Origin of the sequence: Nonomuraea sp. NPDC005983, from assembly GCF_040614375.1 — a bacterium.
Lineage (GTDB): Bacteria > Actinomycetota > Actinomycetes > Streptosporangiales > Streptosporangiaceae > Nonomuraea.
The window spans coordinates 54022-94944 of record NZ_JBEXUP010000004.1; the positions used below are offsets into that span (position 1 = coordinate 54022).

The window sequence follows — 40923 nt, forward strand, 5'->3', positions numbered from 1 at the left end:
GCGCGTCTACCAGGCCGACCCGCTGGCCGACAGCGCCGCCCGCGCCGCCGAGCGGCAGCGCATCGCCAACGCCTACCAGTCGCTGGCGCGCATCCCGGCGCACCCGTGCGTGGTGCGCTCGCGCGACTTCTTCGCCATCGACGACGAGAGCCGGTTCGTCCTGGTGCTCGACGACGTCCACGGCGAGGCGCTGCACCTGCGGCTGCGCGGCGGCGTCCGGCTCGGCGTGATCCAGGACCTGCTGCGCGGGCTGGCCCACGCGCACGCCCACGGCGTCATCCACCGGGCGCTGACCCCCGCCTGCGTGCTGGTCACCGACGACGGCCACGCGGTGCTGACCGGCTTCGACTACGCCAAGCCGGGCCAGCGCGACTACACGGTCGCGCACGAGCTGGGCAACGTGCTCGACGCCCACTACGTGGCGCCCGAGTGCCAGGACCGGCCTGACCGGATGACGGCGGCCTCCGACGTCTACGCCGCCGGGGTGATCGCCTTCCAGCTGCTCACCGGCGAGTTGCCGACCAGCGCCGACGCCTCCGGCGCCGACGTCCCGGACGTGGTGCGCCGGATGCTCGACCACTCTCCCGCCAAGCGGCCGTCGGCGGCCGAGGCCCTCGACGCCCTCCAGGTCGGGGTCCCCCACGAATCCCGCTTCAGACGTCTCGTCCGTCGAATAGTGTCCGGATCATGACGATTACGTTCAGACCGGTCGGCGAGGAGGACGTGGCCTTCCTCAACCACCTGACCAACGATCCCGACGGCGCGGGTGAGCACCAGTGGTACGGCTGGCACAACCCGCACCGCCACCGGGAGCGCTGGGAGGCCGACGGCCTCCTCAACGAGGACGGCGGCGTCCTGCTCGTCATCGCGGGCTCCGACCGGGCCGGCCTGGTGAGCTGGCGGAAGGAGGTCGCCAGCAGGGTCTCCTATTACTGGGAGATCGGGCTGATCCTGGCGCCCGGGTTCCGCGGCAAGGGGTATGGCACGCGCGCCCAGCAGCTGCTCGTGCGCTACCTGTTCGACCACTCGCCGGCCAACAGGATCCAGGCGTCGACCGAGATCAGCAACGTCGCCGAGCAGCGCGCGCTGGAGAAGGCCGGCTTCACCCGCGAGGGAGTGCTGCGCGGCATCGGCTTTCGCGCGGGTGACTGGCACGACGGCGTCCTTTACAGCATCCTGCGCTCCGACCTCGACGACCGGTCCGCGCCGTAGGGGCCCTCCGGGCCGCTTGCGCCGGGCTAGCCGGGCAGGGTCCGCCGTAGCGCGCTGGCGTGGTTGAGGTAGTCGAGGGCCAGCACGGTGCGTCCGGCTGAGCGGTGCAGCTCGCCCAGCATCTGCGTGGTCGACGCCTCTCCGCTGCGGTCGCCCAGCTCCTGAAAGATCTCCAACGACCGTTCCAGCCCGGCCGACGCGGGCAGCCACTCGCCGCGCGCCGCCTGGAGCCCCGCGAGGCTCTGCATCGCGTACGCGCCGCAGTGCCGGTCCCCGAGCGACTCGAAGATGTCCAGGGCGTGCCTGTGGAAGGACATGATCTGGTGCAGGTCGCCCATCTGTAGGCAGACGCAGCCCTCGCGGTGCGCGTCGCCCAGCTCCTGCGCCAGCCGCATCGCCTGGCCGAGCGACTCCGACGCCTGCGCCAGGTCGCCCGACTTGAGGCAGACCCTGCCGATGGCCTGCCGGGCGAACGCCTCGCCGTGCTGGTCGCCGGTGGACAGGAACATGGCCAGGGCCCGCCTGAAGTGGCCGAGCGCCTGCGCGTGCCTGCCCCGGAACTGGCTCACCGCGCCCAGCCCGCAGAGGGACGTCGCCTCGGCCCTGGCATCGCCCAGGGCGTGGAAGAGCTTGCGGGAGCGGGTGAAACCGGTTACGGCCTCCTCGTATCGGTCCTGGTACAGGCTGACCTGGGCGAGCCCCCTGAGCATGGCCGCCTCCCCGTAGGTGTCGCCCGACGCGCGGGCGGCGGCCAGCGCCACTGCGTGCGTCCGCTGCCAGGTGTCGAGGTGGCAGTGCAGGTCCAGGTACGGCACCAGGGCGGCGGCCAGGCCCCAAGCCGACTCGGCGAGCCCCGCCTGCGCGGCGACGTCGACGGCCGCCGCCAGCGTGTCGTGTTCGGCCTCGAACCAGCCGAGCGGGTCGGAGGTGAGCCGGTCCAGCGTCTGCTCGGGCAGCCGCCAGCGCGGGGTCCTGGGAGCGGTGAGACTGAAGACCGTGGTGGGCAGCCTGGCCATGACGTGCTCGGTGGTGGCGGTCCAGGCGGCGAGCACCCTGGCCAGGCCCGCCGGGTCGGGCCCGCGGTCGAGCGCGTGGCGGCGGATGAGGTCGGGCATCCGGTAGCGGGGCTGGCCCACCGGGTCGGTGCCGACCAGCTCCAGCAGGTTGACGTCCACGAGCAGGTCGGTGACGTCGTCGGCGCGGGGCCTGTCCAGCGCGGCGCCGACCACCCAGCCCGGCTGGTGGCACGCCCCGAGCAGGCCGAACGTGCCCAGCGTGCGGGCCGCCTCGTCGGGCAGGCGGTGGTAGCTGCTGTCGAGGCAGGCCCGCACCTCCTTCAGCTCGCCCAGGCTGTCGTCCTCCAGCCGCTGCCTGAGCACCGAGAGCGACCAGCCAGGCCGTCCCGCCAGGCGGGCCCCGGCGCTCCTGACGGCCAGCGGGATCCCTCCGCACGCCTCGACGATGGCCAGCGCGGCCTCCTGCTCGCGCGCGACCCGGTCGGGGCCGACGATCCTGGCGAGCAGCCCGAGCGCCTCCTGCGGCGGCAGCTCTCCGACGTCGATCTGGAGCGCGCCGGGCAGTTCGGTGATCCGCCGCCTGCTGGTCACGATCACGACGCTGTCGTTGCCGGGCAGCAGCGGCCGGACCTGGTCGGCGTCGCGCGCGTCGTCGAGCAGCAGCAGCATCGGCCGATCGGCCAGCACCGACCGGAGCAGCGCTGAACGCTCGTGCGGCGTGGGCGGCGCCGGCTCGACGCCGAGCGCCCTGAGCGCCTCGGCGAGCAGGTCCGCCGGTTCCTTGCCGTCGAGGTCCAGGTAGAGCTGCCCGGCGGGGAAGTGTTCGCGCAGCGCGTGCGCGGCGTGCAGGGCCAGCGCGCTCTTGCCCGCTCCCGGCAGCCCGGAGATCACGGCGACAGGGAACGGCTCGGCCAGGGCCGCCAGCTCGGCCGCCCTGCCGGTGAAGTCGGGCAGGTCGGGCGGGAGCTGCCGGGGGGCGGGCGGCGGCACGTCGTCCGCCAGGATCGTCTCGTAGGCGCCGCGCAGCTCGGCGCCGGGTTCCACGCCCAGCTCGTCCACCAGTCTGGTGCGGACCGTGGCGTAGGCCTGGAGTGCTTCGGCCTTCCTGCCGCTGCCGTGCAGGGCCAGCAGGAGGCGTCCCCAGAGATCCTCTCTGTAGGGGTGCTCGGCCAGCAGCCCGCGCAGTTCGGCGATGGCGCCCGCGTGGTCCTGGGCCGCCAGCCTGTGCTGGATCAGCTCCTCCACGGCCCGTAATCGGGCCTCGTGGAGGGGTTCTAGCCGGCGGTCCCAGAGCGGGCTGCCGGGGAGGTCGGCCAGTGGCGCGCCGCGCCAGAGCGCGAGCGCCTCGCTGTGGCGCGCCTGTCCGGCCAGGTCCTCGAAGACCTGGAGGTCGAGAGCGCCGTCGGGGACGTCGATGGCGTAGCCCGAGCCGTCGCCGCGCAGGTGACCGCCGCCGAGGTCGGACCTGAGCGAGCTGACATAGGTCCGCAGATTGGCCTGCGCGGAGGCCGGCGGGCGATCCGGCCAGAGCACCTCGACGAGGTGGTCGGCGGCGACGATCTGCCCGGCGTCGAGCAGCAGTGTGGCGAGCAGGACTCTGGGCTTCCTGCCGGAGATCCGGACGGGTCGACCCGCCGAACGGACTTCCAACGGGCCGAGCACGTGAAAGGTAACCGTCATGAACCGAATCAGCTCCTTTTGGGGAGGCCTGACAGATCTTGTACCGGTTCTGGACGATTTATGTGCGGCTTTTGCGAACCCTGGTGCCAGAGAGCATCGCCGAAAGGATCACCCCCATGAAGCTCAGCGGAGCCATCGTCGCTGGCCTTGCCCTGTTATGCAGTCTCGGAACGATGTCGGCGGCCCACGCCGATCCGGAACCTGACTCCGCACAGGCGGAGCTCCTCGCCACCAACTTCCAGCTGCCGTTCCCCTGCGGCCAGACGTGGACCGGCAACTCCAGCGACAGCAGCGCGCACCAGTCGTACGAGATCGACTTCAACCGCGGCAGCACGCCGGACGCCGACCGCGGCGACACCGTGGTCGCCGCCGCCTCGGGCACCGTGGTGATCTCCGCCCACCAGGGCTCGACCAACGGCTACGGCAACCTCGTCAAGATCGACCACGGCGGCGGCTGGACCACGTACTACGCCCACCTGGACAGCCGCGCGGTCTCCGAGGGCCAGACGGTCACCCAGGGCCAGAAGATCGGCGAGGTCGGCAACACCAGCAAGCCGGGCAACAACATCAGCCCCCACCTCCACTACGAGGTGCGGCTCGGCACCAGCTACCCGTCGAACATCCAGAAGGCCGTCTTCGACGGCGTCACCTTCGGCTACCCCACGCAGAGCGTGACCTCGAAGAACTGCGCCGGGAACCCGTACACCCCCGAGAAGGTCTGCGGCGCGGGCTACAGCGTGATCGACTCCGCGGCGCTCGGCGGCGACGGCGCCGTCTACCTGCTCTACAACGCCTCCAACGGCAACAACTGCGTGGCCACGATCAAGTCCAGGTCGCTGGGCACGGACACGGCCACCACCGCCTACCTGGAAGTCCAGGGCAGCGCCCGGAAGACCGACTCGGGCAACTTCGGGTACTACGCGGGCCCCGTCGTCGCCTCGGCCCCCGGCAAATGCGTCAAGTGGGGCGGCAAGGCCGGTTCCTCCTCCTACGACAGCCCCTGGGAGCACTGCGGATCATGAAGATGCGAACCCTGATGGTGGCCGGCCTCCTCACGCTCGCAGCCGCCGGGCAGCAGGCCGCGAACGCGTCCACCACCGCCAACCCCCTGTCGGACGCCTTCGACAAGGCGGCCACCACCTACGACGTGCCACGTGACCTGCTGGTCGCCCTCGCCTACGCCGAGACCCACCTCGACGGGCACGACGGCAAGCCCAGCGCCATGGGCGGCTACGGCGTGATGCACCTGGTGAGCAACCCGACCAACCACACGCTGGAAGAGGCGGCCAAGCTCACCTCACAGCCCGTGGGCACGCTGAAGTCCGACGACGCGGCCAACGTGCTCGGCGGCGCCGCCGTGCTGCGCGCCAAGGCCGACGCGACCGGCCTGGACGACAAGGCCCGCGACGACGCGGCCAGGTGGTACCCGGCCGTCGCCGCGTACGGGCACGCGACCGACACCATCACGGCCAAGCTGTACGCCGACGCCGTCTACGAGGTGCTGGCCGACGGCGTGCAAACGGCCGGCGTGCAGAGCGCGCCGAAGGCCGTCGAGCCCGACCGCGGCACGTACGAGGACGTCCCGCAGCCGCTCGCGGCGGGCACCGACTACCCCGGGGCGCGGTGGGTGGCGGCCAGCACGTCCAACTACGCCGTGTCGAACCGGCCGAGCAGCGACAAGATCGACCGGATCATCATCCACGTCACCCAGGGCTCGTACGCGGGCTCGATCTCGTGGTTCCAGAACCCGGCGGCCAAGGTGTCGGCGCACTACGTGGTGCGCTCGTCCGACGGGCAGATCACCCAGATGGTGCGTGAGAAGGACCGGGCCTGGCACGCGGGCAACAGCGAGTACAACCGGCGCTCCATCGGCATCGAGCACGAGGGCTACATCAACGACGCCTCCTGGTTCACCGACCAGATGTACCGGTCCTCGGCGGCGCTGACCCGCAACATCGCCGACAGGTACGGCATCCCGAAGGACCGCACCCACATCATCGGCCACATCCAGGTGCCCGGCAGCGACCACACCGACCCCGGGTCCTACTGGAACTGGACGAAGTACATGAGCTACGTGACCGGCGGCGGCTCGGGCGGCGGCACCAACCCGTACACCGCCGAGAAGGTCTGCGGCACCGGCTTCAAGGTGATCGACTCGCAGGCCCTGGGCACGGCGGGCACCGCCTACCTGCTCTTCAACAGCGCCAGCGGCAGCAACTGCGCGACCACCCTGAAGCTGAACTCGCTCGGCAAGGCCACCGCCACCAGCACCTTCCTCGAGGTGAGGGGCAGCGCCAGGAAGAGCGACTCGGGCAACTTCACCTACTACGCGGGCCCGGTCAAGGCGTCGGCCTCCGGCAAGTGCGTGAAGTGGGGCGGCAAGGCGGGCTCGTCGACGTACGAGAGCCCGTTCGAGCACTGCGGCTGAACCCCCTAGAGGCCGATGCTGTCGATCACGTCCACGACGTACAGCATCGGCCTCCGCTCGTCCGGGGACGGGAGCGCGACCCGGCAGCCCACGTGCCGCCCCGTCAGCCCCTCGACCCAGCCCGACGGCACCGCCCCCCGCTCCAGCGTGAAGGCGCTGGGGCCACCCCTGCGGTAAGACGAGTCCACGACCCTGCGCGACGGCCACTCGGCCGCCACGTACTGGACCACCACCTTGCCGCCCGCCTTCACCGGCGGGCCGGAGCCGTCGATGATCGTCCGTGGCTCGCTGGTCAGGTCGAGGTCACCGGGGATGACGGGCAACGTCCGGCCGACCAGCCGGGCGTCCGCCGGGTAGCCGCCCAGGATGTCGAAGACCAGCACCAGCGTGTCCGCGGGCCTGAGCCCCGTGAGCGGGATGTTCGGGCCCTGCGCCTCGCCCGCCGGGCTGACCAGCATGACCCGGCTGCCCGCCGCGCGGCCGATCAGCGCCTCGCGCCAGGTGGCCGAGACGTGCCGCCCGTCGAAGACGACCGCGGTCGGCTGGTGCGCGTCGTACGTGGTGAGGTACGGCTTGTTGCCCGTCCACTGGTGGATCTCCACGTCCGCGAGCACCACGTCACCCGGCACGGTCCGCCGCCCGGCACCCACCGACAGCACCGTCACTCTGGGCGTCCGGCCCGGACGGCTGCTGGGGATGGCGATGACGGGCTTGCTGCCGAACGTCCCCGAGACGACCGGCATGGCGCCGTCGTCGGCCAGGCCACACGAGGTGGCCATCATGAGCAGGGCAGGCCAGAACAGTCGCACGCTTTCTCCCCGTGACGCGAACCCGCCAGTGTTATTTGCCGGGATCGGGGCAAGGAATGCCGTCGTCCTGACAAAGAGGCGGGAAACTGGAGCGGTGAGCAAGCCCAACCTGGCGCGCAGGGTCGCCGAGGCAGCCGAGGTCGCCCTGGCCAACCGCAAGTACGTGACGTTCATCGACGTGGTGACCGGGCTGCGCTGGTTGCACTCCCGCCATGTCGAGACCTGGCGGCAGGGGCGGGCGGCCACGCTGGCCGAGCTGGCCGCCGTCGACGACGACCGCCTGTTCAGCGCCGCCGCGCTGCTGAGGGACTGGGCGGTGGCCAAGGGGCTGCGCCCGATGGCGGGGTCGTACGTGTCGGGCAGCCGCGACCGGCGCGAGCTGCGCTTCACCGGCGGCCACGAGCAGGAGCCGTTCCGGACGCACTGGCTCTCACCCGACCTGAGCGAGGCGCGGGTGCGGCAGCTCGCGGAGCGCCAGGCCAAGGCCCCCGACCTGGTCGTGGTGTCGCCGCTCGACGCCTGGACGTGCGCCTCGTGCGCCGACACCGGCCCCTACCTGATCATGGAGGACGACCAGCCGTACTGCCTGACCTGCGCGGACATCGACCACCTGGTGCTCCTGCCGTCGGGGAACGCGGCGCTCAGCAGGCGGGCCAAGCAGGAGAGCGGGCTGTCGGCGGTGGTCGTCCGGTACAACAGGCGCCGCAAGGTCTATCAGCGGCAGGGGCTGCTGGTCGAAGAGGAGGCCATGGCGCGGGCGGAGGAGCGCTGCCTGGCCGACGAGGAGGTGCGGCTGCGCCGCCGCGAGCGCGACAGGGAGCGCAGGGCCGATCAGGACGTCGAGTTCCAGGCCAGGATGGCGGCCGAGATCGCCCGCCTGTTCCCCGGCTGCCCCGCCGACCGGGCCGAGGCGATCGCCGCCCACGCCGGGCAGCGCGGCAGCGGCCGGGTGGGGCGCACCGCGGCGGCCAGAGCCCTGGACGAGAACGCGATCACGCTGGCCGTGGTCGCGTCCATCAGGCATCTGGACACCGACTACGACCGGCTGCTCATGTCGGGCGTCCCCCGCATGGAGGCCCGTGACCTGATCAGGGACCGCATCGACGGCAAGTTGGCCGAGTTCCGCGGAGCGTCCCCGTCATGAGCGACTGGCACGACGTGCGGGAGCGGCTGCGCGAGTTCGCGCTCGGCCTTCCCGAGTCGCACGAGGACCACCCGTGGGGCGAGACCGTCATCAAGGTCAACAAGAAGATCTTCCTCTTCCTCGGCCTGGACGAGCCGACCGAGAAGTGGAGCCCGACCTTCGGCGTGAAGCTGCTGTCGGAGGCGCACGGCCACGCGCTGACCGTCGACGGCGCGGCGCCCAGCGGGTACGGCCTGGGCAAGGCCGGCTGGGTGACCGTGCCGTTCCAGGCGGAGCTGCCGGAGACCGAGGTGCTGCTCGACTGGGTCGAGGAGAGCTACCGGGCGATCGCCCCGAAGCGGGCGGTCAAGCTACTGGACGGCGAGGCGCAGCGCGAACCCGACCAGTAGCACCCCGGTGGCGCGTTCCACTCTGGAGCGGACCTTCGGCGTGCGCAGCAGCGCGCCGACCCGGTCGACGATCACGTTGTACAGGCTGAACCAGAGGGCGTAGAGCACGGCGACGATGCTGGACAGCAGCACCGCGTCGCCCATCGTGTCGCCGTGCGTCGGCAGGAACTGCGGCAGCCACGTCACGAACAGCAGCAGCACCTTGGGGTTGAGCAGGTTCGACAGCAGGCCCCTGCGCACGTGCAGCAGGGCGTTCCCGCCCGGGCCCGCCTCGACCGGCTCGCCGTCGCCGCCCCTGCTGGGCAGCAGCGCGCGGACGCCCAGCCAGAGCAGGTAGCAGACGCCGAGCCCGCGGACCACGGTGAACGCGGTCGGGGAGGCTGCGAGCAGCGCCGACAGGCCGATCGCGGCGGCGGACGCGTGGACCGCGAGGCCCAGCAGGCCGCCCAGCATCGTCAGCAGGCCCGCCAGGCGGCCGTGCGCGAGCGAGCTCCGCATGATCAGCGCGGCGTCGGGGCCGGGGATCATGATCATTATCAGGGTCGTGACCACGAAGGTCAGCAGCATGGCGGGGGTCTCCCAGTGCTGAGAGCGCGCTCCCGCCAACCCGCTCGTGCGCAGGCCGCACGGTCACGCGGGCGAACATCGGAGTGCCTTGTGGGCACCCAGATGCTACCGGACGGCTCAGCGCTCGATCGGGGGTGCCCCTGGCCGGTTACCTGGCGAAGGCGGCGAGGTCTCGCCCGTTCAGGTGACCGTGAGCCGCTGGGCGTACCTCTCGTCCCGCCAGAGCTCCTTCTCCAGCACCTCGATCAGCGTGGCCGCGGCGTCGAACACGTCCACGTACCGGGTGTAGAGCGGCGCGAAGCCGAAGCGGAGGATGTCCGGCGCGCGGAAGTCGCCCTGCACGCCCCTGTCGATGAGCGCCCGCATCACCGGGTAGCCGTCGGGGTGGCGCAGGCTGACCTGGCTGCCGCGCCGCTCGGCGTCCCGGGGCGAGGCCAGCTCCACGGCGTCGCCGACCAGGTCGACGAAGAGCGAGGTCAGCGCCGTGCTCTTGGCCCGCACCTGGTCCATCGGCACGCGCTCCCAGACGTCCAGCGCCGCGTCCAGGGCCGCGAACGACAGCACGTGCGGGGTGCTCACGGCGAACCGCCTGATCCCCTCCGCCGGACGGAAGTCCCGCTCGAACGCGAACGGCTCGGCGTGGCCGTGCCAGCCGGACAGCACGTTCTCGGCGGAGTGGTGGTGGCGCGGGTTGACGTAGAGGAAGGCGGGCGCCCCCGGGCCGGCGTTGAGGTACTTGTAGGTGCAGCCGACCGCGAAGTCCGCCGCGGAGACGTCCACCTGGAGGGCGCCCACGCTGTGGCAGACGTCCCAGATCATCAGCGCGCCCGCGTCCTGCACCTGGGACGTGATCGCCGGCACGTCGCGGCGCTCGCTCGTGCGGTAGTCGACCTCCGACAGCAGCACCACGGCCGCGTCGTCGAAGCGGCCCTCGGCGACGTCGCGGATCTCGTGGCCGCCGCCCAGCGCCCTGGCGAGCCCCTGCACGATGTAGTGGTCGGTCGGGAAGTTGGTGACGTCCGAGACGATCACCCGGCGGTCCGGACGCAGCCGCAGGGCCGCGGCCACCGTCTGGAAGATCGCGATCGACGTGGTGTTGCCCACCACGACCTGGCCGGGGCCGGCGCCGATGAGCGGCGCGAGGCGGTCGCCCAGCGTGAGCGGCTGCTCGTACCATCCCGCGTGGTTCCAGCCGCCGACGAGCTGGCGGCCCCACTCCTGCTCGACCGCCTGGCGCACCCGCTCGGGGGTGCGGCGGGGCAGCGCGCCGAGCGAGTTGCCCACCAGGTAGACGACTCCCTCCGGCAGGACGAACTCGTCCCTGAACTCGCGCAGCGGGTCTTCGGCGTCAAGGGCCAGACAGCGATCCCGATCCAACACCTGGAAACTCCTTCATCCCGTTTTCGGGGGGATGGTAGCTATTACCCGATTAATGCCATTTTCGTACTCTCGGACGTACCAGTTCTGCACCGGGTTGCGCGTCCTCGCGTCGAGCGTGAACATGGTCTGACCATTCGTCATGGATCCGGTTGCTCCAGCTTGATCGTGATCGTCGTCGGTTGCGAGTAGAAGTCGAGCGAGCGGGTGCCGCCTTCCCTGCCCGTGCCTGACAGTTTGGCGCCGCCGAACGGGGCCCGCAGGTCGCGCAGGCACCAGGTGTTCACCCAGACCAGCCCGGCCTCCAGCCGCTGGGCCACGCGGTGGGCGCGGTCGAGGTTCGAGGTCCAGACCGTGGCCGCCAGGCCGAACTCGCTGCTGTTGGCCAGGTCCACGGCCTGATTCTCGGTGGTGAAAGGCGCGACATGGCAGACCGGGCCGAAGATCTCTTCCCTGTTGAACCTGGACCATTCCGAAAGCCCCGACACCACTGTGGGTTCCACGAAATATCCGCCGTCGCGCTCATCCCCGAACGACGGCACCCCGCCTCCGGTCAGCACCTTGGCCCCCTCCGACCTCGCCAGCGCGTAGTACGAGAGCACCCTCTCCCGGTGCTCCGCCGAGATCATCGGCTGCGGCTCCACGATCTGCGCCCGTCCGGCGAGGACCGCGCAGAACTCCTCGAAGATCGACCGCTCGACGTACAGCCGCTCGGTGCACAGGCACGCCTGCCCGCCGTTGGCGAACACCGACCGGACCGTGCCGTCGATCGCTCTGCCGAGGTCGCAGTCAGCGAAGACCACTCCGGCGTTCTTCCCTCCCAGCTCGAACGAGACCGGCTTGACCCGGTCCGCCACCGCCCCCATGATCGTCTGGCCGGTACGCGTGGACCCGGTGAACGTCACCCCGTCGACGCTCGGGTGCTCCACCAGTAACCGTCCCGCCGGGCCGGACCCGAAGATCACGTTCACCACTCCCGGGGGCAGCTCGACCTCCTCGCAGATCTCCGTGAACAGCGCGGCCGAGCAGGGCGTGTGCTCCGACGGCTTGACCACCACCGTGTTGCCCGCCACCAGGGCGGGGGCGAGCTTCCACGTCATCAGCAGGAACGGCAGGTTCCACGGCACGATCACCGCGACCACGCCGAGCGGCCTGCGCACCGTGTAGCTGAGCGCGCCCGGCAGATGGAACGCCTCGTCGGGGCGCTGGGCGGCGATCTCGGCGAACGTCCGGAAGTTCAGCACGCTCCGGGGGAGGTCCAGGGTTCCGGCCGCCTCCAGCGGCATGCCGGTGTCGGCGGCCTCCGCCGCCACCAGGTCGTCGAAACGGGCCTCGATCCCGTCGGCCAGGCGGCGCAGCCACCCGGCGCGCTCCCCCACCGGCAGGGCCGCCCACCCGGGAGCGGCCTCGCGGGCCGCGCGCACGGCCCTGTCGACCACCTCGGGGTCGGCGTCGTACACCTGGTCGATCTCCGCGCCGGTCACCGGATCGCGGACCGGGAACGCCGAGCCGCCAGGCACACGCGTTCCGCCGATGAAGTGGGTCAACACCGAACTCTCCCCTTCTCCCTCGAGTCCCCGCGGATGGCGTTCGGCTGCTCGCTAGCATCGTCTCCCGCGAACGCGATCCACGCCATGCCACACGGGCACGGTGTCTTCGCGCCTGCCTTGACGCGCGGTCTCCCGCGCGGATGGCGGACGTGTTGCCGGGGGCTCGCGAGGTGCCCGTCCCGCCCACCGCCGGTAACCCGCGGCACACGCTCGGGAGGTGCCCGTCCTGCTCGCTGCCGGTAACGCGAGGGCGGGTGGGGTGTCCGGGAGGACACCTTCCTGTACCTCAGCCGGGGCGGCATCATGGGCCGGGTGACGCAGACTTGGGATCAATGGGGAAATGTGGTGATCGCTGGGTTTCTGGCCCTTCCGCTGGCCGCCCTGGCGATCCTGCTCCTCTCCCGCCGCCGCGCCCGCGCCGGACACCCGGCTCCGATGCGCACGGCGCTGGCGGACGTCGGCATCGTGGTCGGCACCGCCCCCTGGATCTGGATGATCCTCACCCCGGGCACCGGTCAGAGCGGTGTCAGTATCGTCCCGTTCAACGACCTCACCTGGCTCGTGCGCGCCCCATGGGAGACGGCGTTCGTGCAGGTGGGCGGTAATCTGCTGGTCTTCGCCGCACTCGGCGCGCTGCTGCCGGTGCGCACCGCGAGGATGGCCTCGCCGGGCCGCGTCGCGGCCGTCGCGGCTGCCTGCTCGGTGACGGTCGAGACCCTCCAGTACGTGCTGCGCCTCGGCCGGGCCTCCTCGATCGACGACGTGATCATCAACACCTTGGGGGCCGTCCTGGCCGCGCTGATTACTCGGCGCTGGTGGGCGTCCCGAATACCGACTGTGAACGCGCCGAGTTAACGGTCAGCGAAAACCCTCAGTGGGGGTGCCACACGGGCACGATCCGCTCAAAAAGAAGCTCGCGACCAACCTCTGTATCTGTGCGATCGTGGACAAGACGGGGCAAGTTCTCTGGAGACGCCAAACCCGGTTGGTGACAGAGGGTGATCGAAACGTGTCTGAATCCCCGGTATCCCACGAACCTCCGATCTATCGACGCATCGCCGACGGTCTCCGCTCCCGGATCCTCTCCGGCGAACTGCGCGACGGGGACAGGTTGCCGGGCGAGAACGCACTCATGGCCGAGTACGCGATCGCCCGCGCCACCGCCAGGCAGGCACTCGCCGTACTGATCAACGAGGGGCTGGCGGTGCCGAAGCGAGGTTCGGGGGTCTACGTGCGACTGTTCAAACCGATACGCAGACACGGCTCCCGCCGCCTTTCCCGCGAGCAGTGGGGACAGGGGCGGGCCATCTGGGACGCCGACACCCGCGGCCGTCCCTTCACCGTCGACGAGGTGGAGGTGGTGCGCGAGCGGGCGTCCGAGGAGATCGCGGGCGTGCTCGACAGCGGCGAGGTGTGGGTACGGCGGCGCCGCTACTCGGTCGACGCGCGGCCCGTGCAGCTGGCCACCTCCTACTTCCCCGCCCACCTGGTCGAGGGCAGCGCCATCACGCAGCCCGAGACCGGGCCGGGCGGCGTCTACGCCAGGCTCGGGGACCTCGGAATGCCGCCCGCCCACTTCACCGAGGAGGTCAGGGCCCGCATGCCGGGACCCCGCGAGGCCCGGCTGCTCGACCTGCCGGGGGGCACGCCGGTGATCGTGATCGGCCGTACCGCCTACACGGCGGGCGGCCTGCCGGTCGAGCTGAACGAGATGGTCCTGGACTCGGCGGCGTACGTACTTCAGTACGACTTCGACGCCTAGATCAAGGCGACATGTCAAGCGATAGGTTGACCTGTCCCTTGCGATCATTGATTTCTCTAGAGATGTGGCGCACCTTCTAAGAAGATGGAATCGCACAGCGGGTCACCGGAGAGGTGAGCAGATGTCCTTTGACCGGCATCTCGCCGAGATCGCCCAGGAGTATCCGCTGTGGACCATCTGGCGGAGCGACGCCGGACGCTGGTGGGCCACCCGGCACCGGCCACTCAACGTGGCCCAGCGCGACGCCGGATGCGCGATGACCATCGACGCGGACGACCCGGACGGCCTGCGCGATCAGCTCCGGGACCAGGAGAGATGGGCTCGCGAGCACGGGAGCCCGGCTCCTCCTTAACGCCAGGCCACGGCCGGGCGCGCGCGCCTGGCCAGGCGCACACGAGCAGCCCGGTGCCGGGTTCAGCGTCTCGGCGGCCCCGGTACCGGGCCCCCAAACGGGGCCAGGAACGCGGAAGTCCCCGACCCGATCGGGGGCGGGGGCTTCCGCTCGTCTCCGGGCGAGGCGAGGGCGAGTAAGGTCCCGTCAGCGATGGCGGGACCTACTTGCGTTGATCAGGGCCCTGTCGACGCCGAGACGGCCTTACTTGCGCACTTCCAGGCGGCCGATGTTCACGTCCGTGTCGTCGGAGATCTGCTGGACCTCCTGGCGCGGCTCCTCGTCCACGTCCTCTTCCAGGATGACGCGCACGTCCTCCTGAGGAGCAGGAGCAGGGGCGGGAGCGGGAGCGGGAACGGGGGCGGGAACGGGGGCGGGAACGGGAGCGAGGGCGAGTGCGGGCGTGGTTTCGGCGGCGATCAGCGGCCCGGCGTTGGCCTCGTCGCGCATGAGGTCGCCGAGCACCGAGCCGATCTCGGTCAGCCGCCGCACGACCTCCGCGTGCGTGTTGGACAGGTACTCGACCCGGCGGCCCGCGTGCTCGTCGAGAGTCGCGACCCGCTGCTGGGCTGCGGCCAGCGACGTCTCGGCCTCGTTGCGGGCGCTGCCGACCGTGTGCTCGGCCTCCGCCTGCGCGCCCTGGACGAGCTGCTCCGCCTCCTGCTTGGCGGCGGTGAGATGGCGGTCAGCCTCCGCCCGCGCCTCGCGCAGCGCGTCCTCCGCCTCGGAGCGGGCCGTGGCCAGCGTCTCCTCGGCGTCGGACCCGGCCTGCGCCAGCATCCGCTCGGCGGCCGAGGTGGCCTCGCCGACCCGGCGCTCGGCCTCCGCCTGGGCGGAGGTCAGCATGTTGTCGGCCGTCTCGCGCGCGGACGTGACGAGGTGGTCCGCCTCCGACCTGGCGGCGTCGCGGACGCTGGTGGCCTCGGCCTCGGCGGACTCCTTCTTCGCCGCGGCCTCCTCCTCCCCCAGCTTGAGGATCTGGGCGAGCCTGGGGCTGAGGTCATCGTAGCTCTGCGGCGCCTCGACCATCCGCCGTCTGGCCTCCGCCAGCTCGACGCGCCCCTGCTCGGCCTGGTCGATCGCCCGCGCCAGCCGCTCCTCCAGATCCCGTAGCTGGTTGCGGGTACGGATGATGTAGTCATGGACCTGGCGGCGGTTGTAGCCGCGCATCACAACTTCGAAGGTGTCCTCTTGCATCAGATCGGGGAGGCTCTCGTGCTGGTTTGTCATGGGGGTTACCTATGGTTTGCGTGAGGCGGGGGATAACTGCGGGTTGTGAGGGTCTGACGACGACACGTCAGGAAACGACTTTCCTGCCATCTGCCCACGTCCGCAACCGGAACGCCATAGCTGGGCTGGGAATTACGATGTGACGGGTGTACATCGCAGCGTTGGACAACGGGGCAGTCCCGGACATTCACCCCGAGGCGTACATCGCCCCTGGTGCGGTCGTGGTCGGCAAGGTGCGCGTGGGCCGGGCGTCCAGCATCTGGTACGGCTCCGTTCTCCGGGGTGACGACGAGCGGATCGAGATCGGCGAAGAGTGCAACGTACAGGATCTCTGCTGCCTGCACGCCGACGCGGGTGAGCCCGCGATCCTGGAATCGCGGGTCAGCCTCGGCCACAAGGCCATGGTCCACGGCGCCCATGTGGAGTCGGGCGCGCTGATCGGGATCGGCGCGATCGTGCTGGGCGGAGCCCGGGTCGGCGCGGGCACGCTGGTCGCGGCCGGCGCCCTGGTCGGCCCCGGCAAGCGGATCCCCGCCGGGGTGCTGGTCGCCGGGGTGCCCGGACGGATCGTGCGCGAGCTCACCGACGAGGACCGGGCGTCCTTCGCCCGGACTCCCGACAACTACATGGCCAAGGCTGTCAGGCACCGGCAGGCGTCAACACCTTGATCAGGGCCTCGTCCGACACCGAGGCGGTGTTCAGCGGGTCGGCGTAGTCGGGCAGCTTCGGCCTGAGGAAGCGGACGAAGTCCACGGTCATCCTCAGGTCGGGCTCGCCCTTGATCTGTTCGGCGTTGGCCTTGGTCGCGTCCTTCTTGAGGGTGTTGTAGCTGTCCCAGTCGGTGTAGGCGGTCATGCCCCACTGCAGCACCTCCGGCAGCTCCGACGGCCAGCGCCTGCCGACCTTCCAGGCACCGCCCTGCTCCCTGTACAGAGCGGCGGCCGCCCGGCCCACTCTGGCCAGGACGAGTTCCACCCAGCCGCTCTTGACGGCCAACTCCTGCGGCTTGGAGCTGCCGTTCTGGGTGTACTTCACCTCGACCTGGCCGCTCTCGTCGGCGGTGCCGGTGGTGACCGACATCCAGTACGGCTTGTCGTTGGAGTTGGGCACCCTGGCCATCAGGCCGCCGAGCGAGAACTTGCGCTGGGGCTTGCCGCCCTTCTTGCCCTCCACCTTGACCCGGGCGTACATCACGATGTTCCCGGCGAGCTCCTGGTAGACGAGCGGGCCGCGGAACCCGTCGAACCAGGTGGAGGTCTTGGGCTCCAGGTACAGCGAGCCCTTGGCGGTGGCGTTGACGTCCAGCTTGGCGATGCGGTCGAGGTCCTTCTCGGTGTCGCTGAGCTTGCTCCACGCCGACAGTTCGGCCGCGGACGCGAACTCGCTCGACGCCGAGCCCACCTCGCCTCCGGGGGTCGGGGGTAAGGCGTTGTTCGCGGTGAGCACGCCGGGGCCCTGGGGCGACGGCTGCGCCGACGTCGCCGTCCCGCACCCGGCGAGCACGGTCGCGACTGCCAGCACGCCTGCCATCTTTGCCCTCATAGCGGCCATTCTGCCGCGTTATCCCGCTGGATGATCCACTCGCCGTGAGTACGATGGCCGCCGTGCGCCCCTGGGATGCGTTCACCGCCGCCGAGGCGGACGTCCGCGCGATCGTGACGGACCCGCGCTGGCAGGGGCTGTCCGTGCCCGATCGCGCGCACGCGATCGCGGCCAGGGCGCTGGTCACGCCCGACGGCGACCGCTGGCTCTTCGGTGCGCACGCGCGCTGGCACCTGCACGACCCCGCCGACGGCTACTGGCACCTGGCGCCGCCGCCCAGGGGCACCCCGGTACGCAGGGCCGAGCACGCCGCCGCCGTGCTGCCGGCCCGGGTGATCCCGCGCGGCCCCGACTTCGCCGCCGAGCCCGGGTCCACCCAGGCGTTCGTCGGGCCCGACGTGCCCGCCTCCCTGACCGAGCAGGTGCGGGTGCTGGTGCGGGCCAGCGGGCGCAGGTCCGAGCTGGAGTTCCCGCTGACCGCCTTCGACGAGATCTTCGCCTCGGACGTCCCGAGCACGGTCGCCGCGATCTGGGGCGCCGTCATGTGGTGCGCCTACGCGCCCGCGTTCGACGGCAACGAGCAGTTGATCACGATCTTCGGCGAGTACCTGCGCAGGCCGCTCCCGGGTGACGAGTGGGTGCGCTGGCTGCCGGCCCCGCCGCTGCTCGACCTGGTCACCCTCGTCGCGGAACGGCAGTGCGCGGGCCAGTCCCGGGCGGCGCTCCGGCTGGCCGCGCTGATCGCCGACACGGCCCAGATCCTGCTGTCGGACGCCCGCTTCAGGCCGCGGGCGCTCGCGCTGCTCACGATGGTGGAGCCGGCGCTCAGACAGCCCGGCCTGGACGACCAGGCGTCCCGGCGCGACGCCACCGCGGTGCTGCGGGCCTGGCTGGACCGCTGCCCGGACCGCCTGGCCAGGGCCGTGCTGGCGGAGACCGATCCGGAGGCGAACTTCCGGCACACGGTCTACGACCTGTCCGAGTCTGTGGCGTTCGCGTCCGATCCGGCCGCGGCGGCGGCGACCTACCTGGCCGACCTGTCCGACTCCAGGGCGCTGCTCCCGTCGCGGCTGGACCACCGCCTCAGGCAGGCGTACGAGGAGCTGGCCCTGGCGGGGTTGACCAGCACGTCCAGCAGCGAGAGCACGCAGCCGGAGGGGTTCCCGGTGCCCTCGGGGGGCTCCGCCGTGCAGGTGCTGCGGGAGCGCGGGTCGGAGGCGGAGGCGCCGCCCGACAGGGCGAGCGCGGCGGCGGTGCTGGGAGCCGCGTACGCCACGGGCCTGGCCTGGCGCAGGCTCACCGGGGCCAAGGTGCCGGAGCGCGGCTTCGCCGGGTCGGCGGCGCTGGTGCGCAGGCTCATCCACGAGCGCGACGACGACCAAACGTAAACCACTAATACCGCTATTTCACTCTTACTACACCTATATCGTTCTAACACTCTAAACAACAGGCAATATGCGGAATTGTGATCTCGGATTCGGGAAATGATCCCCTGGGGCCCAGGAGGGCTCCGAAAGGAATGACCCCGATGGGCCATGTTGCCTGGAGGGCCCCAGCCGTAACCTCGAAGAGGGTGTGGGCTGCGGAAGGAAGGACGACGCGGTGGGGCACAATGACCTGGACTCTCGGGTCCACGACCGTGTCGCGTTGGACGAGATTGCGCTCTACGCCGAGGTGCTCACCGCCGTCGCTGTAAGCGAGCGGCGGCTGACCTTGGACGAGCTCGACGACGCGCTCGGATTGCGGACTTCGGCCAGTCGCTGAAGACCATCACTATGACCTAGTCCCGGATCCCCAAAAGGATCCGGGACCGTGGCTGACAGGGCCGCAGCATAACTAGTCAATCGGCGCCCGGCGTCTCCTACGAACGGACGAGCCGCGCGATCGCCGCCGACGCCTCCTTGACCTTCGCGTCGGCCTCGGGCCCGCCGGTGTTGATGGCGTCGGCCACGCAGTGCGAGATGTGCTCCTCCAGCAACCCCAGCGCCACCGCCTGCAGCGCCCTGGTCGCCGCGGAGACCTGGGTCAGCACGTCGATGCAGTACGCGTCGTCGTCGACCATCCGCTGCAGGCCCCTGATCTGGCCCTCGATCCTTCTCAGGCGAGTGAGGTACGCCTGCTTGTCTGCGCTGTACCCATGCATGCTTCTACGGTACCCGTAACCCGTATCTCAGCGGAGATCCGCGATCAGCTTCTCCCACTGCTCGCCCACCTCGCCGGCCGCGTGACGCAGCGCGGTGTCGAGCGCTCCGGCGGCCAGCGAGCGCCGCCTGCGCTCGTCGTCGATCAGCGCGAGCAGCGCGGCGGCGAACATCTCCAGCGCGCCGGCGCCGTCGGGCACGAGCACCCCGTTGTAGCCGGTCGCCACGAACTCCGTCGGCCCTCTGGCGCCCTCGAACGCCACGACGGGCACCCCGCAGCCCATCGCCTCCAGGACGTTCATGCCGAGGTCCTCGCTGCTGGAGGTGTTGGCCACGATCGACGCCTTGGCGAACTCGCCCGCCAGGTCGGGTGTGGTGCCCATGAAGTAGACGTGGTTGTGCAGGTTCAGCTCGCCCACCAGCGCGCGCAGCCGCCGCTCCTCCGGGCCCCCGCCGTACAGCCTCAGCCGCCAGTCGGGCCGCTTGTCGGCCACCACGGCGAACGCCCTGATCAGCCTGTCGTACGCCTTGACCGGCACCCACCTGCCGCCCGCCGCGACGATCCGGTTGTCCATCCGCGAGCGCGGCCACGGGCCGCCCGGCAGCGCGTCGGGCACGGCGTGCACGGCCGGGCCGCCCTCCTCCAGCAGCCTGACCCACTCCTCCTGGCCGGACTCGGTGGCCGTGACGACGGCGTCGAGCCGCGGGTACAGCCGCTTCACCGGCCCCGGCACGGCCGGCCTGCTCCACTCGCGGGCGATCTTCAGCATCTCGCGCGGCGCGTGCCTGGCCGCCTGGATGCTCAGCGCCGGCCTGCTCGTGATGAGGACGTCGCTCCTGAGGTTCCTGAGCAGCCGCCACAGGGCGACCTCGGTGCGCACCTGCCCTCCGGGGAACAGCCGCCTGACGCCCGGCCTGGCGTCGACCACGGAGCGCATTGCCACCCGCTGCCCGACGGGGAAGAACGGCTTCTCCTTCTGCCGCCTGAGGCTGATCACCTCGACCTCGTGCCGCTCGGCCAGGGCCGCGGCCAGGTTCAACGTCGAACGGACGTCGCCGCGCATGCCGTACGCGGAGGAGAGCAGCAGGCTCACCTTCACCCGCCCACCTCGATCCGCAGCTCGTCGTCGGCCGTGTAACAGGGGCGGATGGGGACCCCGTCGACCTCGGCCGACGGGTAGTGCAGGCGGCGGCGCTTGCCGTCGACGTCGTCGAGGTGGGCGCCCAGCCTCAGCGGCTCGGGCACGCCTTCCACCTCGAGCGTGGGCTCCCAGGTGCCGGACGCCTCGCTGTCGGACGCGAGCACGTTCACCAGGGAGACCGCGGCGTGGAAGCGCACGCCCTGGACCGTGGCGGAGCCGGCCACCCGTGTGGCCGACTGCCTGCGGTGCAGCGCCAGCCTGGCCTCGTGGCGGGCGTCGTCGTCCTCCAGCCCGGTGTAGGCGAGCAGGCCCATCACCTCGAAGCGGCCTTCCCTGAACCAGACCGAGCGCACCTCGGCCACCGGCTCGGCGTCGGCTATCTTCAGCGCCAGAAATCCGTTACGGGTGCGGTAGGACCGGTAGGCGAGGGTCCGCTTGCACAGCGCGTAGGCGTCGAGATGGTCGAGTGAGAAGCCGGGGTCGATGCTCCGCAGCCGGACGCGCTTGCCGTCGCGTCGCAGGTAGGCGTCCCAGCGCCCGGCGGTGAGCATCAGCGGCGCGAGCGAGACGGCCAGCGTGGCCTCCCGGGCGCGCGCACCCGGGGTGCCGAGCAGGACGTCCCGCTCGACCCCCGTGGTGCGATGCCTGAGCACCAGCTCGGTGCCTTGTTCCAGGGGCTCGTCGATGGCGAGTCGGAGGGAGAGCACGTCGGCCAGCGTGACTTCCGCGTCTGTGACGACGACGCGCATCACGTGCCCCCTCCCCGTCGAATAGAGCCATGCGACGTTGAGGTTACCGTGATTTTCCCGTTATGTGGATGGCAGTTTTCCCGCACCCAGCCTTCCTGACGTGCAGATCTTCTCCACAACCCCTGTCAAGAAGCCGGCGTTCTCCCGGTCAGGACACTCCCTTGACCGATTTGATCAAGAGCTGGGCCACGTCCACGACCTCCAGCGACTCCTTGGCCTCACCGCTGTTCTTCTTCTCGTTGATGGCGTCGCCGAGCATCACCATGCAGAACGGGCATGCGGTGGAGACGGTGTCGGGGTTGGTGGTCAGCGCCTCGTCCACGCGCTCGGTGTTGATGCGCTTGCCGATGCGCTCCTCCATCCACATGCGCGCGCCTCCGGCGCCGCAGCAGAAGCCGCGGTCCTTGTGCCGGTGCATCTCCTGGGTCTGGACTCCGGGCACCTTCGCCATGATGTCGCGCGGCTGGGAGTAGACCTTGTTGTGGCGGCCGAGGAAGCACGGGTCGTGGTAGGTGATCTTCTCCTCGATCGGCGTGACCGGAGTGAGCAGCCCCTCGTCGACCAGCTTGGCCAGCAGCTGCGTGTGGTGCACCACCTCGAACGCGCCGCCGAGCTGCGGGTACTCGTTGGCCAGGGTGTTGAAGCAGTGCGGGCAGGTGGCGACGATCTTCTTGACGCCGGCCTCGGTCAGCGTCTCGATGTTCTGCTGGGCGAGCATGTTGAACAGGTACTCCATGCCCAGGCGGCGGGCCGGGTCGCCGGTGCACGCCTCCATCGGGCCGAGCACCGCGAACTTCACGCCCGCGATGTGCAGCAGCTCGGCCACCGCCTTGGTGGTCTTCTTGGCGCGGTCCTCCAGCGCGCCGGCGCAGCCGACCCAGAAGAGGTACTCGGCGTCCTCGGGCATTTTGTCCTCGACGAGCTCGACCTCGAAGTCCAGCTCCTCGATCCAGTCAGCCCGCTTCATCTCGGACATGCCCCACGGGTTGCCCTTGTTCTCCAGGTTCTTCACCATCACCCCCGCCTCGGACGGGAACGACGACTCGACCATCACCTGGTAACGCCGCATGTCGAGGATGTGGTCGATGTGCTCGATGTCCACCGGGCACTGCTCGACGCAGGCGCCGCAGTTGGTGCACGACCACAGGACGTCCGGGTGGATCACGCCCTCCTCGCCGACCAGCGGCTTCTCCAGCAGCGCGAGCACGTCGGTGTCGGCGTGCTCGGTGGACGCCGCCATCAGGTACGGGGCCACCTTGAAGGCGTGGTCGCGCTGGTCGAGGATGAGCATCTTCGGCGACAGCGGCTTGTCGGTGTTCCAGGCCGGGCACTGCGACTGGCAGCGGCCGCACTCGGTGCAGGAGTAGAAGTCGAGGAAGCCCTTCCAGGTGGTGTCGCCGATCTTGCCGCGGCCCAGCCGCTCGGGGTCGAGGTCCTCGTCCTCGAAGTCGACGGGCTTGCCGTCGACGCGCAGCTCGGACGCGGCGCCCAGCCCGTCGGGGCGGCGGGAGAAGAGCACGTTCAGCGGCGCGGTGAAGATGTGCAGGTGCTTGGAGTTCACCACGATGACCAGGAACACCAGCATGAAGCCGATGTGCAGGAGCAGCGCGATCTCCTCCAGCAGCGCGCTGTGCGGCAGCGCGTCGCCCAGCGCCAGCGAGACGAACGCGCCGGAGGAGTACGGGAAGTTGCCGTTGGCCGCCGACGCGCCGCGGGCCAGGAAGAGCGTCCAGATGATGTTGAAGATCATGAACAGGACGAGCCAGGCGCCGCTCAGGTGCGAGCCGGAGAAGCGGGACTCGCGGCCCAGCGTCTTGGGCGAGTTCTTGACCCGGATGACGGCGAACGCGACCAGGCCCAGCAGACAGGCGACGGCGATGAAGTCCTGCAGGAAGCCGAGCACCGCCCAGGTGCCGATCAGCGGGATGCGGAAGTCGGGTTCACCGGTGATCGCACCCTGGATGATCGCGCCGTACGCCTCGATGTAGACGGTCAGCAGGATGAAGAACGCCCACATCACGAAGAAGTGCGCGATTCCCGACGGGGTCCACTTGAGCAGCTTCTTCTGACCGAACACCTCGACGAGCTGCGCCTTGACCTCGTCGCCCACGTGCGCCTTCGCGTACTCGAGGCGCTCGGGCGCAGGCGGGCCCACGGTCGCGAGCCTGAACAGGAACAGCGCCCTGCGGCCCGCGACGGCCACTGCCAGGACGGTCATGATGAGCCCGATGATGGCCACCCAGAGCACGGGGTCCTCCCACAGACGACGTTGCCTGCCAGCGTACGGTGGCGCCGCCGGCCAGGCCTCCCCGGAAGGGTACCCGCGAGTAACATTTCCGGGGTAATACATCCCACTCTAGAGAACAATGCTCTAGACGGCGAAGTACCTCTGGATGGTCGGCGCCAGCAGCTCCACCAGTTCCTCCGCATCAGCGCTGGCCAGGGGCTCGAGCCTGAGCACGTACCGACTCATGATCACGCCGAGCATCTGCGCGAACGCCGCCTCCACGCGCAGGTGCGGGACGCCCAGCGAGTCGGCCACCCGGTACAGCAGCGCGTTCGTGATGAACTCCCTGAACATCGTGACGGCCTGGTCGTTCGTCATGGCGGAGCGGATGAGAGCGATCATCGGCTCGCGTGTCTCCGGCTCGGCGGTCACCTCCAGCAGCATCCGGACCAGCCGCTCGCCGATGCTCTCGGACGGCCCGTCGAGCAGCAACGGGATGACCTGCTCTGGAGTCACCGGCAGCGCCATCGCCGCCGCGAACATGCCCTCCTTGGTGTCGAAGTAGTGGTGCACCAGCGCCGGATCGACCTTCGCCTCCCTGGCGATGCCCCGGACCGTCGCCTTGTCGAACCCCTTCTCGGCGAAGACCCGCCTGGCCGCGGTGAGGATCTCGCCCCGGGTGTCGGCGGCCCCGGGCCTGCGCCCTGGGCGGCGCTTCACGGTCACCTGCCCACCGCCAGGTAGACCCGCATCGGCACCGACAGCACGCCCTCGGGGAAGGCCTTGATCAGCGCCGCACGCTGCCGCCCGACCAGATCGTCGGCGGCCTCCCGCGGCAGCGCCGCCATGTAGGAGTGCGAGCGCAGGTCGAGCAGGAAGTCCTCGACTCCGACCAACCTCGTCCAGGGGATCCAGCGCTCCTCGACCACTTCGAAGGCGGTGGCGATCGGCGGCGGCGCCCACTTCTCCGCCGCGGGCCCCCAGTACGTCGGCAACTCCCGCGCCAGCCGCTCTTCGAACTCGGCCAGCCAGCCGGCCGAGGCGGCGTCGGAGAAGTTCCAGCAGCCCGCGATCGCGCCGCCGGGACGCAGCACCCGCCGGGCCTCGGCGATCGACTCGGCCGGGTCGAGCCAGTGCCACGACTGCGCATAGCAGACGAGGTCGGCCGTCGCGCCGGCCAGGGGCAGCGCGTTGCCGTCGCCCCGGAGCGCCGCCACCGCGGCAGCGGGCTCGTCCAGGCGGGAGACCAGGCGGGCCAGCATCTCGGCCCCGGGGTCCACCGCCACCACCCGGGCGCCGCGCGCCTGCAGGGCGCGCGTCAGGATGCCCGTGCCCGCGCCGACGTCCACCGCCGTCGCGCCCTCGAACAGGACGCCCGACACCTCCGACAGCGCCGTGAACAGCTCGTCAGGGTAGGAGGGACGGGCCGCGTCGTAGGCGTCGGCGACGCTGTCGAACACCTGGCCGAGCTCACGCATCGGCCCCACGTTCATGAGGACGCCGCCAGGTACAGGCGGGCGAAGGCCAGCGCCTCGGCCAGGTCGTCGATGCGCTCCGTGCGGCTGGCGGCCTTACGCGTGTTGATCTCCAACACGACCAGCCCGCTGTAGCCGTTTCCTGCCAGCCGCTCCAGCATGGGCGCGCACGGCTGGTTGCCCCTGCCGGGGACGAGGTGCTCGTCCTTGTTCGTCGTGCCGACGCCATCGGCCAGGTGCAGGTGGGCGAGGCGGTCGCCGAGCTTGGTGGCCATCTCCATCGCGTCGGAGCCCGACACCGCCGTGTGTGACAGGTCGAGCGTGACGTGCGGGAAGTCGTAGTCGATCGGGTTCCAGTCGGGAGCGTACGGCACCACGTCGTTGCCCCTCGCCCGCAGCGGGAACATGTTCTCCACCGCGAACGTGACATCGGTCTCATCGCGCATCCGCGCGAGCCCCGTCTCGAACTCGCGGGCGTAGTCGCGCTGCCAGCGGAACGGCGGGTGCACCACGACGGTCGAGGCGCCGAGCCGCTCCGCCGCCTGCTGCGCCCTGACCAGCTTGGCCCACGGATCGCGCCCCCAGACCCGCTGGGTCACCAGCAGACAGGGCGCGTGGATGGCCAGCACGGGCACCTGGTAGTGCTCGGAAAGCCGCTCGATCACGTCGATGTCCTGGCTCACCGGGTCGGCGCCGACCATGATCTCGACACCGTCGTACCCCAGGCGCGCTGCCAGTTCGAACGCGTCAGGAGTGCGTTCGGGATATACCGAGGCGGTGGACAATGCGATCTTCGCATTGGGCACGCGGATGACATCAGCCACGTTGCCAGCCTAAGCCGGAGAAGCCGATCTGGCGCGCGAGCCCTTTGGTGAGCCGCGTCCAGCGGCTCACCAAAGGCAGCGGAGTCTGCACCTATGCAGTCTGCGCCTACCGTTGTGACATGCCCCGCATCGCCAGAGGCGCCGTACCCAGCCCCAACATCTGGAACACGCCGCAGATCTACGAGCTGGAGAACCGCGCCGCCGACCCCGACGGCGTCGCCGACGCCGCCATGCGCGCGCTGCGCCCCTGGGACGGCGCCACCGTCCTCGACATCGGCTGCGGCACCGGCTACCACCTGCCCGGCTACGCCGCCGACGCGTCCAGGGTGATCGGCGTCGAGCCGCACCACGACCTGGCGGCGCTCGCCCGCCGCCGCTGCGCCGGGCTGGCGGGCGTCGAGGTGCACGCCGCCACCGCGCAGGACCTCCCACTGGCCGACACCTCCGTGGACGTCGCCGTCGCGCGCTGGGCGTACTTCTTCGGCCCCGGCTGCGAGCCCGGCCTGCGCGAGCTGTCGCGCGTGCTGCGGCGGGGCGGCACGGCCTTCGTCATCGACCTCGACGCCACCCGGGGCTCCTTCGGCCGCTGGTTCTCCCGTACCGTGCCCACCTACTCGGCGTCCAAGGTGGAGGCCTTCTGGGACCGTCACGGCTGGCAGCGGCAGCCGCTCGACCTGCGGATGACCTTCGAGCGCCGGGCCGACCTGGAAGCCGTCCTGCGCATCGAGTTCGCGCCCGAGGTGGCGGAGCAGGCCATCGCCGAGACGCCCGGACTGGAACTGCCCTACCCCAACGTGCTGCGCTGGCGCCACTACTGAGGCCTTGACCTTGACGTCGGTGTCAACGTTTACCGTGGTTGCATGCGCATCGGAGAGTTGGCCGCACGGGCGGGGGTGAGCACCCGCTCGCTCCGCTACTACGAGCAGCACGGGCTGCTCACCGCCCGCAGGGGGCCCAACGGATACCGCGAGTACGCCGAGGAGGACGTCAGGCTGGTGTCCGAGATCCGCGCGCTGCTGGCCGTGGGGTTCACCCTTGAGGACACCCGGCCGTTCGTCGACTGCCTCCGCGCCGGGCACAGCTCCGGCGGGGTGTGCCGCGAGTCCGTGCTGGTCTACCGGCGCAAGCTGGCCGAGATCGACGACGAGATCCGCGTCCTGCTCGCCAGGCGGGCCGAGGTGGCCGCCCAGCTCGCCGAGTCCTGCCCGGGCTGTTTCGTAAGGGGAGAGAAATGATCACACTGACGACGGAGAACTTCGAGGAGCAGGTCCTCAGGAGCGACAAGCCGGTGCTCGTCGACTTCTGGGCGGAGTGGTGCGGTCCCTGCCGGATGGTCGCGCCGGTGCTGGCCGAGATCGAGGCCGAACACGGCCTGACGATCGGCAAGCTCAACAGCGACGAGAACCCCGAGATCTCGGCCCGCTACGGCGTCATGGGCCTGCCGACGATGCTGCTGTTCGAGAACGGCGAGCCGGTGAAGCAGATCGTGGGGGCCAAGCCCAAGCGCATGATCGTCTCCGAACTGGGCCTCGCCTGACCCTTCCGAGGGCCCACCGAACCGCCCCCGGGTAACCCACGCCCCTGCACACCCCCGGGTAACCCCCACCCCCTGCACACCCTGTGACCACGCCCCCGCACGCCGCGTGTGACCCACGACCTGGCGCGGCCGCCGCCCCGAGGCGGTCGGCGCGGGCCAGATCTTGCGGAGATTGTCGGCCGGGGCCGCTAGCCTGCTCGGCATGGCCAAGTCAGCGCAGAAGCCCGGTTACCGCTGTGCCGAGTGCGGGTGGCGCACCACGAAGTGGGTGGGGCGGTGCGGCGAGTGCCAGGCGTGGGGCACGGTCGACGAAGAGGGGGCGCGCGCCGGGGTCAACGTGGTCCAGGCCGGTGCCACCAGCGCGCCGGCGGTGCCGATCGGCCAGGTCAAGGCCGAAGTGGCGATCGCGCGCACCACCGGCGTGAGCGAGCTCGACCGGGTCCTCGGCGGCGGCATGGTGCCCGGCGCGGTGGTGCTGCTCGCGGGCGAGCCCGGCATCGGGAAGTCGACCCTCCTGCTGGAGGCGGCGGCGCGCATCGCCGAGCGCGACACCGTCCTGTACGTGACGGGCGAGGAGTCGGCGGCGCAGGTGCGGTTGCGGGCCGACCGCATCGGGGCCATCCAGGATCACCTGTACCTGGCGGCCGAGACCGAGCTGTCGGCTCTGGTGACACACGTGGAGAAGGTCCAGCCGAGGCTGCTCGTCGTCGACTCGGTGCAGACCATCGGCTCGGCGCAGGCGACCGGCGTGCCCGGCGGGGTGACCCAGGTGCGCGAGGTGGCCGCCAACCTGGTGCGGCTCGCCAAGGAGCGCAACATGGCGACCGTGCTCGTCGGCCACGTCACCAAGGAAGGCTCGATCGCCGGCCCGCGCACGCTGGAGCACCTCGTCGACGTCGTGCTCAACTTCGAGGGCGACCGTCACTCGCGGCTGCGGATGGTGCGGGCGATCAAGAACAGGTTCGGCCCCACCGATGAGGTGGGCTGCTTCGACCTGCACGAACGCGGCATCGAAGGCATCACCGATCCGAGCGGGCTGTTCGTGTCGCGGCGCAGTGAGCCGGTGCCGGGCACCTGCGTGACCGTCACCGTCGAGGGCACCCGGCCGCTGCCCGCCGAGGTGCAGGCGCTGGTCGCCCGCACGGAGGCGCAGCAGCCCAGGCGCACGTCGTCCGGGCTCGACACCTACCGGGTGCAGATGATCCTCGCGGTGCTGGAACGCAGGCTCAACGCCAAGCTGGGCGGCTGCGACGTGTTCACCGCGACCGTCGGCGGCATCAAGCTGGCCGACCCGGCGGTCGACCTGTCGGTCATGCTGGCGGTGGCCAGCGCCGCCGGCGACAAGCCGCTGCCCGCCGGCCTGGTGGCGCTCGGCGAGGTGGGGCTGGCGGGCGAACTACGCCCGGTCAAGGACGTCCGGCAGCGGCTCAGCGAGGCCGCCAGACTGGGGTTCAAGCGCGGGCTGGTGCCCAAGGGATCGCTCGACGAGGGCCCCAGAAGGCGCGGCGGCCAGCGGGCCCTGGTGCCCGTCGGCTCGGCCCCGTTCGCACCCGGTTTCGAAGTGGTCGAGGCAGAGAACGTCTGGGACGCGCTCACGCACGTCACATAGCACGGCTAAGCTGAGCCTGACTATTTCGACACGGGGGTCTGGTGCCAAACGACAGGAGTCTTGACGACCGCCGTCGCGAAGCCCTGGCCTCGGTGGCCCCGGGCACACCACTGCGCGACGGCCTGGAGCGGATCCTGCGCGGTCAGACCGGCGGCCTGATCGTGCTCGGCTACAACGGCGTCGTGGAACAGCTCTGCAGCGGCGGTTTCGAGCTCGACGTCGACTTCTCCGCCACCAGGCTGCGCGAGCTGGCCAAGATGGACGGCGCGATCGTGCTCAAGCACGGCGACTACAAGATCGTGCGCGCCGCCGTCCACCTCGTGCCCGACCCCGCGATCGCCACCGACGAGTCGGGCACCCGCCACCGCACGGCGCAGCGGGTCGCCAGGCAGACCGGCCTGCCGATCATCGCGATCAGCAAGTCCATGCGCATCATCGCCCTCTACCTCGACGGCATCCGCTACGTGCTGGAGGAGTCGGCGGCGATCCTGTCCAAGGCCAACCAGGCCCTGGCGACCCTCGAACGCTACAAGCACCGGCTCGACGAGGTCTCTGGCACGCTGTCGGCCCTGGAGATCGAGGATCTGGTCACGGTCCGCGACGTGAGCGCGGTCGTGCAGCGACTGGAGATGGTCAGGCGCATCTCCGACGAGATCAAGGGCTACGTGGTCGAGCTCGGCACCGACGGCAGGCTCCTCTCGCTGCAGCTCGACGAGCTGGTGGCGGGCGTCGACTCCGAGCGCGAGCTGGTGGTGCGCGACTACCTCCCGGCCCCCTCCGGGCGCCGCCAGCGCCGCCTCTCGGAGGCCATGCACGACCTCGACCAGCTGTCGTCCAGCGAGCTGCTTGACCTGTCGGCGGTCGCGCGCATCCTCGGGCACGACGAGACCCTCGACGGGCCGGTGAGCCCGCGCGGCTTCCGCCTGCTGGCCAAGGTTCCGCGGCTGCCGGCCACCGTGGTCGACCGGCTGGTCAACCACTTCGGCAACCTGCAGAAGCTGCTGGCGGCCAACATCGACGACCTGCAGGTCGTGGGTGGTGTGGGCGAGTCCAGGGCGCGCAGCGTCCGCGAGGGCCTGTCCCGCCTCGCCGAGTCCTCCATCCTCGAACGGTACGTCTGACACCCACCCGCCTTTCCGGACAGACGGGCCCGGCAGGCGGGCTGGTTCAGCGGCCGAGGACGAGTTCCGCCATCGCCCGTGCCGCCAGGGCGGGGTGGGCGTCCGGGCGGGTGACGGCGTGAGCGAGCACCCCGTCGACGAGCACGACGAGTTGCTCGGCGCCGAAGCCCGGCGCCGGGTGGCCGTGGCGGGTCAACTCGGCGGTGAAGAGCTCGTGCAACCCGTCCTTGAAGGCGCGGATCTCCGCGTGGGCGGGGTGGTCCGGGTCCGTGAGGGTGAGCTCGGCCGCGGTGTAACGGCACCCCCGGAAGGACGGCTGCGTGGTGATTCGCTCCAACTCGTCGAAGACGGCGAGGACGCGGTCGCGCGGGTCGTCGCCGGCGTCGTCCATGACCTGGCGGTAGCCGGTCAGGCTGGCGCTGGTGCGCAGCACCTCGACGATGAGCCCGTCCTTGCCGCCGAAGTGCTGGTAGAGCGAGCGGCGGGCGACATCGGCCTGCTTGAGTATCGCGTCGACGCCGACGTGTACGCCCTGGGCATAGGTGAGGTCGCGGGCGGCGTCAAGGAGCCGTTCGCGGGGTCCGGGTCTCGTCGTCACCTGTCCGATTCTGGCATGAGATCGGCAGTAGATCAATCGTTCTATCTAATAGACGCCCTCGGGCGTTCTGTCGGCCTCATCGTGCTGAACGAGCACGGGCCGATCAGGAGCGACCCCCGTTTCCGGTCGCAGCCGGGCCGGACACCGAGCTCAGCGCAGGTGGAAGACGCCCATCGAGCTCTTCAGCTTGCCCATCCGCGCCACCGCGACGTACGTGCCCGGCAGGGCGTCGGACGGCGTGCTGCGGCAGTCGGCACTGGAGCGCCGGCGGTCCCAGTCCAGCGAGCGGACGTACGGGACACCCCGCTCCAAGTCCTGCACCTCGACGCCCGCGCCGCTGACACAGTCGGCCGTGGACCAGATGCGGTCATCGCCCGACGTGATGCGGACCTCCATCGCCCGCGGCCCAACGTCGGCCCGGCACATGACAGGGCCGGTGTTGACCAGGGTGACGAGGAAGTTGGGCTGGTCGGCTCCGGCGTAGACGTCCTGCTTGCCCTGCATGCTCAGCACCAGGTCGCGCTCGTTGCACGGCTCGCCCGCCCGCCTGCCGTGCGCCGCCGCCGCGCCCTTCTTCGAGGGCGGCGAAGCCGACGCCGTCGGCGATGGCGTCGGCGACGGCGACGGGCTGGCGGTGCCCATGGCCAGCGTGCGCAGCCCGGCGAGCAGAGGATCTGGCGTGGGAGAGGCGCTGGCCGAGGACTGCGCGCTCGACCGCTGCGGCCCGGCGGCCCGGGTGGAGCACGCCCACGCCACGACCGCGACCACCACAAGCACCGCGACGAGCACGCTCATACGCCGTCGCCAGTAGACGTCGCCGCCGTCGCCACGCATCGTATCCGGATCCATAGTTACAGCATGGTAATTCATCGACCACGGAGGGTGACGACACGCCGCTGTTGGCCATCTCGACATCGCCGAACCCTGTAGGCGAGCGGCCGAAGGCCGTCTCCGCATACCCTTGGGCCCGTGGTTGAGCCGAACCTCCTACACGAGCCCGTTCTGGAGTGGTACGAGGACAACGCCCGGGACCTTCCGTGGCGCGCTCCGTCCGCGACGCCCTGGGGAGTGCTGGTCAGCGAGATCATGTTGCAGCAGACCCCGGTCGTCCGCGTCCTGCCTGTCTGGCACGAGTGGATGGAACGCTGGCCGTCCCCCAAGGACCTGGCCGCGGAGCAGCCAGGCGAGGCCGTACGGCACTGGGGCCGGCTCGGCTACCCACGCAGGGCGCTGCGGCTGCACGCGTGCGCGCGGGCCATCACCGAGGAGCACGGCGGCGAGGTGCCGTCCGACCACGCGACCCTGCTGGGCCTGCCGGGCATCGGCGAGTACACCGCCGCGGCGGTGGCCAGCTTCGCGTACGGCGGGCGGCACGCCGTGCTCGACACCAACGTGCGGCGCGTGTTCGCCAGGGCGGTGCGCGCCGAGGAGTACCCGCCGACGGCGACCTCGGCCGCCGAGCGACGGCTCGCCGAGTCGCTCCTGCCCGAACTCGGCGCCGCCCGCTGGGGGGTGGCCGTCATGGAGCTCGGCGCCCTGGTCTGCACGGCCCGCGGTCCCCGATGCGCCGACTGCCCGATCGCGTCCGTCTGCGCCTGGCGTCTCGCGGGCAAACCCCCGCACGCCGGGCCGGCCCGCAAGGGCCAGTCGTACGCGGGCACCGACCGCCAGTGCAGGGGCCGCCTGCTGGCGGTGCTCCGCGCGGCCCACGGCCCGGTGCCGAAGTCCGCGCTGGACGTCGTGTGGGACGATCCAGTGCAGCGCGAACGCGCCCTCGACGGCCTGATCACCGACGGCCTCGCCGAGCACCTCGACGACGGCACCTACCGCCTCCCCCACGCCTGACCACGCCCCGGGCCCGCCTACGGCGGCAACCCCGTCGAGACCGGCTCCTGCCGTCCGGTGCACATTCCGAGCGCCTGGCCCCGCTTACGCCGCAAACCGCCATGGACGTGCCTCAAGCTGATCCCCGTCCTGCCGGACGGGGCCCCTCCCCCGAGGCGACGAGCTTCGGCGGGTCAGCGGGCCCACGGGGGGACGGTGCGTTCGGTCCCCTTGGGGGCGATGTCGCAGGCGTCAGGGTCCGAGGTGCCGTCGGGGTTGTACACGCGCGCTCCCACGGGCGCGACGACGATGGCGGCGAAGCCGTCCCGGGGGTCGGCGGACATCTGGCGGGTCACGTCGGCGGGCAGGATCATCGTGTCGCCGGGGCCCACAGTGAACCGGTCGCGCTCCAGGGTGACGGTGGCCGAGCCGTCGATCCACGTCCAGATGAGCTCGCTGTCGAAGGCGTGGACGGGCCCCTCCATGCCGGGCTTGGCGTCGACGCGCCAGACAGCCTGCCCGGCGGGGCCCTGGGTGGGTGAGGCGAGGGTGGTCATGACGGCGTTGGGCGTCTCGGTCCTGCGGGCGTCAGCGGACGGGATCGTAGGCATCTGTGTCTCCTCGGGGTGCGGGGGTGAACGGGGTCAGGCGATCCATGGCGGCACGCCGTGCTCGGTGCCGTCGGCGGTGGTGGCACGGGCTCCGGCGGGTGCGGTGACGATGGCCGCGTAACCCGCCTCCGGGTCGGCCAGCACGCGGCGGGTGGCGCCCGCGGGCATGACCACGGTGTCGCCCGGGGTGACGGTGAACGTCTCCTGGTCCAGGTCGACGGTGGCCGCGCCGTCGATCCACGTCCACACCTGCTCGCTGTCGAAGCTGTGGACGGGGCCGGTCGCGCCGGGCTTGGCGTCCACGCGCCACATCGACCGCGAGGAGCCGCCCTGGGTGGGGGACGCGAACGTGGTCATGACGCCGCCCGGAGTCTCTGAGCGGCGCGCGTCGGCATCACGAATGACAGTCATCTCGGAATCCCTTAATATGGACAATAACGTTGTCTATATAGTTAACCAGGTTGTCTATCGTGTCAAGCGACGCCCCCGGCTTCGAACTGCCGCTCCGCCTCCTGCTCGGGTTCAGGGTGCTCATCGACGAGTTGCACGCCGAGCTTGCCCGTCAGGGCCACCCTGACCTGCGCCCCATGCACGGCTTCGTCATGCAGGCCATCGGGCAGGCAGGCACCACCGCCGTCGACCTCGGCCGCACACTCGGCGTCTCGAAACAGGCGGCGGGCAAGACGATCGAGTCCCTGGAACGCCTCGGCTACGTGGAACGCACCGTGGACCCGCAGGACACGAGACGCAAGATCGTCCGGCTGACCGGGCGCGGCGTCGACGCCCTCGTCCGGTCGGCGCACATCTTCGAGGACCTCCGCAGCCGCTGGGCCGACCAACTGGGCGCGGACCGCCTGAGGGCCATCGAGGCAGACCTCCGCAAGGTCACCCCACCGGACCTCTTCCGCCTCGACACCCCCGGCTGGTTCGGCACCCTTTGACGCCTCACCCGCCCGCCCCAGCCCGTCTCTCCCGACCCGCCAAGCCGCCGCCACCCCGAAGAGGGACGGGCACGGGCGGGCCTCGGCGTCCCCGCCCGGCAGGCGGGCCGACGAAGGCCGTGGGCGCCTACGCAACGCGCCGAACGCGCCTGCCTGGCCTGCAGGAGACGCCCAGACAGCCAACTGGACAAGGGGGACGGTCAGGCAGCCACCGGGCAGCACCGACGGCCACGCGGCCTGCTGGACACCAGGGACGGCCAAACTGCCTGCCGAACAGCGCCGACGCTCAGGCGGCCGACCGACGCAGTCAGACAGCCAGCCGAAGGGGCCGGCCGAGGCGGTCAGACAGCCAGCCGAAGGGGCCGGCCGAGGCGGTCAGTCAGCCAGCCGAAGGGGTCGGCCGAGGGGGTCAGGCGGCCAGTTGGAGGCCGAGGCCGGTGAGGCTCTCGCGGGCCCAGTCGAGCTCCTCCGCCAGGAGGGACACCAGCGCTCCAGGCCCCTTGGCGCGGCCAGGGACCGCCAGGTTGTGGGTCTCGACCTCGATGTGCGCGCTGCCACTCACAGCGCCCGACAGCATCGCCGTGAGCGTGTCGTGCAGGACCGGGCCGGTGCTGGGCGTCTGACCCGTGTGGCTGTGGACGTGCCCCAGCTTGACGACCGGCGCGCCCGCCTCGGCGAGCCCGCGCAGCGCCGCGCCGGCTTCCTCAGCGCCGCACGCCAGATGGCAGGCGTCCAGGCAGACGCCGAGGTGCTCGGAGTCGATGCCGCACACCCGCTCCAGCGCCTGCTCGGTCGTCTCCAGGACGCAGCCGGGCCACGGCTCGAAGCCGACCCGGATCGTCTTGCCGGTGACGCTGTAGATGCCGCGCAGCTCGCGGGCCAGCCGCTCCAGCCGGCGGGTGGCGATCGAGTGGAGGTCGGCGGGCCAGTCGTGGCGCCACCCGATCGGGATGGTGGAGATGCTGCCGAACCGTACGTCGTCGGGCAGCAGGAAGGCGAGGATGCGCGCCAGCGCCATCGTGTAGCGGTAGCGCTCGGGCTTGGCCCAGTCGGGGCCGGGCACCTCCTGGTTGCGCCCGCCCGTGCCGTTCAGGCTCACCACTTCGAGCCCGCGCTCCTCCAGCGACCGCCGCAGCCGCACCAGTTCGATGCGGTCGGCGGTGAGGTGGTCGGCCACGCTCGGCGCGAGCCACAGGCCGACGCCCATCCGCTCGACGCCGAGGCGCTTACGCACCGGCACCGCGTAGCGGGTCAGGTGGGCGATCAGGTTCTCCAGGTCTTCAGCGGGGTGGACGCCGGCGTTGTAGGCCAGGTGAACGAGCGTTCCGTCGTCGTGACGCAGGCGCATCGGCTTCCTCCACTGGTGTGTTCCATCGCCGCTCAGGGACATGCGGACCCCGTAGAGCATGCCTGCTCCCGGTGGCGCACGCGTCCGCCCTGAGTTGATTCCTCGGTACTCCTCAGGGAGCAGTCGCCAACGTAGGAACCTGCTCTTGCGACTCTCTTGGATTGAACTAGGGCGTTACTCTACACACAGTAGTACTACTTGCGGTGGCGAAGCACCAGCCAAGCCAACAATTAGGCAACGGCCGCTTTACCAATGCCAGAAGCCCCCGTGGGAGAGACCTCCCACGGGGGCTTCGGCGATCTTCGGCTAGTGCTGGATCGGCGCTGCGATCGCCGCGGCCGAGTCGGGGATCTGCGACGCCTGCTCACCCACGAAGATGAACTTGGCGTTGTCGCCCTCGCCCTCGACGGTGACCTTGACGACCTGACCAGGACGCAGCTCGCCGTAGAGGATCTTCTCCGACAGGGCGTCCTCCAGCTCGCGCTGGATGGTCCGGCGCAGCGGACGGGCGCCCATGACCGGGTCGTAACCACGGTCGGCCAGCAGCTGCTTGGCCTCGGGCGAGACGTCCAGGCCCATGTCGCGGTCCTTCAGCCTGGCGTCGACCTGGGCGAGCATCAGATCAACGATCTTGATGATCTCGTTCGGCGTCAGCTGGTGGAAGACCACGATGTCGTCGACACGGTTCAGGAACTCCGGCCGGAAGTGCTGCTTGAGCTCCTCCTGCACCTTCGCCTTCATCCGCTCGTAGTTGGACTCGGTGTCGTTGGACTTCGCGAACCCGACCCCGATGCCCTTGGAGATGTCGCGGGTACCGAGGTTGGTGGTCATGATGATGACCGTGTTCTTGAAGTCGACCACCCGGCCCTGGGCGTCGGTCAGACGACCGTCTTCCAGGATCTGCAGCAGCGAGTTGAAGATGTCGGGGTGGGCCTTCTCGATCTCGTCGAACAGGACCACGGAGAACGGCTTGCGCCGCACCTTCTCGGTGAGCTGACCGCCCTCCTCGTACCCGACGTAGCCGGGAGGCGAGCCGAACAGCCTGGAGACGGTGTGCTTCTCCATGAACTCCGACATGTCCAGGCTGATCAGAGCGTCCTCGTCGCCGAAGAGGAACTCCGCCAGCGCCTTGGACAGCTCGGTCTTACCGACACCGGACGGACCCGCGAAGATGAACGACCCACCGGGACGGCGCGGATCCTTCAGACCGGCGCGAGTACGCCGGATGGACCGCGACAACCCCTTGATGGCGTCGTCCTGGCCGATGATCCGCTTGTGGAGCTCGTCCTCCATGCGGAGCAGGCGCTGCGACTCCTCCTCGGTCAGCTTGAAGACCGGGATGCCGGTGGCGGTCGCGAGAACCTCGGCGATGAGCTCCTCGGTGACCTCGGCCACGACATCCATGTCGCCGGCCTTCCACTCCTTCTCCCGCCGCTCGCGCTTGAGCTGCAGCTGCTTCTCCTGGTCACGGAGGGCGGCCGCCTTCTCGAAGTCCTGCGCGTCGATCGCGGACTCCTTGTCACGGCGGACATTGGCGATCTTCTCGTCGTACTCGCGCAGATCCGGCGGAGCGGTCATCCGGCGGATGCGCATCCGCGAACCGGCCTCGTCGATGAGGTCGATCGCCTTGTCGGGCAGGTAGCGGTCGCTGATGTAACGATCGGCCAGCTGGGCGGCGGCCACCAGCGCGCCATCGGTGATCGACACCCGGTGGTGCGCCTCGTAACGGTCGCGCAGACCCTTGAGGATCTCGATCGTGTGGCTGAGCGAGGGCTCGGCCACCTGGATCGGCTGGAAGCGCCGCTCAAGCGCGGCGTCCTTCTCCAGGTACTTGCGGTACTCGTCGAGAGTCGTGGCGCCGATGGTCTGCAGCTCGCCGCGGGCCAGCATGGGCTTGAGGATGCTGGCGGCGTCGATGGCGCCCTCGGCGGCACCCGCACCCACGAGCGTGTGCAGCTCGTCGATGAACAGGATGATGTCGCCGCGCGTGCGGATCTCCTTGAGCACCTTCTTCAGGCGCTCCTCGAAGTCACCGCGGTAGCGGGAGCCGGCGACCAGCGCGCCGAGGTCAAGCGTGTACAGCTGCTTGTCCTTCAGCGTCTCGGGCACCTCGCCCCTGACGATCTTCTGCGACAGGCCCTCGACGACGGCGGTCTTGCCGACGCCGGGCTCGCCGATGAGAACGGGGTTGTTCTTGGTCCTCCGGGAGAGGACCTGCATGACCCGCTCGATCTCCTTCTCGCGGCCGATGACCGGATCCAGCTTGCCCTCGCGGGCGGCCTGGGTCAGGTTGCGGCCGAACTGGTCGAGCACCAGGGAGGTGGACGGGGCCGACTCCTGGGGGCCGCCCGCGGCGGCCGGCTCCTTGCCCTGGTAACCGTGGAGCAACTGGATGACCTGCTGCCGGACACGGTTGAGATCAGCTCCAAGCTTGACCAGCACCTGAGCCGCCACACCCTCACCCTCGCGGATGAGCCCGAGCAGGATGTGCTCGGTGCCGATGTAGTTGTGACCCAGCTGCAAAGCCTCACGGAGCGACAGCTCAAGAACCTTCTTGGCCCGCGGGGTGAACGGAATGTGCCCCGACGGAGCCGACTGGCCCTGGCCGATAATCTCCTCGACCTGCTGACGCACTCCTTCAAGGCTGATGCCCAGGCTCTCCAGAGCCTTGGCGGCTACGCCCTCACCTTCATGGATCAATCCAAGAAGAATGTGCTCAGTGCCGATGTAGTTGTGGTTGAGCATCCTGGCCTCTTCTTGGGCCAAGACGACAACCCGCCTCGCTCGGTCGGTGAACCTCTCGAACATCTCGTCGCTCCTCACAGAGCGGTCAGCCAGGCCGGTAAATCCGGTCCCGTCATCCCGCATGCTAGCCCTGGCCCGGCGAACCGTGCCCTCTGCCACTGACACGCTCTATAGCAGAAACGTTCCCCGGGAGCAGGGCGTTCACCCTCCATCCAACTACTGTTAGAGGGCGTCGTGTTCCCGATACGCCGCAAGCGAACGAGGTTTAGGGCGCTACTCGCGAGCACCGGCAATTGCCCCCCTCGGCGGGGACAGATCAGCACGGCTCGGCCGTCGGACGCTCACACCACTCGACCTGGGGCGGTCGCGTCTGAACGTCAGGGTTGCCGCGTACGTAACCCATACCAGAACATCCTATGTGGACGTCCAAACGTGGCGCCACTTCTCGCGGCGGGGCAGACGCGGTCGTGACCCACAGGCCCTGCGGGCAAGGGGTTCCAGACGGAGAAATCTACCTCTGACTGGTCAGCCCGGTTACCAGACGGCTCCCGGAAGACCCTCGCGATGGCCCTCCTGGAACGAACCAGCCCCAGAAAAGGGACTCACCCGTGAATCAGGGGTCGACGATCCAAGCGTCCGTATTTGGGCGCATTAGAAGATCGACGCGGGTAACCATCGAGCGGTTGAGGGCAACCCACAAATGATCATGCGCTTATGGCGATCGCCGGGGTCCTAGGCGAACGGCATAAGCGCATGGTCGGATGACGGCACCTTAGTGCGCCGCTTCGTACTTCTCCACGACGGTGGAGGCGATTCGGCCGCGCTCGCTGACCGGCAGGCCGTGAGCCTTGGCCCACTGCCGGATCTCCGAGCTCTTCTCGCGGCTCATCGCACGCTGCCCGCCACGACCACGACGACGCGCGGAGACGGCACCTGCCCGGCGAGCGTGCTGCACGAAAGGCGTGAGCGCGTCCCTCAGCTTCTTCGCGTTTAGGTCGCTGAGGTCAATCTCATAGGTGGAGCCGTCAATAGCGAAGCTGACCGTCTCATTGGCCTCGCCCCCATCGAGGTCATCGATGAGAATCTCCTGGATCTGCTTGGCCATCTACGCAATCCTTTCCCGGAGCATTGTTTCATTCGCCGACCCAAACATATACCCGGAAAGGCGCGGACACAATTCAGCGCTTCGGGGATTCGACTGATCGGCTGATCAGCGGTTCTCCGCCTGATCACGGTTTGCCCGCGCGCGGGGCCCCTCAGACGACCGCGCCAACTTCACAACGCCAAAGATGAAGGCGCCGGCTACGACGAGCGGGGGGATGAGCGCTGACAATACGTCTGTTACGGCTTCCATTCGTCCTCGCCTCCACAGCGGACCTGGTTTCAGGGGGCGCTTAAAGACCGACCGACCGTCGGGCGCGAGCCGTCATCGCCTCGCGAGGTGAACCGCCCGCACACGACCATAGCGGCACACTGACCCCCACTGTGTGGCAGGGGAGCCGAGATCCGGCAACCCGGACGTCACACAGCTTAATGCCAGTCTCTCCAGGCTCCTTACCGGATCAAGAGAAAATTTTGCGAAAAGCTATCCGCGCAGGTGCGCATGGCTAGCGAAGATCTTTGACCACCCGCGTTCCCGCGAGCCTATCGTGCGGCCCGCGCTCGTACGGCTTGTCGACCAGGATGAGCAAGCCGACACCGAACGCGAAGATTCCGACCAGCAGATTCAGGACCGGAATGCCCATCAGCATCGCGGGCCCTGGATACACCAGCGCCCGTTTCAGCAGCGCACCGCGCGGAAGGCCCTCGGGGGCCAGGCGAATCCCCATGATCGCCTTGCCGAACGTCCGGCCGCCACCGGAATGCGCGACCCAGTCGTAGACCGTATATCCCAGCCCGGCGGCCAACCACGCGAACACGCCGGGCAGCCGGCCGTCGAACGCGCCGGACAACCCGACAGTTCGGAAGACACCCCACAGCGTGATGAACAGAATGTAATAGAAGGCACCGAAGACGAGAGCCTCAATGAGCCGGGCGGCCAGTCGTTCCCACCATTCAGCGGGCACCGTGTACGTCCGCGTGCCGGTCATAAGCCACCTCGCGTCGGGGAACCGCCCCTCCCATTTTGGTACGGCCCGCACACACAAAACAGGGACCGGCTGGACGCCGGCCCCTGTTTAGGTCCGCGGAGACTACTTGATCTTCACCACCACGGTCTGGGCGAACTTGTCGGCGAACGTCTGCTGCAACGGCTTGTCCCACAGCTGGGACGCGCCGTTCAACGCGACGCAGACGAAGCCGACCAGCGGCCCGAGGAACGGGATCCACCAGAAGAAGTAGCCACCCCAGGTGACACCCGCGCGCTTGATGGCCATGTCGGTGGGGAGCCCGCCGGGAGGAAGCGCCTGGCCCACGGGGACGACCTTGATGCCCATGACCATCTTGCCGACCGTCTGGCCGTTCATCTTGTGCAGGAAGAAGTCGTAGCCGACGTAGAGCGCCGCCAACAGGATCGTGGTCACCAGGCTCACGCCGAACGGGCCCAGACCGCCGCTCGTCGTCCCGGTGGTCGAGCTGTAGCTGGCGAGCAGCAACGCTCCGACGATCAGGCCGATCACGTAGTTGACGACGCCGAAGATGACGCCGTCGATGATCCTCGCCACCAGGCGCTGCCACCACTCGGCGAGCGGGGCCGGCGCGCCGGGCGGCTGCACGCCCACCGGCTGCCCGTACGGCTGGCCGTACTGCTGTCCATAGCCGGGCTGACCGTACTGCTGCGCCTGGCCGTACTGCTGCTGGCCGTAACCCTGGGCTTGGCCGTAGTCCTGCTGCTGGCCGTAACCCTGGGCCTGACCGTAGTCCTGCTGCTGACCGTAACCCTGAGCCTGGCCGTAGTCCTGCTGCTGGCCGTACTGCTGACCCGAGGGAGGCTGC

At 70.1% G+C, this 40923-nt stretch carries 42 protein-coding genes (1 of these 42 only partly in view); 19 read left to right on the forward strand and 23 right to left on the reverse strand.

Annotated elements, in window-relative coordinates; genetic code table 11:
- A protein-coding gene (locus tag ABZ297_RS03540) for an NERD domain-containing protein kinase family protein (protein ID WP_355338739.1) crosses the window boundary here: on the forward strand, positions 1-691 show its 3' portion. It extends 656 nt beyond the left edge of the window; only the last 691 of its 1347 coding nucleotides appear in the window; its start codon lies beyond the left edge, outside the window; the stop codon is at positions 689-691.
- Positions 688-1212 (forward strand): GNAT family protein, encoded by a 525-nt coding sequence (locus ABZ297_RS03545; protein WP_355338742.1) that lies wholly within the window; start codon positions 688-690, stop codon positions 1210-1212. Before ABZ297_RS03540 ends, ABZ297_RS03545 begins: the two co-directional genes overlap by 4 nt.
- Before the next feature lie 26 nt (positions 1213-1238).
- Here ABZ297_RS03545 and ABZ297_RS03550 read toward each other — a convergent pair whose 3' ends face one another.
- Positions 1239-3908 carry a BTAD domain-containing putative transcriptional regulator gene (locus ABZ297_RS03550; protein ID WP_355338745.1) on the reverse strand — a complete coding sequence of 890 codons (2670 nt, stop codon included), beginning with the start codon at positions 3906-3908 and terminating at the stop codon, positions 1239-1241.
- A gap of 173 nt (positions 3909-4081) precedes the next feature.
- On the opposite strand from ABZ297_RS03550, the gene ABZ297_RS03555 reads away from it, so the two are divergent.
- On the forward strand, positions 4082-4930 hold the full coding sequence (locus ABZ297_RS03555; protein WP_355338748.1) for a M23 family metallopeptidase: 849 nt from the start codon (positions 4082-4084) through the stop codon (positions 4928-4930).
- Entirely contained in the window at positions 4927-6336 is a 1410-nt protein-coding gene (locus tag ABZ297_RS03560) for an N-acetylmuramoyl-L-alanine amidase (protein WP_355338751.1), read from the forward strand. Before ABZ297_RS03555 ends, ABZ297_RS03560 begins: the two co-directional genes overlap by 4 nt.
- A 5-nt stretch (positions 6337-6341) precedes the next feature.
- Here the strand turns inward: ABZ297_RS03560 and ABZ297_RS03565 are convergent, their stop codons facing one another.
- A complete protein-coding gene (locus tag ABZ297_RS03565) occupies positions 6342-7145 on the reverse strand; it encodes an FKBP-type peptidyl-prolyl cis-trans isomerase (protein WP_355338754.1) in 804 nt (267 codons plus the stop codon).
- Between the two features lie 94 nt (positions 7146-7239).
- On the opposite strand from ABZ297_RS03565, the gene ABZ297_RS03570 reads away from it, so the two are divergent.
- Together ABZ297_RS03570 and ABZ297_RS03575 are read left to right on the forward strand one after the other, a co-directional pair.
- Positions 7240-8289 carry a DUF2293 domain-containing protein gene (locus ABZ297_RS03570; protein ID WP_355338757.1) on the forward strand — a complete coding sequence of 350 codons (1050 nt, stop codon included), beginning with the start codon at positions 7240-7242 and terminating at the stop codon, positions 8287-8289.
- Positions 8286-8678 carry an MmcQ/YjbR family DNA-binding protein gene (locus ABZ297_RS03575; RefSeq protein WP_355338760.1) on the forward strand — a complete coding sequence of 131 codons (393 nt, stop codon included), beginning with the start codon at positions 8286-8288 and terminating at the stop codon, positions 8676-8678. The genes ABZ297_RS03570 and ABZ297_RS03575 overlap by 4 nt, the downstream gene beginning before the upstream one ends.
- On the opposite strand, the gene ABZ297_RS03580 is transcribed toward ABZ297_RS03575, so the two are convergent.
- The 3 genes from ABZ297_RS03580 to ABZ297_RS03590 form a co-directional block, all read right to left on the reverse strand.
- On the reverse strand, positions 8640-9245 hold the full coding sequence (locus ABZ297_RS03580) for a LysE family translocator (protein WP_355338763.1): 606 nt from the start codon (positions 9243-9245) through the stop codon (positions 8640-8642). The genes ABZ297_RS03575 and ABZ297_RS03580 overlap by 39 nt on opposite strands.
- 180 nt (positions 9246-9425) lie before the next feature.
- Positions 9426-10625, reverse strand: a complete 1200-nt coding sequence (kynU, locus tag ABZ297_RS03585; RefSeq protein WP_355338766.1) for a kynureninase — start codon at positions 10623-10625, stop codon at positions 9426-9428.
- A 137-nt stretch (positions 10626-10762) separates the two neighbouring features.
- Positions 10763-12172 (reverse strand): aldehyde dehydrogenase family protein, encoded by a 1410-nt coding sequence (locus ABZ297_RS03590; RefSeq protein WP_355338769.1) that lies wholly within the window; start codon positions 12170-12172, stop codon positions 10763-10765.
- Positions 12173-12517: 345 nt separating this feature from the next.
- On the opposite strand from ABZ297_RS03590, the gene ABZ297_RS03595 reads away from it, so the two are divergent.
- The 3 genes from ABZ297_RS03595 to ABZ297_RS03605 all read left to right on the forward strand — a co-directional run bounded on the left by ABZ297_RS03595 (position 12518) and on the right by ABZ297_RS03605 (position 14286).
- Positions 12518-13027: a VanZ family protein gene (locus ABZ297_RS03595; protein ID WP_355338772.1), complete on the forward strand. Its 510-nt coding sequence runs from the start codon at positions 12518-12520 to the stop codon at positions 13025-13027.
- Positions 13028-13181: 154 nt separating this feature from the next.
- Positions 13182-13934 (forward strand): GntR family transcriptional regulator, encoded by a 753-nt coding sequence (locus ABZ297_RS03600; protein WP_355338775.1) that lies wholly within the window; start codon positions 13182-13184, stop codon positions 13932-13934.
- Positions 13935-14055: 121 nt separating this feature from the next.
- Positions 14056-14286: a hypothetical protein gene (locus ABZ297_RS03605; RefSeq protein ID WP_355338778.1), complete on the forward strand. Its 231-nt coding sequence runs from the start codon at positions 14056-14058 to the stop codon at positions 14284-14286.
- A 243-nt stretch (positions 14287-14529) separates the two neighbouring features.
- Here ABZ297_RS03605 and ABZ297_RS03610 read toward each other — a convergent pair whose 3' ends face one another.
- Positions 14530-15555, reverse strand: coding sequence for a hypothetical protein (locus ABZ297_RS03610; protein WP_355338781.1), 1026 nt, complete (start codon positions 15553-15555; stop codon positions 14530-14532).
- A gap of 146 nt (positions 15556-15701) precedes the next feature.
- On the opposite strand from ABZ297_RS03610, the gene ABZ297_RS03615 reads away from it, so the two are divergent.
- On the forward strand, positions 15702-16223 hold the full coding sequence (locus ABZ297_RS03615) for a gamma carbonic anhydrase family protein (protein WP_350804862.1): 522 nt from the start codon (positions 15702-15704) through the stop codon (positions 16221-16223).
- Here the strand turns inward: ABZ297_RS03615 and ABZ297_RS03620 are convergent.
- On the reverse strand, positions 16195-17097 hold the full coding sequence (locus tag ABZ297_RS03620) for a hypothetical protein (protein ID WP_355338785.1): 903 nt from the start codon (positions 17095-17097) through the stop codon (positions 16195-16197). The two genes, ABZ297_RS03615 and ABZ297_RS03620, sit on opposite strands and share 29 nt — an antisense overlap.
- Before the next feature lie 53 nt (positions 17098-17150).
- Here ABZ297_RS03620 and ABZ297_RS03625 point away from each other — a divergent pair, with 53 nt between their 5' ends.
- Both ABZ297_RS03625 and ABZ297_RS03630 read left to right on the forward strand, forming a co-directional pair.
- Positions 17151-18485: a hypothetical protein gene (locus tag ABZ297_RS03625; RefSeq protein WP_355339042.1), complete on the forward strand. Its 1335-nt coding sequence runs from the start codon at positions 17151-17153 to the stop codon at positions 18483-18485.
- Positions 18486-18699: 214 nt separating this feature from the next.
- Entirely contained in the window at positions 18700-18861 is a 162-nt protein-coding gene (locus ABZ297_RS03630) for a hypothetical protein (protein WP_171075218.1), read from the forward strand.
- Positions 18862-18958: 97 nt separating this feature from the next.
- On the opposite strand, the gene ABZ297_RS03635 is transcribed toward ABZ297_RS03630, so the two are convergent.
- From ABZ297_RS03635 to ABZ297_RS03665, 7 genes are all read right to left on the reverse strand, one after another.
- On the reverse strand, positions 18959-19240 hold the full coding sequence (locus tag ABZ297_RS03635) for a metal-sensitive transcriptional regulator (protein ID WP_355338788.1): 282 nt from the start codon (positions 19238-19240) through the stop codon (positions 18959-18961).
- Between the two features lie 27 nt (positions 19241-19267).
- Positions 19268-20338, reverse strand: coding sequence for a glycosyltransferase (locus ABZ297_RS03640; protein WP_355338791.1), 1071 nt, complete (start codon positions 20336-20338; stop codon positions 19268-19270).
- Positions 20335-21129, reverse strand: coding sequence for a hypothetical protein (locus ABZ297_RS03645; RefSeq protein ID WP_355338794.1), 795 nt, complete (start codon positions 21127-21129; stop codon positions 20335-20337). The genes ABZ297_RS03640 and ABZ297_RS03645 overlap by 4 nt, the downstream gene beginning before the upstream one ends.
- Before the next feature lie 148 nt (positions 21130-21277).
- Positions 21278-23377 (reverse strand): (Fe-S)-binding protein, encoded by a 2100-nt coding sequence (locus tag ABZ297_RS03650; protein WP_355338797.1) that lies wholly within the window; start codon positions 23375-23377, stop codon positions 21278-21280.
- 123 nt (positions 23378-23500) lie between these two features.
- Positions 23501-24082, reverse strand: a complete 582-nt coding sequence (locus ABZ297_RS03655; protein WP_355338799.1) for a TetR family transcriptional regulator — start codon at positions 24080-24082, stop codon at positions 23501-23503.
- Entirely contained in the window at positions 24079-24834 is a 756-nt protein-coding gene (locus ABZ297_RS03660) for a class I SAM-dependent methyltransferase (protein WP_355338802.1), read from the reverse strand. The genes ABZ297_RS03655 and ABZ297_RS03660 overlap by 4 nt, the downstream gene beginning before the upstream one ends.
- An 11-nt stretch (positions 24835-24845) precedes the next feature.
- The gene (locus ABZ297_RS03665; RefSeq protein ID WP_350804870.1) at positions 24846-25655 is read right to left on the reverse strand and encodes a sugar phosphate isomerase/epimerase; all 810 of its coding nucleotides are present in this window, start codon (positions 25653-25655) and stop codon (positions 24846-24848) included.
- A gap of 119 nt (positions 25656-25774) precedes the next feature.
- Here ABZ297_RS03665 and ABZ297_RS03670 point away from each other — a divergent pair, with 119 nt between their 5' ends.
- The 5 genes from ABZ297_RS03670 (at position 25775) to disA (ending at position 29922) form a co-directional block, all read left to right on the forward strand.
- Complete coding sequence (locus ABZ297_RS03670) at positions 25775-26473, forward strand: class I SAM-dependent methyltransferase (RefSeq protein ID WP_355338806.1); 699 nt, start codon at positions 25775-25777, stop codon at positions 26471-26473.
- A 42-nt stretch (positions 26474-26515) separates the two neighbouring features.
- Positions 26516-26890 carry a MerR family transcriptional regulator gene (locus ABZ297_RS03675; RefSeq protein ID WP_355338809.1) on the forward strand — a complete coding sequence of 125 codons (375 nt, stop codon included), beginning with the start codon at positions 26516-26518 and terminating at the stop codon, positions 26888-26890.
- Positions 26887-27192, forward strand: a complete 306-nt coding sequence (trxA, locus tag ABZ297_RS03680) for a thioredoxin (RefSeq protein ID WP_350804875.1) — start codon at positions 26887-26889, stop codon at positions 27190-27192. The genes ABZ297_RS03675 and trxA overlap by 4 nt, the downstream gene beginning before the upstream one ends.
- A gap of 202 nt (positions 27193-27394) precedes the next feature.
- The gene (radA, locus tag ABZ297_RS03685; RefSeq protein ID WP_355338812.1) at positions 27395-28801 is read left to right on the forward strand and encodes a DNA repair protein RadA; all 1407 of its coding nucleotides are present in this window, start codon (positions 27395-27397) and stop codon (positions 28799-28801) included.
- Between the two features lie 41 nt (positions 28802-28842).
- Positions 28843-29922 (forward strand): DNA integrity scanning diadenylate cyclase DisA, encoded by a 1080-nt coding sequence (gene disA / locus ABZ297_RS03690; protein ID WP_355338815.1) that lies wholly within the window; start codon positions 28843-28845, stop codon positions 29920-29922.
- 46 nt (positions 29923-29968) lie between these two features.
- Here the strand turns inward: disA and ABZ297_RS03695 are convergent, their stop codons facing one another.
- The gene (locus ABZ297_RS03695; RefSeq protein ID WP_355338818.1) at positions 29969-30520 is read right to left on the reverse strand and encodes a TetR/AcrR family transcriptional regulator; all 552 of its coding nucleotides are present in this window, start codon (positions 30518-30520) and stop codon (positions 29969-29971) included.
- Between the two features lie 150 nt (positions 30521-30670).
- The gene (locus ABZ297_RS03700) at positions 30671-31369 is read right to left on the reverse strand and encodes a hypothetical protein (protein WP_355338821.1); all 699 of its coding nucleotides are present in this window, start codon (positions 31367-31369) and stop codon (positions 30671-30673) included.
- A gap of 120 nt (positions 31370-31489) precedes the next feature.
- Between ABZ297_RS03700 and ABZ297_RS03705 the strand changes: the two genes are divergently transcribed.
- Positions 31490-32365: an A/G-specific adenine glycosylase gene (locus ABZ297_RS03705; protein WP_355338824.1), complete on the forward strand. Its 876-nt coding sequence runs from the start codon at positions 31490-31492 to the stop codon at positions 32363-32365.
- 173 nt (positions 32366-32538) lie between these two features.
- Here ABZ297_RS03705 and ABZ297_RS03710 read toward each other — a convergent pair whose 3' ends face one another.
- Both ABZ297_RS03710 and ABZ297_RS03715 read right to left on the reverse strand, forming a co-directional pair.
- A complete protein-coding gene (locus tag ABZ297_RS03710; protein WP_355338827.1) occupies positions 32539-32955 on the reverse strand; it encodes an AraC family ligand binding domain-containing protein in 417 nt (138 codons plus the stop codon).
- A gap of 33 nt (positions 32956-32988) precedes the next feature.
- Positions 32989-33366 (reverse strand): cupin domain-containing protein, encoded by a 378-nt coding sequence (locus ABZ297_RS03715; protein WP_355338829.1) that lies wholly within the window; start codon positions 33364-33366, stop codon positions 32989-32991.
- A gap of 59 nt (positions 33367-33425) precedes the next feature.
- Between ABZ297_RS03715 and ABZ297_RS03720 the strand changes: the two genes are divergently transcribed.
- A complete protein-coding gene (locus ABZ297_RS03720; protein ID WP_355338831.1) occupies positions 33426-33896 on the forward strand; it encodes a MarR family winged helix-turn-helix transcriptional regulator in 471 nt (156 codons plus the stop codon).
- A gap of 409 nt (positions 33897-34305) precedes the next feature.
- On the opposite strand, the gene ABZ297_RS03725 is transcribed toward ABZ297_RS03720, so the two are convergent.
- The 5 genes from ABZ297_RS03725 to ABZ297_RS03745 all read right to left on the reverse strand — a co-directional run.
- Complete coding sequence (locus tag ABZ297_RS03725; RefSeq protein ID WP_355338834.1) at positions 34306-35244, reverse strand: TIM barrel protein; 939 nt, start codon at positions 35242-35244, stop codon at positions 34306-34308.
- A 306-nt stretch (positions 35245-35550) separates the two neighbouring features.
- Complete coding sequence (locus ABZ297_RS03730; protein ID WP_355338837.1) at positions 35551-38052, reverse strand: ATP-dependent Clp protease ATP-binding subunit; 2502 nt, start codon at positions 38050-38052, stop codon at positions 35551-35553.
- 709 nt (positions 38053-38761) lie between these two features.
- Positions 38762-39094: an Lsr2 family protein gene (locus ABZ297_RS03735; RefSeq protein ID WP_350804889.1), complete on the reverse strand. Its 333-nt coding sequence runs from the start codon at positions 39092-39094 to the stop codon at positions 38762-38764.
- A 502-nt stretch (positions 39095-39596) separates the two neighbouring features.
- Positions 39597-40079, reverse strand: a complete 483-nt coding sequence (locus tag ABZ297_RS03740; RefSeq protein ID WP_355338840.1) for an RDD family protein — start codon at positions 40077-40079, stop codon at positions 39597-39599.
- 102 nt (positions 40080-40181) lie between these two features.
- Positions 40182-40923, reverse strand: a 742-nt coding sequence (locus ABZ297_RS03745) for an RDD family protein (protein WP_355338843.1), incomplete at its 5' end; no start/stop codon positions are given.

Bases quoted from the DNA above. Each gene is read 5' to 3' on its own strand.
- ABZ297_RS03545 (WP_355338742.1), top strand. From the start codon at position 688: ATGACGATTACGTTCAGACCGGTCGGCGAGGAGGACGTGGCCTTCCTC.
- ABZ297_RS03550 (WP_355338745.1), bottom strand. From the start codon at position 3,908: ATGACGGTTACCTTTCACGTGCTCGGCCCGTTGGAAGTCCGTTCGGCG.
- ABZ297_RS03555 (WP_355338748.1), top strand. From the start codon at position 4,082: ATGTCGGCGGCCCACGCCGATCCGGAACCTGACTCCGCACAGGCGGAG.
- ABZ297_RS03560 (WP_355338751.1), top strand. From the start codon at position 4,927: ATGAAGATGCGAACCCTGATGGTGGCCGGCCTCCTCACGCTCGCAGCC.
- ABZ297_RS03575 (WP_355338760.1), top strand. From the start codon at position 8,286: ATGAGCGACTGGCACGACGTGCGGGAGCGGCTGCGCGAGTTCGCGCTC.
- ABZ297_RS03580 (WP_355338763.1), bottom strand. From the start codon at position 9,245: ATGCTGCTGACCTTCGTGGTCACGACCCTGATAATGATCATGATCCCC.
- ABZ297_RS03605 (WP_355338778.1), top strand. From the start codon at position 14,056: ATGTCCTTTGACCGGCATCTCGCCGAGATCGCCCAGGAGTATCCGCTG.
- ABZ297_RS03610 (WP_355338781.1), bottom strand. From the start codon at position 15,555: ATGACAAACCAGCACGAGAGCCTCCCCGATCTGATGCAAGAGGACACC.
- ABZ297_RS03620 (WP_355338785.1), bottom strand. From the start codon at position 17,097: ATGAGGGCAAAGATGGCAGGCGTGCTGGCAGTCGCGACCGTGCTCGCC.
- ABZ297_RS03625 (WP_355339042.1), top strand. From the start codon at position 17,151: ATGGCCGCCGTGCGCCCCTGGGATGCGTTCACCGCCGCCGAGGCGGAC.
- ABZ297_RS03635 (WP_355338788.1), bottom strand. From the start codon at position 19,240: ATGCATGGGTACAGCGCAGACAAGCAGGCGTACCTCACTCGCCTGAGA.
- ABZ297_RS03645 (WP_355338794.1), bottom strand. From the start codon at position 21,129: ATGCGCGTCGTCGTCACAGACGCGGAAGTCACGCTGGCCGACGTGCTC.
- ABZ297_RS03660 (WP_355338802.1), bottom strand. From the start codon at position 24,834: ATGCGTGAGCTCGGCCAGGTGTTCGACAGCGTCGCCGACGCCTACGAC.
- ABZ297_RS03670 (WP_355338806.1), top strand. From the start codon at position 25,775: ATGCCCCGCATCGCCAGAGGCGCCGTACCCAGCCCCAACATCTGGAAC.
- ABZ297_RS03675 (WP_355338809.1), top strand. From the start codon at position 26,516: ATGCGCATCGGAGAGTTGGCCGCACGGGCGGGGGTGAGCACCCGCTCG.
- trxA (WP_350804875.1), top strand. From the start codon at position 26,887: ATGATCACACTGACGACGGAGAACTTCGAGGAGCAGGTCCTCAGGAGC.
- radA (WP_355338812.1), top strand. From the start codon at position 27,395: ATGGCCAAGTCAGCGCAGAAGCCCGGTTACCGCTGTGCCGAGTGCGGG.
- ABZ297_RS03700 (WP_355338821.1), bottom strand. From the start codon at position 31,369: ATGGATCCGGATACGATGCGTGGCGACGGCGGCGACGTCTACTGGCGA.
- ABZ297_RS03710 (WP_355338827.1), bottom strand. From the start codon at position 32,955: ATGCCTACGATCCCGTCCGCTGACGCCCGCAGGACCGAGACGCCCAAC.
- ABZ297_RS03715 (WP_355338829.1), bottom strand. From the start codon at position 33,366: ATGACTGTCATTCGTGATGCCGACGCGCGCCGCTCAGAGACTCCGGGC.
- ABZ297_RS03725 (WP_355338834.1), bottom strand. From the start codon at position 35,244: ATGCGCCTGCGTCACGACGACGGAACGCTCGTTCACCTGGCCTACAAC.
- ABZ297_RS03730 (WP_355338837.1), bottom strand. From the start codon at position 38,052: ATGTTCGAGAGGTTCACCGACCGAGCGAGGCGGGTTGTCGTCTTGGCC.
- ABZ297_RS03735 (WP_350804889.1), bottom strand. From the start codon at position 39,094: ATGGCCAAGCAGATCCAGGAGATTCTCATCGATGACCTCGATGGGGGC.
- ABZ297_RS03740 (WP_355338840.1), bottom strand. From the start codon at position 40,079: ATGACCGGCACGCGGACGTACACGGTGCCCGCTGAATGGTGGGAACGA.